Raw genomic sequence first — 52,050 nt, 5'->3', positions numbered from 1 at the left:
GCTTCCGCACCCCGTGCGAGGGCCGGAGCGTCCCACGGAGTGTGGAACCTCGCACCGGGCGGTCGTGGCGCCGCGCGCAGCGTCAGACCGTGCGGAGCAGGTCCTCGACGTCGGCGAGGACGGCCTCCGGCTCGACCTGGTCCACATAGGACGGGTCGTGCTCACACCGCTCGGCGGTCCAGCCGACCTGGGTGACGTCGACGCCGCAGACCGGGCACTGCGTCACGAAGGACAGGTGCACCCGGTGCCGACCGCGGTCGAACGGCCCGGCGTTGATCACGTTGCCGAACCAGAACACGCCGACGGTCGGGGTGCCCACGGCGACGGCGAGGTGCCGTGGGCCGGAGTCGTCGCCGACCATGACGTCGGCGGCGGCGAGGACGTCGGGCAGTTCACGCAGCGGCAGTGACCCGGTGAGGTCGTGCACGCGTCCCCGCAGCTCGGGCGGCAGCGACGCGACGATGGCGGACGACGCCGGGACGTCCGAGTCGTCACCGACGAGCACCACGTCGTCACCGGCGGCGAGCCGGGCACGGGCGACCTCGGCGAAGCGCGAGGGGCTCCAGCGGCGACGCGGGTCGGTGGCACCGGGGTGGATCGCCACGAGTCGTCCCCGGACCCCGAGGCGCTGCCGGACCCCGGCCCGCGCGGCCTCGGGGACGCGCAGTCGGGGGTCGAGGGTGACCGGTTCGGCGCCGGCGAGCGAGGCCACCTCGAGCGCCCGGACGACCTCGTGCTGGTAGTAGACGTAGCGGGCCCAGCGCTCCAGGACCTCGGCGTCCTCGGTGGCGGTGCCCACGGTGTGACGGGCGCCGAGCCGGAGCAGGAACGGGTTCGAGTTCCGGCCGCCGCCGTGCACCTGCACCGCGAGGTCGAAGCGCCCGTGCAGCCGCTCGAAGAAGTCCTGCTCGGTCGGTGCGCCCTCGCCGGAGTCCCGGACGCCGGGGACGACGGGGAGCTCCTCGAAGGCGTGGACGGCGTCGGTGCGACCCTCGAGCACCGGCCGCGCCGACGGTGCCCCGAGCAGCGAGATCCGGGCTCCGGGGTACGCGGCGGCCAGGGCCTCGACCGCCGGGAGGGCGAACATCAGGTCGCCCAGTCCCCCACCGCGGAGCACCGCGATCTCGCTGACACCGTCGAACCGTTCTCCGCCCACACCGATCTGTTGCACAGCTCCACGTCTACCGGTCGGACCCGTCCGGACGCCCAGCAGCGCCCCCGGATGGACGAGAAGCGCGATGCCGTGACCGCACACAGCGGAGCACGAGCACCGTGTGAGGCCCCGCCCGCCTCCGGAAGGACCCCATGACGATCGCACCCCCCGCCGCCGACGACCTCGTGGTGACCGACCCCGTGAACGGATCGATCGCGTCCACCGTGCGACGCTCGACCGAGGACGACGTCCGCAACGCCGTCGCCCGTGCCCGTGCCGCTGCCGGCGCCTGGGCCCGCACCGCGCCGGCCGAGCGCGGTGCACTGCTGCACGCCGCGGCCGAGCACCTCCGTGCGCACGCGCAGGAGCTGGCGGACCTGAACACCCGCGAGACCGGCAAGGTGCCCGGCGACGCACTCGGTGGGGTCGAGGCCGGCATCGGCACGCTCGTGCAGTACGCCGAGCTCGGGCCGGTGCACCGGGGTGAGGCCCTGCGCGGGCAGTTCGGTGCCGCCGACTGGTCGGTGCCGCACCCGCGCGGCGTGGTGCTCGCCCTGACGCCGTGGAACGACCCGGTCGCCGTGGCCTGCGGGATCCTCGGAGCAGCGATCGTCACGGGCAACACGGTGGTGCACAAGGGCAGCGAACGGTGCCCCGCGACCTTCGCCCGACTCAACGCGCTGCTCGCCGAGGTCCTGCCGGACGGTGTGCTCATCGGCGTCGACGGCGACGCGACCACCGGCGAGCAGCTCCTGGCGCAGGAGGGCATCGACGTCTACGCGCACGTCGGGTCGACCGCGACCGGTGACCGCCTGAGCGAGGTGGCCGCGACCACCCGCGCCCACGTCATCCGCGAGAACGGCGGCAACGACCCCGTCGTCGTCGACGCCGACGTCGACCCGGAGTGGGCCGCCGCACAGGTCGCCCTCGGCGCCTTCGCGAACACCGGCCAGATCTGCACCAGCGTCGAGCGGGTGTACGTGCACCAGGACGTCGCCGAGCCCTTCGTCGCCGCGCTGGTCGCCGAGGCGGAGCGCCGCACGGCCGCACCCGCAGCCGAGTTCGGGCCGCTCGTGGACGACCGGCTGCGCGGGCTCGTGCAGCACCACGTCGACGACGCGATCGCCCGCGGCGCGGTCGCCCGGACCGGCGGCGTCACGCCCGGCGGGCTCGGGTCGTTCTACCCGGCGACCGTCCTGACCGACTGCGCGGACGACATGCTCGTGCTGACCGAGGAGACCTTCGGCCCGATCGCCCCGGTGCGCGTCGTGTCGGACTTCGCGGAGGGTCTCCGGCTGGCCGCGGCCGACCGCTACGGCCTCGCAGCCACCGTGCTGACGAACGACACCGCACACGCGCTCCGTGCAGCGGCCGAGCTGCCCGTCGGCACCGTCAAGGTGAACGCCGTGTTCGGTGGCGCTCCGGGCGGCAGCGCCCAGCCCCGCGGTGCCTCGGGCGCCGGGTTCGGGTACGGCCCGCACCTGCTCGACGAGATGACGACCGCGACCGTGGTGCACCTCGAGGCCGCGCCGCCGCGCCGTACCGTCGAGCCGTCGACGGAAGCAGCCGGCACCACCGCAGCCACCGGCAGCACCGGCGCCGCAGCAGGCGCCACCGGCCCCGCAGCCGCTGCCGGCGCCACCGCCGGCAGCGCCGACACCGTGGGAGGCACCCGATGACCGCCGACGTCCGGCTGGTCCGTGACCTCGTCGCGACGATCGACGACCGCGAGCCCCTCGTCGTCGTCATCGGCGACTGCATCCTCGACCGCTGGACCGTCGGCGAGGCCGAGCGGGTCTCCCGTGAGGCCCCGGCCCCCGTCGTCCGCGTCACCGAGACCATCGCGGTGCCGGGCGGCGCGGCGAACACGGCCGTGAACGCCCGTGCCCTGGGCGCCCGGGTCCGCATGGTGGGGCTCATCGGTGACGACGAGGCCGGTGACGTCCTGCGCCAGCGGCTCGAGGCAGCCGGCGTCGACACGTCGTTCCTGGTCGAGATCCCCGGCGCCCGCACCACGACGAAGTCGCGCGTGGTCGGCGGTGACCGCGTCGTGGTCCGGGTCGACGAGCTGGCCGCGACCCCGACCGCCGAGCACGGCGAACGCCTCGCCCGCTCGGTGGCCCGCGCCATCCGGTGCGCCGACGCCGCCGTCGTGTGCGACTACGGCCTGGGCGTCCGCCCCGAGGACGTCGTGCCGATGCTCGACCGTGACCGCCCCGGCGCCGTCGTGGTCGACGCGCACGACCTGACCCGCTGGGCCGCGCTGCACCCCGACCTCGTCACGCCGAACGCCGGTGAGACCGCCGCACTGCTCGGCACGGAGCTCGGCACCGGTGCCGACCGCGTCGGCACCGTTGTCGCAGCCCGTGCCGACGTGCTCGCCCGCAGCGGCGCCCGTGCCGCGGTGGTCACGCTCGACCGCGACGGCACCGTGCTGCTCGAGGCCGGCTCCGACCAGGGGTTCCGCACGCGTGCGACGCCAGCCTCGGAGCAGCAGGCCTCCGGCGCCGGTGACACCTTCTGCGCCGCCGCGACCGTCGCCCTCGCCGTGCAGGCACCCCTGCGCGACGCCGTCGCGGTCGCCCAGGCCGCTGCCGACGTCGTCGTCCGCGAGGCCGGCACGTCCGTCTGCACCGCCGCCGCCCTGCTCGACTCGGTGACCGCGCCGGCGGCGACCGTCGTCGACCACGACGAGCTCGCCACCGCGGTCGAGGCCGCACGGCAGGCCGGCCGACGCGTGGTCTTCACGAACGGCTGCTTCGACGTGGTGCACCGCGGGCACACCACCTACCTGCGCCAGGCCCGTGACCTGGGCGACCTGCTCATCGTCGCCCTGAACGACGACGACTCGGTGCGCCGGCTGAAGGGTCCGGAGCGGCCGATCAACCCGGCCGAGGACCGCGCCGGCGTGCTCGCCGCGCTGGCCTGCGTCGACCTGGTCACGGTGTTCGCGACGGACACCCCCATCCCGCTCATCGAGCGGCTGCGCCCCGAGGTCTACGTCAAGGGCGGGGACTACTCCCCCGAGATGCTGACCGAGACCGAGGTCGTGCGCGGCTACGGCGGCGAGGTCGTCATGGTCGACTACGTGCCCGAGCACTCCACCAGCGCCGTCGTGCGCCGGATCCGCGAAGCCGCTGCGCGGCCCGAACCGGACCCGGCACCGTGACCGCCCGCTGGTCCGGGTCCTGGGCGAAGGCCCCCGATCCAGCGGACACGAGCACGGTCGACGTCGATGTGCTCATCCCGACCGTCGGCAGGCCGGCCGAGCTCGCCACGACGCTCGCCGGCCTCGCCGCCCAGACCGACGTCGACCTGCGCGTCGTCCTCAGCGACCAGTCCGCGGACGGAGACGCCGCCAGCGCGCCGGCGGTCGCCGCCATGCTCCGCGTCCTGGAGGCGCAGGGCCGGCCCGTCACGCTCCTCACCCACCCGGAACGGCGTGGCCTGGCAGAGCACCGGCAGTTCCTGCTCGACCACGCCGAGGCCGCCGCGGTGCTGTTCCTCGACGACGACGTCTGGCTCGAACCGGGGTCGATCGCGCGGATGCTCGACGCGCTCCGCACCCTGGGCTGCGGGTTCGTCGGCAGCGCCGTGCAGGGCCTGTCGTACCTGCAGGACCGACGCCCCCACGAGACCTCGGTGTTCGAGCGGTGGGACGGCCCGGTCGTGCCCGAGGTGGTGCGCCGCGGGACCCCCGGCTTCGACCGTTGGTCGCTGCACAACGCCGCGAACCCGACGCACGTCGCCGCCGACCTCGACCTGCACCCCGGAGAGTGGGTGCCCTACCGCGTCGCGTGGGTCGGTGCCTGCGCGCTGTACGACCGTCGTGCGCTCGAGGAGGCCGGGGGCTTCCGGTTCTGGGACACCCTGCCGCCCGAGCACGCCGGCGAGGACGTCGTCGCGCAGTGGCGGGTGATGGAACGGTTCGGCGGTGCGGGCATCATGCCCTCGGGTGCCGTGCACCTGGAGGCCCCGACCACCGTCGTCGACCGCCGGGTGGACGCGCCCGACGTGGTCTTCGCGGACGGGAACGTCATACCGCGGTAGGGGGTGGTCGAGACCACCGCGGGATGGCCGGCGCGCGCCGGTTCCGTAGCGTCGTCCTCGTCGACGAGTTCCGTCGGCGGGAGGGAGCACCCCGTGTTCGACCAGATCACCCCGCTCGTCGTCGAGCTGGCCGCGAGTCCGCTCGTCTACGTCATCCTCTTCGCCCTGTGCCTGGTGGACGGCTTCTTCCCGCCGGTGCCGAGCGAGTCCGCCCTGGTCGCGATCGCCGCCGTCGCCGCGACGTCCGGGCAGCCCGTGCTCGCCGTGGTGCTCGCCGCCGCCGCCCTCGGAGCGATCGCCGGCGACTCGATCGCGTACTGGATCGGGCGCCGGATCGGGTTCGCCCGGCTGGCCCGGTCGAAGCGACCACGGATCGCAGCGGCCTTCGCGTTCGCTGAGCGGCAGATGCAGCGCCGCTCCGCCAGCCTCATCCTGACCGGGCGCTTCATCCCGGTCGGCCGGGTCGCGGTCAACATGACCGCCGGCGCGACCGGCCTGCCCTACCGCCGGTTCCTCGCGATCAGCGCGATCGCGGGTGTGGCGTGGTCGGCGGTGTCGATCGGCATCGCCCTTGCCGCGTCGAGCGTGCTGCACGAACCGATCGTCGCGGCCCTGGTGTCGATGGTGGTCGCCGCCGGGCTCGGGATCGCGGTCGACCGGGTGCTCGGTAGCATCAGCCGCAGGCGCGAAGCCCGCGAGGCCAGCGCTGCCGCCGCCGCTGCCACACCCGCCCCCGCCACCGCCCCCGAGGCCTGCCTCGTCCGAACCGGAGAGACCGCCCGCCCGTGACCGTCGTCCCGAAGCCCCGACCCACCTGGGTCCGGCCTGCCGTGCAGATCGGCTTCGTCGTCGTCGTGGTGTCCCTGTTCGCCGTCGCCGCACCCGTGACCGCGGTGTTCTACGGCGTCCCCGTGCCGCTCGCGCTGCTCGCGACCGCCGTGCTGTCGGCGAGCATCGGGCTCGCACCGCTCGTCCCCCGCACGGCGTCGGTCGCACACCTCGTCGCGCTCGCCGGCCTCGGGGTCCTGACGGCACCCGGCACCGTCGGACCCTGGCCGGTCTCGGTCACGAGCATCATCGGCCTGAGCGTGCTGCTCGTCGTGCTGGGTGTCCGCACCACCTGGCTGCTCACCGCGGTGGTCTGGGTCGCGGCGACGCTGCTCACCCTGCTGCTCATCGGCGTGACGCCCGACCGGTGGGGGCAGGTCGACGTCTGGGCGACGAGCTTCGTGGTGAGTGCCGGCGACACCCTCGTCGTGGCGGCCGCTGCTGTGGTCATCGGGCAGCGCCGGACCGTGCGCGAGGAGCTCGCCGCCGCCCGCCGCGACACCGAGCTCGAGCAGGCCCGACGCCGGACGGTCGAGGAGCGCTCCCGGATCGCCCGTGAACTCCACGACGTCGTCGCCCACAGCATGTCCGTCGTGCACATGCAGGCCGAGTCCGCCCCGTACCGCGTCGCGGACCTGCCGCCGGAGGCCCGGACCGAGTTCGCCGCGATCGCCGAGACCTCGCGCACGGCCCTGCGGGAGATGCGGCAGCTGCTCGGCACCCTGCGTGGCGACGCCGACGCCGAGCGCGCACCGCAGCCGCGGCTCGCCGACCTGCACGCGCTCGTGCAGGCCACCCGCGCGGCCGGCATCCCCGTCGAGCTCCGACTCGACGAGGGGCTCGACCCCGACCTCGACGACGTCGACCGGCTCGCGCAGCTCACCGTGTACCGGGTCGTGCAGGAGGCGCTCGGCAACGTGGCCCGGCACGCGCCCGGTGCGACCACCGTGGTGACGGTCGGGAGGCACGGGCCGGCCCTCACGGTCGAGGTCGCCAACACCGCGCCACCGGTCGGCAGCGTGCCCGGTGCGCCGCCGGACGACGGCGGCTTCGGTCTGGCGGGCATGCGGGAGCGCGTCGCCGCGCTCCGCGGCACCATCGACCACGGACCGGACCCGGACGGCGGCTTCCGCGTCGCCGTCAGTCTGCCCACCCGGCCCACCACGTCCACGTCGCAGCCGACGGCCGACGGGGCGAGCCGATGACGCGGGTGATGGTGGTCGACGACCAGCAGATGTTCCGTGTCGGACTGCGGGCGATCCTCCAGGCCCAGGACGACGTCGAGGTCGTCGGCGAGGCAGCGAACGGGGCCGAGGCGGTCGTGATGGCGATCCGGCTCCGGCCGGACGTAATCCTGATGGACGTCCGGATGCCGGAGCTCGACGGGATCGAGGCGACCCGGCGGATCACCGCGGCGCCCGCGGAGTCGCCCGCCCGCGTGGTGATGCTCACGACGTTCGACATCGACGACTACGTGTTCGACGCGCTCCGTGCCGGGGCGAGCGGGTTCCTGCTGAAGGACGCGAGCGCCGAGGAGCTCGTGCAGGCCGTGCGGACCGTCGCAGCCGGCGACTCCCTGCTCGCACCGAGGGTGACCCGGCACCTCGTCGAGGCCTTCGTCGCCGGTCCGCAGCCGACGGCCCCTCGGACCGAGGTGCTCGACGTGCTGACCGACCGGGAGCGCGACGTGTTCCTGCTGATGGCGCGGGGGCGGTCGAACGGGGAGATCGCGGCGGAGCTGTTCATCGCGGAGCAGACCGTGAAGACCCACGTCGGCCGGGTCCTGGCGAAGCTGCAGCTGCGGGACCGGGTGCACGCCGTCGTGCTGGCCTACGAGAGCGGGCTGGTCACGCCGTCCGCGTGAGGTGCGGGCCCGAGACGTGACCGCAGACGGACAGGAGGCCCGGTGCCAGCTGGCACCGGGCCTCCTGTCAGAGGTGTGGTCGCGACTCAGGCGGCGAGGTGCGCCTGCAGGAACCAGCGGTCCTTCGTCAGCGCGCGCTCGATCTCGATCGCGACGTCCTGGCTGTTGAGGTCGACCTCGTCGAGGCCGTCGACCGCACGGCGGACCTGCAGCAGTGCGGCGTCGATCTGGGCGATCACCTCGGTGATGGTGACGTCCGAGTTCTGGAAGCCCTGCGACAGCGGCGGCAGGGTGGTGTTCGCGGCGACGGTCGCGATGCGCGAGTCGACCGGCAGGCCGAGGGCGACGATGCGCTCCGCAGCCTTGTCCGCGTAGTCCTGCGCGTGCTCGACGATCTCGTCGAGGAGCTCGTGCACGCCGACGAAGTTGCGGCCACGGACGTGCCAGTGGGCCTGCTTGCCGTTGACGACGAGCGCCTCGAGGTCGATGACGACGGGGGCGAGGAACTGCGCGACCCCGGCTGCGAGCTCCGGCGTGGTCGAGAACGGGGACGTGGTGCTGGTGGTGGTGCTGCTCTGCGTGGTCATGTCGTTTCCTCCTCCGTCGTGGCTGCACCCGCGCGCCTGGCCCTGTCCGGACCGGCGCGGTGCTGCCGATGGTCACAACCATGCCCGCCTCTCTTGCATGCCGCAAGGAAGAGCAGGCTGCCCTTACCCGCCGTACTCGACCTGGACCTGCTGGCCGGCGTCGGTGAGCTCGAGCTGCACCATGGACCGTGCGCGCTCGATCCACGGGCTGTCCGCGCACCCGATCCAGACCGAGGTGCGGGGCTCGCAGTCCGTCACGCACCACTCGGCGGCCCAGCCGGTCAGGGCGTGTGCGAGGGCTTCGCCGTGGTCCGCGAAGACCAGCGGGGCGACGGCCGAGCTGCGGGCGCTCCGGACCAGCCAGGTGACGGTGACGCGCGGCGGGGCCGGCAGGATGCGGATCTGCTCGTCGAGGGCGACCTCGACGAAGACCTGCCCGTACGCGTTCTCGGGGAGTTCCTCGAGCTGGCGGTGGATCTCGACGAGGTCCTCGGCACCGCCCGCGATGAGGATGCGTTCGCTGGGCTGTCGCCGGGTCCGTGCCATGTGGCAACGGTAAGGGAAGCCTTACCTCATCACAAGGGGGAACGACCGGTTCCGGCGATGTCCACAGCGGGCACACCGAGTTCGTGCGACAGGAACCGCCACATCCAGGACAGGGCGACCGTGTTCGTCAGCCCCGGGACGCCCTGGGCGATCTGCGTCGCGACGCCGTCGCTGTACGCGGCGAGCTGCAGCGCGACGGTGTCGGCGTCGACGTCGACGAACACCCCGGCCTCCACCCCGCGCCGGATGACCCGCACCAGGCACGCCTCCCAGACGCGGATGCGTTCGGCGTACTCGGCCGCGACCTCGGGCCGCCGGACCACCGCTGTCCAGTAGTCGGACCAGATCCGCCAGTGCTGCCGGACCTGCTCGGTGTCGCCGAACAGCGGGGCGACGAGCATCCGCAGCCCCACCAGCACGTCGGGTTCGGCGTCGACCGCTGCGACGATGGCGCCGTAGAAGCGCTCCGTCTCGAGCACCACGACCTCGTTGAGGATCTCCGCGACACTGCCGAAGTGGTACGTCACGGTGCCGACGGAGACGCCGGCCTCGGCCGCGATGTCGCGCAGCCCGGTGGCGCCGACGCCGTTCCGGACGATCACCGCGCGGGCGGCCTCGACGATCATCGCGCGTCGGACCTCCGGCCGCTGCCGGACCCGTGCCGCCGCGGTCACGCCGACGTCCGTGGGACGTCGTCGACGAAGGTCCGCTCGGTGACGAGCACCTCGGGTTCGTCCGGTCCGCCGTCGCAGGCCCAGGCGCGCACGGTGTTGACGACGTGGAAGGTGTCGGCGTCGGCGGTGACCTCGGAGGTCGTCTCGAGGCGCGCGGCCCACTCCGGCTTCGCCAGCCCGATGGCCCAACGGGAACTCGCCCGTGCGCTGGTCGGGTCGTCGGAGCGGATCCGGTACGTCTCGCGGGCGTCTTCGGTGAACACGAGGCCGTCCGGGTAGACGCGCCCGCCGCCGTACCCGGGGTCGACGTCGAGCGTCCACTCCCCCGTCTCGACGTCGTGCGTCACCGTGCGCTGCGGCAGCGGGTCGGCCGGCGCGACGCGCTCGATCACGAGGGGCTCGGACCGCTCGGGCTCGGCGAAGACGACCCCGTCGTCGGTCGACCGGGTCCAGGTGGGCAGGGTGACGCTCGAGGCGGTCGGGTCGATCGTCACCGTGGCCTCGACGCCGTGCGGCCACACCCACGGCCAGTACGACGAGGAGACCGCGATGCGCAGCCGGTGTCCGGCGGCGAACCGGTGTCCGGTCGAGACCAGGCGGACGGGCAGTTCGGCGGGCGCCCCGGGCACGAGCACGTCGTCGCGGTCCATGCCGTCGCGCTTCGCGGCGTTCAGCACCCCGCGTGTGACGAGCGTCGACGAGCCGTCCGGTGCGACGTCGCAGAGCCGGACGGTCAGGGTGGCCCGGGGCTGGTCGCTCGTGACGGACAACCGCACGAGCACGTTGCCGAGCAGGTCGAACGCCTTGCCGACGGGCAGGTCGAAGGTGACCGACCGGCCGTCCTCGGCGCGCTGGTCCGGCGGCAGGTCGGTGGCGTTGCCGAAGGGGAAGAACCGACCGGCGTCCACCCCGGTGTGCTGCGGCGACCGCACCACGACCGGTCCGAGGTCACCGCCCCGCAGGGCGGCGAGGGGCAGGACGCGCTCGTGGGTCGCGGCGGAGGGCCACGCCTCGGCACCGATCCAGCGACCGCGGCGACCGGCGTAGTACGGCGCCGGGGCTTCCCCCTCGTTGATCCAGGCCCGCAGTGCCGGGTCGTCCTCGACGCCGGTGTCCACCCCGAGCAGCCAGCGGTCCCACCACCGCAGGGTCTCCTGCAGGAACCCGATCGACGGCCCCGGCGCGAGCCCACGGTCCGGGTACTGGTGCGACCACGGGCCGACGATGCCCTTCACGGGGGCGCTGACGTGGTCGACGAGCCGGAGCACGGCGTCCCGGTACGGGTCCGCCCAGCCACCGACCGCGAGCACCGCTGCGCGGATGCCGTCGTAGTCCTCGGCCGCGCTGCCGTGCCGCCAGTAGTCGTCACGTTCCTGGTGCGCCAGCCACACGGGCGTCATCGGGCGGTTCGCCTCGAGGCGTTCCCGCCAGCGGTCGATCCACCCGGCGCCGACGACCTCGGGCCGGGGCGGCCGGGAGTTGAAGGCGAACATGGTCGCGCCCCAAGCCGCCATGTCGATGCCGAGCACGGCACCGCCGACGTAGTGCACGTCGTTGTCGTACCGGTCGTCCGTCGAGCAGACCGTCACGATGGCCTTGAGCGCGGCGGGTGCCCGAGCCGCGAGCTGCAGCGCGTTGAAGCCGCCCCACGAGATGCCGAACATGCCGACGGCGCCCGTCGACCACGGCTGCTCGGCGAGCCAGGCGATCACGGCCTCGCCGTCGAGCAGCTCCTGCTCGCTGTACTCGTCGTCGAAGAACCCGTCGGACGAACCGGTGCCGCGGATGTCGACCCGCACCGAGGCGTACCCGTGCTGGGCGTACCAGGGGTGCCGCTCCGAGTCGCGTGGTGCGGTCCAGTCGTCGAGCCGGTACGGCAGGTACTCGAGCAGCACCGGCGTCGGGCCGCCGGGGTCACCCGGCTGCGTCGGCGACTGCGACGGTGCCCAGATCCGGGCGTGCAGCCGCACACCGTCGGGCATCGGGATCCACTCGTCGCGGACCGTCACGCCCGCGGGCAGCGAGCCGGGGTCGCCGATGGCGGTGAAGGTGGCGGCGGCGGTGCCGTGGTCGGTGCCGTCGTCGGTCGTCATGCGTCCTCCCAGTTGCGGGTGCGGTGTCCGTCGCCGTGGTCGGTCCAGCCGTCGGCGTGCCGCCAGCGCGGCACCCCGTCACCGACGTCGGGCAGGGTCGTGCTGCCGGGTTCGAGCGTCGCCGCGAGCAGCGTCGACGTGTACGGGTGGTTCGGGCCGGTGAACACCCGCTCGGTCGGCCCGATCTCGACGATCCGGCCACCGGTCATCACCGCGACCCGGTCCGCCACGCCCCGCACCACGGCGAGGTCGTGGCTGATGAACAGGCAGGCGAGGCCCTGCTCGCGCTGCAGGTCGGCCAGCAGCGCGAGGATCCCCGCCTGCACCTGCACGTCCAGCGCCGTGGTGATCTCGTCGGCGATCACGAGCGACGGCTCCGCCGCGAGTGCGCGCGCGATCCCGACGCGCTGGCGCTGCCCACCGGACAGCTGCGCGGGCAGGCGGTCGGCGAACTCCGGCCCGAGCCCGACCTGGCTGAGCAGGGCGCCCGCGCGCTCGCGCGAGGACGAGCCGCTGAACAGCCGGAGCGGCCGCGCGACGGCGGCACCCACGGTGCGCCGCGGGTTGAGCGACGTGTCCGCGTTCTGGAACACGAGCTGCACGGCGCGACGCAGGTCGGGCGCGCGGCCGGCGATCGGCTCGCGCAGGTCGCCGCGGGTCGTGCCGTCGTCGTACGTGAACGTCCCCGACTCGGCCGGCACCAGTCCGGCCAGCGCCGTCGCGAGCGTCGACTTGCCGCTGCCGGACTCGCCGACGACGGCGAGCGTCTCGTGCGCGGCGATCGTGAACGAGACGCCGTCGACGGCGGCCGGCAGTCCGCGGCCGTAGCGGATCACCAGGTCGTCAGCGGTCACCACGGGGCGGGCGGTGCGCTCGGGAGGCGCGGTGCGGGTGGCCGTGGAGCCGACCGTCCCGGGGACGGTCGCGTCGTCGGGCACGTGCCCCACGCCTCCAGGCCGTCGCCCGTCCGGCACCGCGGCCAGCAGGGCGCGCGTGTAGTCGTGCTGCGGAGCGGCGAAGAGCGCCGCCGTGGCGGCGTGCTCGACGACCTCGCCGTCGCGCATCACGGCGATCTCGTCCGCCATGGCGGACACCACCCCGAGGTCGTGGCTGACGAGCAGGACGGCCATGCCGAGCTGCCGACCGAGGTCGGCGACCAGGTCGAGGACCGCGGCCTGGGTGACGACGTCGAGGGCGGTGGTCGGCTCGTCGAGGACGAGCACGCGCGGCCGGGCGGCGACGGCCATCGCGATGGCGATGCGCTGCTGCTGGCCGCCGGACAACTGGTGCGGGTACCGACGGACGATCGCGTCGGGGTCCGGCAGCCGGACCAGCCGCACCAGCTCGGCGACGCGTTCGGGGCCGTCGGGCTCGCCGTGGGCGCGGAGGGCCTCGCGGATCTGCTCGCCGACGCGCATCGACGGGGTGAGTGCCTGCCCGGCGTTCTGGGCGACGACCGAGGCGGTGCCGCCGCGGAGCGCCCGGCGGCCGGCCGGCGACAGGGCGAAGACGTCGGCGCCGTCGACGCGGACCGTCCCGCCGTCGATCGCCGACCCGGCCCGTAGGTGTGCGAGGAGCGTCCTCGCGACGGTGGACTTGCCGCTGCCGGACTCGCCGACCAGGCCCAGGGTGCGACCGGCCTCGATCGCGAACGAGACGCCCCGGACGACGGGCACGCGTCGCTTGCCGGCGGCGTACGAGATGGACAGGTCGTCGACGCGGACGATCGCGTCGGGCACGGTCGTCGTCGCGGCGGACGTCGTGCCGGTGTCGGTGCGGGTCATGCGCTGACTCCCTGCTTGGCACGGTCGACACCGAGCGACTTGCTCAGGCCGTCGGCCGCGAGGTTCAGTCCGATCACCAGCGTGGCGAGTGCCACGATCGGGGCGAGGGTGCCGAGCGGCACCACGGTGAGCGCGGTGCGGTTCTCCTGCACCATCAGGCCCCAGTCCGGGGTCGGCGGGTTCGCGCCGAAGCCCAGGAAGGACAACGACGCGACGAGCAGCACGATCCACGAGGCCCGCATCGCGTACTCGACGAGCACGACGTCGAGCACGTTCGGCAGGATCTCGCGGAACACGATCGACAGCGGCCGCTCGCCCCGGGCGCGGGCCGCGGTGACGTAGTCCTGCGTGATCACGGTGCGGGCGGCGCCGCGGACGACCCGGGTCACCGCGGGGGCGTAGACGACCGTGACGGCGAGGACGATGACCCAGAGGCCGGCGTCGAAGACCGTCACGACGACCAGGAGCGCGAGGATCGACGGCACGCTGAGCAGGGCGTCGACGACGCGCATGACGACCTCGTCGAACCAGTTGTCGGCGTAGGCCGTGACGCAGCCGAGCACGGTGCCGACCGCGACGGCGATCGTGGTGGCGAGGAAGGTCACGGACAGCGCGTACCGGCCGCCGTTCAGGGTGCGGGAGAGGACGTCACGCCCGTACTGGTCGGTGCCGAGCCAGTGCGTCCACGTCGGACCGGCGAGCACGTCGCCGGCGTTCGTGGCGACCGGGTCGTGCCCGGCGATGACCGGCGCGAGCAGCGCGAGGACGACGTGCAGGGCGATGAGGCCGAGGCCGATGCTCAGCGCCGTCGACCCGCGCAGGGGTGCGAGCGCGACGGCGAGCACGTCGCGCCCGACGCGGCGGCGGGGTGCGGTGGCGGTCATGCGGCGGCCTTCCTGGTGCTGCGGGCGCTGCGGGTGTGCGTGCGCGGTCGTCGCTGGCGGGTCCGCAGCTTCGGGTCGAGTGCGAGCGCGACGAGGTCGGCGGCCAGGTTGCACACGACGTAGATCAGGGCGCTCAGCAGGGCGATCGCCTCGATGGTGGGCAGGTCGCGGTTGAACACCGACTCGAGCATGAGCTTGCCCATCCCCGGGTAGTTGAAGACGTTCTCGACCACCACGACACCGCCGAGCAGCCACGCGACGTTGAGCGCGACGACGTTCAGCGTCGGGAGCAGGGCGCTCGGGACCGCGTGGTTCCAGACCACGCGGCGCATCGTCAGGCCCTTGAGCTCGGCCGTCGTGACGAACTCCGACGCCATCACGTCGATGGTCGACGAGCGGGCCGTCCGCACGATGTAGGCGGCCATCGCGAGGGTCAGCACGATGATCGGCAGCCAGATGGTGGGCAGCAGCTCGGCGACGGTGGCGTCGCTCCCCCGCAGCACGACGGCGGGGAACACCGGTAAGCCGATCGCGAACAGCAGCACCAGGACGGTGGCGACCATGAACTCCGGCACGCTCATCACGACCAGGCTGACGACCGAGATCACCTTGTCGCTCGGACGGCCGCGGCGGACACCGGCGACGACCCCGAGCGTCAGGGACACCGTGACGCCGACGAGCATCGCGGGCACGGCGATGAGCATGCTGTTCCGGAAGGCCGTGAACAGCGTCGGGGCGACCGGTTCGCCGCTGACGAGCGAGGTGCCGAAGTCGCCGTGCACCGCGCCGCCGAGCCACTGCAGGTAGCGGAGCCAGACGTTCTGGTCGAGGCCGAGGGTCTCCCGCAGTTGCTTCACGGCGTCGGGAGTGGCGTTCTGCCCGAGCAGCTGCTGGGCGACGTCACCGGGGAGCGCCTGCACCGCGAGGAACACGAAGAGCGAGGCGAGCACCACGGTCAGCACGGCGATGCCGACGCGGCGGAGGACGGGGACGAGGACGTCCGACGGCGTGTTCGTGGTCGTCATCGGCGCAGTCCGATCCGCAGGTAGTCGAACTCGAAGCCGTACTCCGAGTAGTTCACGACGTCGCGGGACAACCCCACGAGCCGGTCGCCGAACATCGGTGTCATGTCGGCACCGTCCTCGACGACGAGCCGCTGGGCGTCCTGGTACAGGGTGAGCCGCTTGGCGTCGTCCATCTCGGCGCGGGCGTCGTCGAGCAGCCCGTCGAAGGTCTCGTTCGACCAGGCGCTCTCGTTGTACGACGACCCCGAGCGGAAGATCTGGTTGAGCAGCTGGTCGATCGGCCGCCCCGTGAACCAGTAGCTCACCATGAGCGGCTTCTGCATCCAGATCTGCGTGTAGTACGAGTCCGAGCTGGCGTTGCGGACGGTCAGACGGATGCCCGCATCGGCGACGGCGTCGCGGTAGGCGACGGCCATCGGGGTGAACACCGACTCGTAGCTCGACGTGTAGATCGCGGCGCGGAAGTCCGCACGCCCGGCCTGCTTGAGCAGCGCCCGGGCCTTGTCCGGGTCGTACTCGCGGTGGTCGTCGACGAACGCGGCGAGCTGCGGCGGCACGGGGTTGTCCCAGCCTGCCGAACCGGTGCCCTGCAGGGCGGTGTCGACGATCTTCCGGGGGTCGTAGGCGAGCTTCATCGCCTGGCGCACCCGCGGGTCGCTGAACTCGTCGCTCGTGGCGAGCATCGGGATCGTGTACCACTGGGCGTTCTTCGACCGGGCGACGGTGGCCCGGTCGGACGCCGACACCACGCGGGCGGTCGCGAAGTCCAGGTTCGTCTGCGAGATGAGGTCGATCTGCCCGGCGAGCAGGGCGTTCACCCGCGCGGTGGTGTCCTGGATCGAGTAGAAGTCGATGCCGTCGAGCGCCGGGCGGCCGGCGAAGTGGTCCGGGAACGCCTCGACGCTGCCCGCACCGGCGGGGGTGAACGACGACAGCCGGAACGGCCCCGTCCCGATCCCGGTGCGGCCGATGTCGGCGATGGCGTCGGCCGGCACGATGTAGCACTGGTAGGCGGTGAGCAGCGACGGGAACTCGGCGTTGGGCTTCGTCAGCGAGAAACGCAGCGTGTACGGGTCGACGGCGCGCATCGAGTCGGCGTCCATGACCTCGCCGAGCACCCCGGCCTGCGGGCTGCCGGTCTTCTCGTCGAGGATGTGCCGGATGCTCGCGATGGCGTCGTCGGCGGTGAACCGGGACCCGTCGTGGAAGACCACGCCCCGGCGGAGCGCGAAGGTCCACTCGGTGCCGTCGGCGTTCGCGGACCACTCCTCGGCCAGGTCCGGCACCGGGGTGCCCTGCTGGTCGAGCTTGACGAGCCGGTTGTACAGCGCGCCGAGGTACTCGTAGGCGGACAGCGAGCTCGCGGAGTCGAGGGTCTCGGCGGCGGAGGCGGCGGGCCGTGCGATGCGCAGGCGTCCGCCCCGACGGGCGACGCCGGTGGCCGCCGCCTCGGGGATCGTGGGGGTGCCGGCGGACGCGCCGGAGCTGCATCCGGCGAGGGTGAGCAGGCCGAGGCCGGCCAGACCGGCGGCGCCGGTGATGAGCGCCCGACGGCTCGGACCGTGGGCGCCTCGGGGTTCGGGGACGATGGGCTGCATTCGGGGTGACCCCTCCTGTAATCGTTCCGGTGAACGATAGAGGTCCCGGGCCGATCCCCCAAGCCCGCTCCCGCCGCGCGGATCACCACCGCGTCCGACCCGATCGGCGAGCCCGCGCCGATCCGCCGCCGCGCACGACCGTTCCGTCCACCGGTGGAACGTTTACCAACCCGTTACACGGCACCGCCCGGCACACGGCATGATCGGGAACGCACCGACGTCCCCGAGGAGGACCATGGCCACGTTCACCCGCGGGTTCGGCGGTCGACGCGACGACCGCGACGACACCCGCATCCCGCCCGGTCAGACCCTGGTCCGCGACTGGCCCGTCCTGTCCGCCGGAGCGACGCCCGACATCGAGCCGACCGACTGGGCCTTCTCGATCCGCACCGAGTCCGGCCTGCACCAGTGGACCTGGGACGAGGTGCACGCGCTCGGCGTCGAGGACGTCACCGTCGACATCCACTGCGTCACGCACTGGACCAAGCTCGACATGCCGTGGCGGGGTGTCCCGCTCGACCGCCTGTTCGCGGACGTCGAGACCGAACTCGACTACTGCATGGTGCACAGCTACGGCGGCTACACGACCAACGTCCCGCTCGACGAGCTGCTCGACGGCAAGTCCTGGATCGCGTTCGAGGCCGACGGCGAGCCCCTGACGCCCGAGCACGGCGGGCCCGCCCGACTGCTGGTGCCCCACCTGTACTTCTGGAAGAGTGCCAAGTGGGTGCGCGGCATCGTCATGCAGTCCGACGACGAACCCGGCTTCTGGGAGAACGCGGGCTACAACCTGCACGGCGACCCGTGGAAGGAAGAGCGGTACTGGTGACGCTCCCCGACACCGGCCTGGGGGCACGGATCACCCCCGTCGCTCGTCCCGCCACGCGCAGGCGGCCGGCCTGGCACGCCGCCACCGTCGCGTCCGTCGGCCGCGAGACGACGAACGCGCGCCGGATCGTCCTCGACGTCCCCACCTGGCCGGGCAACGACCCCGGGCAGCACCTGGACCTGCGGCTGACCGCCGAGGACGGCTACCAGGCACAGCGCTCGTACTCCATCGCGTCGGCCGGCCCCGCGACCGACGTCGTGCTCGCGGTCGACCGGGTGGACGGCGGCGAGGTCTCGCCGTTCCTCGTCGACGCCGTCGAGGTCGGCGACGCGCTCGAGGTCCACGGACCCCTGGGCGGCTGGTTCGTCTGGCGGCCGGGTGAGTCCACCCGGCCGGTGCAGCTCATCGCCGGCGGGTCCGGCATCGTGCCGCTCGTCGCGATGGTGACCGCCCACGCCGAGGCGGACGACCCGGCGCCCTTCCGGCTCCTCGCGGCCGTCCGCACACCGGACGACGTGTTCTTCCGTGCGGAACTCGACCAGGCGCTCGCGAGCCGGGCACCGCTCGAGGTGACCCACGTGTACAGCCGCACCGCGCCTCCAGGCTCGTCCGCGCCGGCCGGTCGGCTGACGCGGGACGCGCTCGCTGCCGCGGTGTTCCCGCCGGACGCGGGTGCCCTGGTCTACGTGTGCGGGTCGACGCCGTTCGTCGAGCAGGTGCTGCGCTGGCTCACCGAGCTCGGACACGACACGAGTGACGTCCGTGCCGAACGGTTCGGGGGCAACTGATGGTCGTCGTGGACGGCAACGCACTGGCGGGGACGCTGGTCGACAGCCTGGGACCCGAGCCGACCGTGGTCGCCCTGCGCTGCGCTGGGTGCGGTTCGCTCGGGGTGCTCGGGCAGACCACCGTCCACCGCTCCGCGATGGGGTCGGTGGCGCGCTGCCGCGGGTGCGACACGGTGCTCGTCACGGTCGTCGAGTCCGGGACCCGGCGCTGGGTGGGGTTGCCCGGTGCCCGCACGATGTCGGCGTCGACACCGGACGGCATCGAGTAGCACAAGGCTCATGCGGCGGGTCGTGCGGGTTTCTTGCGGGTTCCCGCAACCCTGGATCCGGTTCCCACCCGAACGGGGGACGGCTCCGGATACATCCTCGGAACTGCGCCGGGCCACCCACCCGGCGCGTGCCAGTGGGGGCAGGGTCGCCTCCGCGCCCGGTGGGCGCGGGTACCCGAAGCCTGCGCCCGCTGGGCCCCCACGCCTTCGGTGCTGCGACGCCCCGCAACGACGGAACCCCCACCGCTCTTCCGAGCGACGGGGGTTCCGGTCTTCCTGTTCTGAGCGGATGACGAGATTCGAACTCGCGACCCTCACCTTGGCAAGGTGATGCGCTACCACTGCGCCACATCCGCATTCACACGCCGTGCTGGCCGTGCGGAGATGACTCTACCCGAAGAAGGGCGGCATCACCGGTTCCGGTGAAGGTTCCGGGCGTGTCCGGCGCGGCGCGGGCCGTCCGTCAGGTCGACGGAGTTCGATCGGACCATGAGCTACGTGCACGACAATCCCGGCGGGACCGAGGCCCACGGCGTCGACCTGGTCGACGGTGACGCCCCCGCGATCCGGATCCTGGTGCACGGCGACCTGCCGACCACGATCGAGCACGAGGGTCGCACCTGGCTCGCGACGGGCGATGCCCACGACGCGGGCGACGACGACACCCCGCCGATCGCGATCTATCGGCCGGTCTGAGCCGACCCGTGGCGGCTCGTCAGTGGCCGCGGACGTCACCCGTCAGGATCGCGTGCTCGACACCCGCGGACAGCTCGTCGTGCAGGGCGTCCGCGAAGAACTCGCCGGCACCCAGGCTGATGAGGTGCGCGACCGCGGCCTCCGCGGCCGGGAACCCGGGCTCCCACTCGTCGTGCAGGAACGCACGGACGTGTCCGGACTCGTGCACGACGACCACGCCGATGTGCTCGTGCCGGGTGCCGTCCTCGAGCACGGCGTCGAAGACGATGGGCTCGGTGTCCTCGCCGAGCTCCTCGAGCAGGACGGTGCCGGTGCCCGGCCACTCCGTCCTGTACGGCGGCAGGTCGGGGGCGTGCAGGTGCCCGGCGAGCTCGTCCGACGCCGACTCGATGTGCCCGGTGGACAGGTACTCGTCGACGACGTCGTGGATGCGGGCGTGCAGGTCCGGCTCGTACTGCCACCAGCGCTGGTGCACGGAGCGGAGCCACTCCTGGGTCGCGGCGTCGGCCGAGGCCGAGATCCCCACGAGCTGCGGTGCGGTGCCGGGCGAACCGACGACCTCGAGCTGTTCGTCGTGCGTCTCCACCGTGATCGACCCCGTGGTCTCGTCCGGGTGCACGCCGTGGACGTCCTCGGGCGCGGCGGCCCAGATGCTGGCGGGGAGCTTCGGCGGCAGGTCGAACGGCACCGCGATCGCCGGTTGCGTCATCGCCTGGTCGATCGCGTCGCCGAGGTGCACCTCGTCCGACCGGGACCCCATCACGATGCCACCGGCCGGCGGCACGAGCGACAGGCGTTCCAGGTCGTCCGGCGCGGCGTTCATCGAGGTGAGCACCGCGGTGTCGGCCCACTGCACGAACGCGCCGGCTGACCGGTCGTCCTCACCGAACGGCACGTCCCACACCGTCGGGTCCGTGAGCACCCACGATGCGGTACGACCGGCCGGTCCGTGGCGGACGGCGTCGACGATCGCCGGCACCAGTCCGGGCAGCTCCCGGTACGCGGGACGGACGGTGAGCCGGTCGACGGCGAGCAGGTCGGGCTTGCCGAGCATCTCGGCGGCGTGGGTCTGCAGCGAGAAGAACGTCTCCTCCGTCGCGTCCTGTGCGGCGACGGCGGACGCGAAGGACCCGGCGACGTCGGAGACCTGGTAGCCGAGCACCAGTGCCTCGAGCGACTCCGGTGCACGGCTCGTGAACGCGGTGACCTCGGCGACGGAGACCGCCTCGGTCTCGTCGTCGTCGGTGATCGGGACGCGGACGTCGATCACCCACCGGTCGACGTCCTGCCCGGGGTAGGCGTCACCGTCCTCGTCCGAGATCGTGATGTGCACCAGGCGCAGGGAACCGTCCCAGGCGTCGTGGACGTGCTGGGCGATGGCGGCATCGGGGTCGTCGTTCACGGACGCAACGGTACCGGTGCACCCGCCGTGCGTGCGCCGGTCCGCCTCGCCGCCGATGATCGCCGTTCAGATCAGCGCGCGAGCGGCGAGCACGACGGCCGCTCCCCCGACGGTCAGCGCCGCGAGCACCGACAGCACCACCGCGACGGTGTCCCGCCGCGCCGGGGCACTCGAGCGGACGGCGCCGGTGACGAGCTGTTGCGCCGCCGCCAGGGACGCTGCGCTCCCGAGCGGCCGGTCGTCCTGGTCGAACGCCAGGAACCGCTCACGCACGTGCAGCACGAGCCCCAGGCTGGTCCCGTGGTCGCGCGCCACCCAGGACTTCGGTCCCTGTTGCTCCCACCGCACGGCGAGCATCAGGGGCCAGGGATCGGAACGCCGGCCCGATCCTCCTCCGGACGCGGCCAGCTGAACGCGACGACGAGCTGGACGACACCGAACAGGATGAGCACGCTCCCCACCGCGGCCACCGTCACCAGCGCGCCGAGACCTGGCAGGTTCATCACCAGGATGCCGCTCAGCACACTGAGCACGGCGAGCACCACGGTCAACGGCCGGCGGCCCACCCACGGGGCGTAGACGAGCGCGATGCCCTCGAGGATCCAGGCGAACCCGAGCAGCAGCGCCACCCACCGCGCCCCGATCGGCGGGAACACGATCGCGACGACGCCGCCGGCGACCACCAGCGCCCCGAGGACCACCAGCCCGGCCTGACGCCACCAGACCCGAGGGTGCACCTGGACCCCCCGGACGACCAGCGCCGCTCCAGACACGACCAAGTAGATCCCGAAGACCCACGACACAGCGAACAGCGTCGCGTGGGGCAGGACGATCGCAGCCAGTCCGGCGAGCACGCCCACTGCGCCGACGATCCCGAACGCCCACCGGATTCCGTCGCCGCCCGGCGGACGCGAGCCCGTCTGCTGGCCGACGTCACCTTCGTCACGCATGTCCGTCCGACCTCCCTGCAGGTCCCGACTGGTGCTGTGGTGCTGGTTGGTGCTGGCGACCTGTGACCGCCCGTGCAGTGCGTCCTGCGCACAGGACTACACCCGGAGGTGAGTAGTTGTCCATGTCCCATGCGTGCGCATCGGGGCGCGGGCTGTCCCCGGCACCGCCGCCGTGTGAGGGTCGAGGTCCCCGTGGGCGGTAGCCTGGCGCGCCGGACGCCGAACCATCGGCGCTCGCGATCGCAGACGAGACGGAGGACCACGGTGCCAGCACTCGGAGACGGCCGCGCCGACGGTGTGTGGTGCACGCTCGGCGAACCCCGGACCACCGCCCAGATCGCGCAGAACGGGTTCGCCTGGCTCGGCCTCGACGCCCAGCACGGCGCCTTCGACGACGCCACGCTCCTGGCGACGATGCCGGCGCTGGCCGCGGTCGCACCGCAGGTCCCCGTCGCCGTCCGGGTCGCCGAGGGCTCGGACGCAGCGATCGGCCGTGCGCTCGACCTCGGCGCCGACATCGTGATCGTCCCGATGATCGAGACCGTCGAGCAGGCCGAGCACGCCGTCCGTGCCGCGCACTACCCACCTCGGGGCCGACGGAGCTGGGGGCCGATGGCGGGACTCTGGGGCGGCGCGGCACCGTCCGCCGCCGCTGCCGACCCCGAGGTGTGGGTGATGGTCGAGACACCCGAGGGCCTCCGTGTCGCTGAGCAGATCCTGGCGGTCCCGGGCGTCTCGGCGGTGTTCGTCGGCCCCTTCGACCTGTCGATCGGACTGGGCATCGAGCTGGACGCACTGCTGCACGACGACGGCGCACTCCCCGCGATCGTCGCCGCAGCCCGCCGCGCGGGCAAGCACACCGGCGCCTTCGCCGGCGACCTGGCCCGCGCAGAACGGCTCCGCGCGCTCGGGTTCGACCGCGTCGCCGTCGTCACCGACGGGACCCTGCTCGCCCACGGTGCGGCCGCGGTGCTCGGCGCAGCAGCCACCGGTCGCACCTCGTACTGACGGGTCGCGAGCGGCGAAGTAGCGACGGACCGTCCGCGGCGAAGCACTGCTGGGCCTTCATCGGCGAACGCACCGGCGACCGGCCCTCGTCCGCGTCCTCGAGGCCGCTGGGAGGACGTGCCCACGCCCCGGTCCACACTCGGTCGGGAACCCGAGCCGACCGCGACCGCAGAGAGGACGAGACATGACCGACGTCTCCAGCCAACCGCCCGCCGAGGGCGACGACCGCCGCATCCTGACGAACCGCCAGGGCCACCCCGTCTACGACAACCAGAACCAGCGCACCGTCGGAGCCCGTGGCCCGGCGACGCTCGAGAACTACCAGTTCCTCGAGAAGATCAGCCACTTCGACCGCGAACGGATCCCGGAGCGGGTCGTGCACGCCCGCGGTGCGGTCGCCTTCGGGTACTTCGAGGCCACCGGCACGTGGAGTGACGAGCCCATCGCCCAGTACACCCGTGCGAAGCTGTTCCAGGAGCCCGGCAAGCGCACCGACCTGGCGATCCGGTTCTCCACCGTGATCGGCGGCCGTGACTCCTCCGAGGCCGCCCGCGACCCGCGCGGCTTCGCCGTGAAGTTCTACACCGAGGACGGCAACTGGGACCTCGTCGGCAACAACCTCGGCGTCTTCTTCATCCGCGACGCCATCAAGTTCCCCGACGTCATCCACTCCCTCAAGCCCGACCCCGTGACCTTCCGGCAGGAGCCGGCGCGCATCTTCGACTTCATGTCGCAGACCCCCGAGTCGATGCACATGCTCGTCAACCTGTTCAGCCCGCGCGGCATCCCCGCGAACTACCGCACCCAGCAGGGCTTCGGCGTGAACACCTACAAGTGGGTGAACGCAGACGGTGACACCAAGCTCGTCAAGTACCACTGGATCCCGTCGGTGGGTGTGTCGTCGATGACCGAGGCCGACGCCGCAGCCGTGCAGGCCGGCGACCTCGGGCACGCGTCGAAGGACCTGTACGAGGCGATCGAGCGTGGTGAGTACCCCGAGTGGGAGCTCCGTGTGCAGCTCATGGACGACCACGAGCACCCGGAGCTCGACTTCGACCCGCTCGACGACACGAAGGTGTGGCCGGAGAACGAGTTCCCGCCGAAGCCCGTCGGCAAGGTGGTCCTGAACCGCAACGTCACGAACCACTTCGCCGAGAACGAGCAGCTGTCCTTCGGCACCGGCGTGCTCGTCGACGGCCTGGACTTCTCCGACGACAAGATGCTCGTCGGCCGCACGTTCTCGTACTCGGACACGCAGCGCTACCGCGTCGGCCCGAACTACCTGCAGCTGCCGGTGAACGCCCCGAAGAACGGTGCCGTCGCGACCAACCAGCGCGATGGACAGATGGCGTACCACCAGGACCACGGCGGCGAGAACCCGCACGTCAACTACGAGCCGTCGATCACCGGCGGCCTGCGCGAGGCGGAGTACCCGACCCACGACGACCAGGGACCGGAGATCGTCGGGCGGCTCACCCGCAAGCGGATCCCCCGGACGAACGACTACACCCAGGCCGGCCAGCGGTACCTGCTCCTGCAGGACTGGGAGCGCGACGACCTCGTCGCGAACTTCGTCGACCTCATCTCGCAGGCATCCCGTCCGGTGCAGGAGCGCATGCTCTGGCACTTCTACATGGTCGAGGACGACCTGGGTCGTCGTGTCGGCGAGGGGCTCGGCATCACCCTCGACGAGGTCAAGGACCTGCCCCCGCTGCAGTCCCAGACGCTCAGCGACGACGAGCTCGCCCGCCTCGCGAACCTCGGCCACAACGGCTCCCGCGACGTCGAGGGCCTGATGATGACGCACTGCGTCCCCGACGAACGCGCCGTGCGCGTCTGAGACGCGACCCCAGGACGGACGGGAGGCCCGGTGCCAGCTGGCACCGGGCCTCCCGTCCGTCTCGCTCCCGTCACCTGCCGCAGCGCGTCGCGGACAACCCGGGACGCCGCCAGGGAGGCCACGCTCATCGTGGATCGACAGGAGCGACTCCGTGGTCCCGACCGGCACGATCGCGCGGTCGTCGCTCCCGTCCCGTTGATCCGCACCGATGCGACTCATGGAGGCCGCGATGGAACACACGAATCCCCGGCGGTGTGGCGCGAACGCGTCCGCTGCCCACCGACTCCTCGCTGGGACAGCACGATGAGGGCCCGGAACCTCGCCGCCGCTGCGATGGTCACGGCTGCCGTCGGCATCGTCGTCTCGCGCCGCCGACGCGGCGCACCCGGGCCCGCACGGAAGGTGCTGGCCGAACCGCGTTCCGGCTGGCACGCGGTCACGGTGAACCGCGGGCAGGACGCGGTGCTGCCAGGCGGGCGGATCCCCGCGCCGCTCACGGCGTTCGGGCAGGACGTCGAGGTGGAGGCCCGTCCCGCGCCCGGCGATCGTGGCACCGAGCTCCGTGCCCGGTTCCGAGGCGGCGGCCCGGACACACGGGGTCGGCTGCGGGCCGCTCTGCGTGAGGCGAAGCAACTCATCGAGGTCGGCGAGGTGCTCCGGGTGGATCCGGTCCCCCACGGCCGACGGAAGGCCACACCCACCGGCGCGTTGGTGGACGTGGCGACGAAACGGAGCAACGAGGAGGGTGTGCTGTGAAGGCGCTCTGTTGGACCGGGGTCAACGAGACCGCGGTGGAGACGGTGGAGGACCCGAAGATCCTCAACGATCACGACGTGATCCTGAAGGTGCGTCTGAGCACCACCTGCGGCTCGGACCTGCACCTGCTCGGCGGGTACATCCCGACCATGCGATCCGGTGACGTCCTGGGGCACGAGTTCATGGGCGAGGTCGTCGAGACGGGATCGGCCGTCACGAAGCACAAGGTGGGCGACCGGGTCGTCGTCTGTTCGTTCATCGCCTGCGGGCAGTGCTGGTACTGCACCCACGGGCAGTTCTCACTCTGCGACAACGGCAACCCGAACCCGGGCTTGACCGAGGCGATGTGGGGGTCGTCGATCGGCGGCTGCTTCGCCTACAGCCACGCGCTCGGCGGGTTCGCGGGCAGCCACGCCGAGTACGTCCGCGTGCCCTACGCCGACCAGGGGGCGTTCACGGTCCCCGATGGCGTGTCCGACACGGCCGCCCTGTTCGCCTCCGATGCCGCACCCACCGGGTGGACCGGAGCCGACCTGGCCGGGATCACACCGGGTGACACCGTCGCAGTGTGGGGCGCCGGTGGTGTGGGCCAGATGGCCGCTCGTGCGGCGATGCTGCTCGGCGCCGAGCAGGTGATCGTGATCGACCGTCTGCCCGAACGGCTGCGACAGGTGCGCGAGCACATCGGTGCCGAGACGCTCGAGTACACCAGCGACGCCGTGCTCCCGGAACTCAAGGAACGCACCGGCGGTCGGGGTCCCGACGTGTGCATCGAGGCCGTCGGCATGGAAGCGCACGGCACCGGACCGCTGTACCTGTACGACCAGGCCAAGCAGCAGCTGCGGTTGCAGACCGACCGGCCGACCGCCCTGCGCGAGGCGATCTACGCGTGCCGGAAGGGCGGCAGCCTGTTCTCGCTCGGGGTCTTCGGTGGGCTCGTCGACAAGTTCCCGTTCGGCGCGATCATGAACAAGGGCATGACGGTCCGCGGCGCCCAGCAGCACGGACACCGCTACATCCCGATGATCCTCGACCGCATCGCCGCGGGAGAGATCAGCACCGAGCACCTCGCCACGCACGTGATGCCACTGTCGCAAGGGCCGCGCGGGTACGAGATGTTCAAGAACAAGGACGACGGCTGCGTCCGGGCCGTCTTCACCCCCGGCGTGTGACGACCGACCACGCAGCGGACAGGAGGAAGGAACGATCGTGAAGGCACGCCGATGAACGACCGGATACTCTCCACGCGCCGGGCGCTCGTCATCGCGGGGATCGGGGTCCTGGTCGGGGTCGCGTTGACCTTCACCGGGGCTCCGTCCCTCGGGCCGCTCGCGGCCTGGTGCACGGCCGGCCTGATCGCGCTGGTCCAGGTCTGGCACAAGTGCTGGCGCCAGGACGCCGACGGCACCGAGCGTCTCGCCCGGGAGGAGTCCGAGACACGGGTCAGTGACAACGCGCTCATCGTGGCCTGTTTCGCGAGTCTCGCCGCCGTCGTCCTGGCGCTGAGCGAAGCCAGCCAGGCGCGAGATCCGGCCTCGGTCGCGGCGGTCATCCTGGGTGTGCTCGGCACGATGGTGGCGTGGGCGCTGGTCAACACGGTCTACGCCTTGAAGTACGCCCGGATGTTCTTCCTCGACCACCGCGGCGGTGGGTTCGACGTCAAGCAGGACGGGCGGCCGACCTACAGCGACTTCGCCTACTTCGCCTTCACGATCGGCATGTCGTACGCGGCACCAGAGGTCGAGCCGGACGACAGCGAGACCCGGCGGAAGGCGTTGCCGCACGCGCTGCTGTCGTACTTCTTCGGGACGGTGCTGATCGCGGTCGCCATCAACCTCGTGACGAACCTCGGTCAGGGGTGAGCGGAGGGATCCTCGTCGCCCCGAGGCTGACCGGCGTGACCGACCTCGCTCCTGACCAGACCGCGCCGAGCGCCCCCGCGTTCGTGGCACCGATCGGCGGTCTCGTCGTCGGGTTCATCGTGCGGCGCGACGTGCGACTGACCGGTGAGCGGAGCGACGGCATCGCGTTCGCGGCGATCCTGATCGGGGCGACGCTGACGATGTTCGGGATCATCGTGCCGCTGTTCCTCGGCGGTGCGGGGTTCTTCGACCTGGACCTCCAGCTCTGAGCACCGGTCGCCGGTCGCTACCCTGACCGAGTGGGGAACGATGACGACGTCTCGACGCTGATCCGGCCGGCGACGCCCGCCGATGCGGATGCGATCGCCCACGTGCACACGGTGTCGTGGCGAGAGACGTACGGTCGGTTCGTCGACGACCCGGACACGAGCCCGTGGTTCGACGCGGGTCGCCGGGTCGACATGTGGCGGTCGACGCTCGCGATTCCTGGCGCCCGAGGAGTCGTCCAGGTCGCCCTGGACAGCACCGGTGTCGTGGGGTTCGCCGCGGCGCAGTCGACTCCCGAGCCGGATGCCGTCCGCCCCGAGGAGCTGACGACGCTCTACGTCCTGGCTCGTGCGCACGGGACCGGAGCAGGCCAGACACTCCTCGACACCGTGCTCGCCGAACGTCCGGCGTCGCTGTGGGTGGCCGCGGACAACCCGCGGGCGCACGCCTTCTACCGGCGCAACGGGTTCGCACCCGACGGTGCGGAGTCGGCGTTCGGACCGATCCCCCGGACCGTGCGTCTGGTGCGTTGAGGGTCAGTCCCCCGCCGGCGCGGAGATGTCCCACACGGTGGTCTCCTCGTACTGCTCGGACCAGCCGCGGCGCATTCGTGCGGCAGCACGGTCGAACGCGTCGACGACGTCGGTGTCCGGCGTCAGCAGCGCCTGCAGGCGGATGCCGTCGTAGAGGGCGAGCAGCTGCTGTGCCCCGCGGATCGGGTCCATCGTCGCCGGTTCGCGGCCGGCGCGGACGTCATCCCGCAGCGCGGTGCGCACGGTCTCGCGGAACTGCAGGTACGCGGACCGGTAGTAGTCGGCGCCGTCCGTCGACGGGTCGGTCGAGATGGCGAGCGTCGCGGCGATCAGGCGCATGAGGGACGGGTCCTCGGCGTGGGCGGAGAGCAGCGCGTGCAGGAACGCGACCGTGCCCTTCTCACCGGCGAGCGGCAGCAGCGGTGCCGACACCGCGCGGGTCCACCGCATCACCGCGGCGGCCAGCAGTGCGTGCTCGGAGGGGAAGAGCTCGAGGATCTCGGCCTGTCGCATCCCCGACCGGGACGCGACGCCCTCGAGCGAGAAGCGTGAGAGTCCGCCGTCGTGGAGGACCGCGATCGCACCGTTGATCGCCCGCGTGCGCGGGACTTCCTCGTCCGCGGCGTTCTGGTTCGTCAGTGGTGCCAGCGGGTGCTTCCGGAACCAGTCCAGGAGTGCGCGAGCGCGGGAGGCCCCGAACGCCGGGTCGGTCGGGCGACCCGGGCTGAACAGGTCGCTGAACCCCGGAACGTCGTGCATCAGCGGGTCGAGGGACTGGAACGCCATCGACCAGTCCGGGAACGAGCGCTGTGTGATCGGCTCGTCGAGCAGCACCCGGACGTTCGTGTGCCGCGGGTCGGCTCGGACCTGGTCGAAGCGCTCCCGGACGACGTCGTCCTCGCCCTCGATGATCCCGATGCAGTTGTCGTCGCGGTGCGCGAGCATGCCGGTGACGCCGAGCCGGGTGTTCTTCTCTCGACCGACCGCCAGGATCTGGGCGAGTTCGGAATCCGTGATCGGACGGGTCTGGGTGCTGGTGTAGACGAGCGATCGCATGGTGCTGCTTCCTGGTCGGACGGTCCCCCGGTGTGTGGGAGGCGCCGCCGTGTCGAACCCGAATCGACTCGACGGCACCTCGTGGCCACCGTAACCAGCGGTGACCACCTTCACTGCGACGCAAGACGGTCCGTGGCTGAGCGGCACCCGGAGGATGCCGACCTCTGAATGGAACCATCCGGCCGCGTCCGGCGGTACCCCCACTACGGGGAACGCACGTTCTCCGGCCGCTTTCCGGGGCGAGCGTCAGTGCGCGCGGTCGGCCGACGGGGGCGCCTCGACGATGCGCTCGCCCGTCGTCGGGTCCCACCCGATGGTGCGGGGTTCCGTTGCTCGCGAGCGTCGTTCCTCGCGCGGGAAGAACGGACGGGCACTGGGCAGGTAGCTGAGCACCGCGGCGACGACGACGCAGACGGTGTCGACGAGGTTCCAGCCCACGCCGTCGGTGGCGATGGTGATCACTTCGCTGCAGGCAGTCAGCCCGGCGATGATGGCGAGCCAGAGTCGCGCGTTCCCGGAGCCTCGTCCCATCCGCGTCGCCAGCCACACGAACAGTGCCGACCAGGCGAGGACGAAGAGGAGCCCGAGCGAAGCCCCGATGATCGCGCCGCCGGCTTCGCGCATGGACACGACGATGCCGGGCGCCGCGGCCACGAGGCTGATGATGACGGACGCCCACCAGAGCGCCACGGCGATCGTGACGACCCGTGGTCGCGTGCGCGGTTCGGTGTGCTGTTCCATCAGGTGCTCCCCCGTCGTTCCGCTGGATGCGGCTCGACGATCCTACGGTGACGGCGCGGAACCACGGTCGCGCCTCCTAGGGGCGGTAGTCCTCACGACGTGGCGGGACCTGCGCCGCGTGCGAATCGGTGAACGGCTTCGCGCCCCGCATCCCGCCCATCGTCTTCGCGACCGTCGTGAGCAACCAGCCCAGTCCCCGTGCCACGGTGCTCAAGATCGTCATGGCGCCCCCTCGTCGGACCGACCTGCGGTGTCGGCCTCGTCCGGTCACACCGTACGCGGAACAGCCGGATTCCCGCCAGGGACGGCAGACTCTCGGTCCCGTCGTCGATCGACGTCGCGCATAGGCTGGACGCCCGACCGGGAGGAGTCGCGATGCCGGTGGTCCGTGAGCGAGTGCCGTTGAGGCGCACACCCTGGTGGCACCCTCGCCGCTGGGAGGCGCGGATGTGGGGGCTGCTCGTTGCGGCTGCTGCTGGCGGCGTCCTCCGCGAAGTGGCGCATCCGTTCTCCGACGACGGGGTGCGGGCGGTCGCGAACTGGCTCGCCCTCTGCATCCCCGGATGTGTGATCGCGTACGTCGTGGTCGGTCGGTGGAAGAAGGGCCTCACCACGCTGTGGAAGCCGTCGTGGCGCGAGCTCCGACGGATCCTGGTGGCAGCACCGCTCGGGCTGCTGGCCCTGCGCCTGCTCATCGAGGACGACGACGGGTGGTTGTGGCTGCTCGCCGGCGTGTCCGCCGCGCTGCTCGCGCTCGCGGTGGCTCGCTGGGTCGCTGCCCACCGCGATCGTCGACGTCGGACGAATGCCTACGGGACGGTGTCCGCTGACCCGTACGCGTAGCGCCCGATGAGGTTCGTCGATCCCCTACGTGTCCTGTGCCGAATTGGTCTTCGACGGCAACCGCGATGCCACGAGCGTCCCGACGAGCGCCACCACCGCGAAGGCCGCGAACCCGAACGGCAGCCCGATCGCGCTGCCGACACCACCGACGACGAGTGGTCCGACGGCGTCCCCGGTCTCACGCCCGAGCTCCGCTGAACCCATGGTGCGACCGAGCCGGTCGGGTGGTGTCGTGCCGGCGAGGTGCGCGAACGCGACGGGTGTCAGCGTGGCGACACCGGCTCCGGCGAGCAGGGCCGCGATGAAGACGGCCACCGCCGAGGGTGCGACGGCGATCACCAGGAACGCAGTGGCCACCGCGGCCGTCCCGGCCACACCCGCCGCCCCAGTGCCGAGACGCCCGGCGTCGTGCAGTCGACCGGCGACGGGCTGCGCGAGCGACGACGTCACCGCGAGGACGGCGACCGCGAGCGTCGACACCAGGAGCGGGATGCCGACCTCGGTACCGAGCGCCGGGAGCATCCCGGTCAGCGCGCCGATCGCAGCGCTGCCGACTGCCAGGACGACGACCGGGATCAGGAACTGGCGCTCCGTGGCCGCTCGGACCATCACGGCGAGCGTGGCCCGCTGCCGGGGCAGGGGCACGATCGGCTCGACGGCGACGAGCACCGCCACCGCCGTCGCGAGAGCCATCACGACGAGGATCCCGAAGAGCCACTGCGTGCTGCCGAACTGCACCACGAGTGCACCGATGACCGGTCCCCCGGCGTAGCCGAGACCCTTCCACGAGCCGTACCGACCGAAGTACGTCCCGCGACGGTGCGCCGGAACGAGGCGGGCGACCGCGGCGGACGATGCCGGCGAGAACGCGGAGGCGCCGGCACCCTGCAGCAGACGCGCGAGGCCGAGCCAGAACGGTCCGGTCCCGAACACGCCGATCAGTGAAGCTGCCGCGAAGACGACGAGTCCGCCGACGATCACCGGTCGCGGGCCGATGCGGTCGGACAGTGCGCCGAAGACCGGTTTGAGGACGAGTTCGGCGACGTCGTAGAGCGCCAGGAAGAGCCCCAGCCACGCGAGCGTCAGGCCGAGTTCGAGGTGCTCGCCACCGACCGCCGCGGCGATGCCGTTCGCCCCGAAGGCGGTCACGAACCCCGCGGCGTACAGCGGAGCGAGCCGAGGGGCGGTGGTCGTCGACGGGGCGGTCACGTGCCCACCTTGGCCGATCACGGGCCGGACCGCCAACGATCACGATCATTCGTCGTGACGGCGTCACGCTCTTCGTCGGCTCCGCCTGGCTCCGCCGCTCGCGGTCGTCAGCGACCGCGACGCATCATGGGTGGCATGAAACAGTGGACTGTGGCCGAGACCACCGAGCTCATCGTCAAGAGCTGGTTGTGGATGACGCTCATCACCGCGCCGGTCGGCACCGTCATCGCCGTTGCGTGGTGGAACCCCATCGCCCTCTCCCTCTTCGTCCCGGCCTCGCTCGTCTTCACCGGCATCGGAGCGGCCATCGGCGGCATCGCCTCCATCCCCTTCTCCCACGGACTCAGCCGAGCGCTGATGCGAGTCCGGAGCCGCCTCGTCCACGCCATCGCACACTCACTGCTCGCCGGCGCACTCGCGGCGGCATCCTTCGCGCTCTTCCTCGTCATGAACGATGGGGACGACATCTGGACGTGGCCGCTCATCGCCTCCGCAGCCGCCGGCATCGCCGCAGCGATCGCGCGGTGGCGGCTCGACCGCGCCAGGATGACGGCAGAGCCGACACCAGCGGACGCCGTCGAAGACGCCGGGGCATAGCCGGACCACGACCAGCGCCCGTCGGAACTCGGCGGCACAGGGAGCGACGGCCGCACGACCTGCGCCACACGGCGGCGTACCTGACCATGTCCGCTGGCGTACAGGTGCGGCTCGTACAGGACATGCTCGGACAGCACACGGTGCTCGCCCGGGCGGCTCCCGTCGTGGACCCGCCGCTCGGAAGTCCCGCTCGACTGGCGTCGGTAACGCCCTGCAGGTGGCACACGTCTTTCCGGTGGGTGAACTCGAGTTCGTCTGAGGTGGCGACGGCCACGTCCGACCGGTCGATAGGGTCGGTTCGTGGGGAACTCCGTGATGCTGAACGTGCTGGCCGCTTCGTCGCCGATGGCGGGAGCCGACCCGGCTGTTCGCGCCGGGGAGGTCGACCTGGACGCGGTCACCGGTGAGTGGGAAGTGCAGTGGCTCCTGCCGTTCCTGTGGATGGGGTTCGTCCCCGAACCCTGGTTCGCAGCGCACGCTGACCGGCTCCTCGCAGCGCTTGCAGCTGGTGAAGACGAGAGCCCGGGCCTCACCGATGTCGTCGTGCCCTGGTCCACCGCTGCTGAGGCGTTCCGAACGCGGCTGCCAGCGGTGGTCGCCGTGTGGCCGGAGTCCGCTGAGCCCGCGAATCGGTTCCTCTCGGATGTCACCTCGGTGGCGGAGCGGACAACGAACCCCGTCATCCGACTGCAGCTCGATGAGCTGGTCACGGCGTCGTGGGGCGATGAAACGGAACTCAGCCGGTACGTCGCCGACGTCCTCGCTGACGCGGACCAATGGGACGACCCTCGACGGACCGCTGAGGGGCGGGTGTCCGACTTCCACCGGGCAGCGGCAGCAGACGAGCCAGGCCGGTCGTTCCTGCTCGGTGGTGAATGGATGTACGGCGGGTCTTCGTTGCCGCGTGACGAACCGGTGCCGTTGCCGGCTCCGAGCCGGGCGGCACCATCTGCGCCGCACGATGCACGCGTCGACCGTCAGGCGGAGACGCCTCGGGTGCCGAGACCTTCGTGGATCAACGAGCGGCAGTGGGCCGGCCGCTACGGGACCCGTGGTGAGGACCTCTGGCAGGTCGCAGCTCGGAAAGCCCGAGCGCAGGCGAACGTGTGGCCGTGGCACTGGGCAGTAGCGATCGCGGTGACGTTCGCAGTCGTGACGTGGCTCATCGTCGGCATGTTCTCCGACAGCATGCCGTGGGCAACCGTCGCCGGAGGAGTCGTCCTCGTCAGCGTTGCTGCGCTGTGGGGTCGCGCTGCAGCGCGAGCACGCCGAAGCTAGCGCAGCGGACGTCGCTGGTTCAACCGGGCGGTGCTGATGAACCGGTCGAGTGCGTCGCCGACGTCGTCGTGCCAGGAACCGTCGGACCAGGCGCCGGCCTTCTCGTCGGTTGCCCAGACGTGCCAGCGGCCGTCCTCTTCGTCAAGCGCTGCCGCGTCGGCGGTCCCCCGCTCGCCGGGCCAGAGGACGCGCAGGCGTTCGTTGGCGACCACCGCGCGGGCTTCGTCCAGGTCGGTGAACGGCAGCGGTTTCCGCCACTGGTCGATGACGACGCCGATGCGCTTGCTGGGGGTGCCGTCCCAGTCGATGTCGAATCCTCGGTCGGTGAGGACGCTGGCGACCCGCTCACCGGCGGTCAGCTGGGACCGTTCGTTGACGGCTGCTTCACCGCGGGTGGAGAGCATCGACTTCGCGACCAGGTCGGGATCGATGTCAGGTGCTGGGCGGAACGACCCGTACGCGAGGCGGAGAACGCACCGGTGCAGGGCGAGCCCGTCCGTGTCCTGCTCGTGGAAGTAGACGTACGCCCACTCTCGGTGTCCGTCGGGTGCTGTCTCGTCCGGGGTCCTCCGGTCACGTGCTTCCAGGAACCCGTCGCTCTGGTCGACGCCGAGGTTCATACCGGTGACGAAGCCGTCGCGGGCGAGCTCCGCGAAGGCGAACTGGAGACGGTCGTACTGGCTGCTGCGCCAGTCCCAGTTCGCTTCCTCTGTCCGGCGTGCATCCCAGATGAGTCGGGTGCGCTCGAGGACAGTGCGGCGGAGCTCGTCAAGGTCCGGTGCGTCGTCCTCGTACCATTCGATGACTGTTTCGACGATGTCGTCGAAGCGGCGGAACCCGGGCAGCATCTGCTCGGTGACCGTTTCGTCGATCATCTGCTCGTCGGGTGCAACCTCGTCGAGGATGTCGTACTCGGTCTGGTCGATGCTGTCGTCCGGCTTCCGCCGCCGCCACCTGTCGAAGATCCCCACGAACGGATCCTACGCGGCGACGGTGTCGCGCCGCCCGGACGCGGACCACTGCGGGCTCAGGCAGACGAGGATGCTCGCGGAAAAGCGCAGGTCGGCCAGTCGAATCCATCGTGAACGGCGGGCAGCCCGCCGAGCCGCGAGGACACCAACGGCGCGGTGAGGTCCGACCGGTACGCGCCGAGGAGCCGAAGACCGGCTCGGGCTCGGTGCGCTGCGGCAGCGCCATGACCGCGGGTTGACGAGGACGCCGCGCTGAGGCGGATGCTCTCCGGCGTGCCGCTGCGGACGGCGGTCACGACGAACGACGGATCGTCGGTCGGGAGGTCCCATCGCAGGAGGGACCGGTACGGCTCCTTCCCTGTCCCGGTGAACGGGGCAGGACCGTTGTCCTCCGCAAGGAGCATCCGCTCGACCTGCCAGGCGTCCAGGGGTGGGTACCCGGCGGCAGTTGCCTCGGCGACGACTCGGGTTGCGGTTCGCCGAGCAGTCGCCTGCCGGCGCTGGCGGCCGCTCCGGTACAGGACGAGATGGAGCAGGTGCGCGACGATGGGGAACGGGAGCACCCACGCGGCCGCGAGGAGGGACGACTCCCTCTGACTGCGGTAGTCGAACGCGTCGTAGTAGACGGAGATGGCGATGTAGGCGATGACGCCGAACGTGTACACGAGCGTGTAGACGGCGCCGAACACCTTCAGCCCCGGCGGGGTGCGCACCGCGGCAGCAGCGCTGGTGTCGACGATGACGTCCGCCGGCATGTCCGCTGTCAACGGCGGGGACCGAGCGTGAGAGACGAGACGACGCCGATGACCGCCCCGCCGACGAACGATGCGACGGCATCTGCACCGGTGAGGACACCGGCGGACGGACGGTGTCGGTGTGGACGGTACGTGCTCATGCTGCTCCCCCGAGAGTGCTCTGCCCTCACGGTACCGCCAGATGCAGCGGGATCAGGCGGGGACCGCGTTGCACGGCGTCGCGGGCGGCGACGTGCAGGAGCGCCAGCACTGTGAGGCAGTCGGCGACGAGGCGGAGGGGCCGGCCGGTGGTCGCCTGCTCGGTGGCGATGCGGATGCTGACCGCTTCTGCTGCAGTGGAGTCGGCCATCGGAGGGCACAGGCAAGCCGTTGCCCACCCTGGCCGACCACGGGCTGCACCGCCAACGTCGGGCGTGTCCGACCTCCGACGACCCCGTGTGCGGGCTCGTGGCAGCGGCTCGCCTCCGAGGTCATGGACGCTGCGGCGGCCGCTGCTTCGTTCCGGGGTTCGTCGTCGTCGTGGTCGTCGTCGACGGCATCGTCGGGCCGTGGATGCTGCACCACTTCCGGACGCACTCGTCGACCAGGCGCCGATCCTCGCGATGTGGGAGCAGTTCTCCGCGCTCCGGCCGCTCGAACACCACGTGATCGACACGACGGGACACGCACCCTCGGAGACACTCACCGCGGTCCGTGCGGCCGTCGAGGCAGGCACGTTCCTGCTGCGCCGGAACCCGGTCAGCTGAGCGGCGCGGGGAACGGGAACGGGAACGGGAACGACGAAAGGCTCGCAGGTCCGCCCCGGCGAGACCCCACAGGCAGCGCCCGACGGAGTCTGACCCGACCGATCAACCGATCGACCCCGGGATCTCAGCACTGTTGAGGCGCCGGATCATCGGCTCGGTCTGAACCATCCCGCTCGGCCTCGAGGGAACGCCGTCGCTACAGCCGGATCGCCCACTCGATGGTCGGCGGTGATCCGCCACCGTGCCGGAGGGCGTAGTCGTCCAACACCGCCCGACGGACGTCCACACCGCTCGCGAATCGTTCCAGGTGCGTCAGGAGCCACGCTGCCGGCGCCTCGTCGATCTTCTCCTGCCACGTCGGGCCGAGGACTTCGTCCAGTTGGAGCACTGCAGCGTGGGTGTCACGGCCGTCGAACTCGTAGACCGCGACTCGGCGCGCGGTGAACGCCAGCCAGACTCCTCGTTCGATGACGACGTCGCCGGGGTCCCGATCGTTCCGCTGCCACTCGCAGACCTTGTGGAACAGCACCGGCGTGGTGGCGCGTCGGGCACGCTTCCACCTCCGGCCGATCTGCATGACCACCACCGTACCGGGCGGGGTCCACGGAGCGCCGCGGTCCTGACGGACTGGGAACGGCGAGCAGACCGGAACGAAGAAAGCCCCCGACTGGACCTGGTGGTCCTGCCGGGGGCTTCGTGGTGGTGGGCGATACTGGGATCGAACCAGTGACCTCTTCCGTGTCAGGGAAGCGCGCTACCGCTGCGCCAATCGCCCAAGTCCCTGCGTGGACCGGAGTCCATCAAGGTCTTGGAGGGTGGATCTGGAGGTGGGGACGGGATTCGAACCCGCGTGGACGGCTTTGCAGGCCGCTGCCTAGCCTCTCGGCCACCCCACCATCGAGGATCACGTCTCCGTGAGTACCCGAACGGTGGGATACCCTCTGGTGAGTCGCGGGCCTTCGAGAAGACCCACACTCGAGCGGATGACGAGATTCGAACTCGCGACCCTCACCTTGGCAAGGTGATGCGCTACCACTGCGCCACATCCGCACTTGTCGTTCCGCTGTCGCGGCGACGACGTAAACTCTATACGCACCGGGGCACTTCCACCAAAATCCTCCCCGTTCACCGGGCGTGTCCCCCGAGTTCATGCGGATCGGGGCGGTTCGACACCCCCTGTGGGCAGCGCGCCACACCCGGGCCGCGCGATGTGTTCGATGCACCGCCGGACTTCCGCTAGTATCGATCCGCACGAACAGTGCAGGGGGCGATTGGCGCAGTTGGTAGCGCGCTTCGTTCACACCGAAGAGGTCATCAGTTCGAGTCTGGTATCGCCCACAGAGCAACACGAACACCACCGACAAGAGCCCGACGCAGCAGCGTCGGGCTCTTGTCATCTCATCAGGCCGCAGCACGCGGGCCAGACCACCAGCACGATCGGACTAAGGGGCGCATGACCGACGTCGACCTCGAGTTCGCCCGGGTCCGAGCGGTCCTCGACCGTCCGACCCTGCGGCTCATGTCCCGGCCGACCAGCGCCACGGTCCTCGCCGTGTTCCGCACGGTCTTCGACCGCGACGTGCAGTACGTCCCCGCCGACCGCATGCACCTGCAGGTCGAGGAGCACGTCGCGCGCCTGCAGGCGGCGGGTGCCCGCGTGCCCGCCAGCGACCAGGCGGTGCCGGCAGCCAGTGCGCAGACCGACAGCGAGCCAACCGGGGGCGAGCAGGAGGCCCGCCCGAACGGCCGGGCGCTGTGTCGCGAGTGGGTCGGCGCCCAGTGGCTCGTCCGCTCGAACTCCCCCGACGGCGACGAGCAGTACTCCCTGACCAGCCACGCCCTCGAGGCGCTGAGCCTCGTCGACGCCCTGTCGGCCGACCGCGCCCTGATCAGCGAGAGCCGGCTGGCGATGATCGTGGACGCGGTGCACCGGTGGGCGGCTCGCGCCGAACCCGACCCCGACGTGCAGATCCGCCGGATCGACGCCCAGATCGCCGAGCTGCAGGCCGAGCGGGAGCGCCTGGAGCACGGCGACGACGTCGTGGCCGTCGACGACGACCGGATGCGCGACGGGTACACGAACATCTCCGACCTGATCCGGCAGCTGCCGAGCGACTTCAAGCGCGTGGAAGAGGCGGTCGCGACGATGCACCGCTCGATCGTCGAGGACTTCCGGCAAGAGGTCCGCCCGATCGGCGAGATCCTCGACGACTACCTGGCGCGCACGGACAACCTGATGGAAGCGACGCCCGAGGGCCGTGCCTTCGAGGGTGCCTTCGAGCTCCTCCGCGACGACGCCCTGCTCCTGCGGCTCCGCGACGACATCGCGACGATCCTGGCGCACCCGTTCGCGCAGGGCCTCGGAGCCGGCGAGCGTCGGGCCTTCCGCAACACCGTGACGATCCTGCGCCAGGGCATCGAGGACGTCCTCGCCCAGCGCCGTCAGCTCACCGCCACGCTGCGCGACCAGATCGTCGCCCACGACGTGGTGCGCGACCGCGAGCTCGACGCGGTGCTCCGCTCGATCAACCGCGGGCTCGCCACCCTGATGGACCAGGGCGGTGCACGCGACCGGATCCCGCTGCCGCTCCTGCCTGCGGCGGCCGAGATCGGCACGCTGCGCGAGCGCTTCTACGACCCGGACGCCGAGTCGGTGCCGCCGCCCATCGAGGAACCGGACGACGACGTCTTCGAGGACCTCGACGTCGAGATGCTCCGCAAGCACGGTGGGCCGCTCCTGACCGAGCTGCGCGCGGCACTCCGCTTCGCCGAGGCCGACTCCAGCGTCGATGCGTTCCACGGGCTGCCGCCCGAGCAGCGCCGACCGGTCGAGCTCTTCGGCCTCGCGCACCTGCTGACGGGGCGCGACGACTTCGAGTCGGCCGCCCACGTCGCCGAGCACCGCACGGTCCGCCCCGACGGCACCGCGATCACCTTCCACATGCCCACCGCTGCGCTCGACGACGAGCGCACTGCGGTCGGCGACGCACACGACGAGAACGCACAGGAGGCACGGTGAGCGACACGACGCCGGCACCGGTCGACGAGACGGTCCCCTACGACGACCCCGCATCCGTGATGCAGGACGACGAGCGTGACGAGTCCAGCTTCGCCCTCTTCGAGGGCGACGAGGGCCGGCTCGACGAGCACCAGCGGCGCGCCCTGGTGGCCCTGCTGCGGCACTCGTACGTCAGCTCCCGCACCCACCCCGACGAGTGGCGTGCGGTCCTCGACGCCGAGTACCAGCTGCGGTCCCGTCTGAACGACCTGTTCCTCGAGCTGCACGTCGACCGTGACCGCGAGGTCGCGTGGAAGCGCCAGGCCCGGTCGGAGAGCCAGCGCCGCACGTTCCCGACCCTGCTCCGCGACCTGCCGTACACCCGCGAGGAGACGATCGTCCTCGTCTACCTGCGGATGCGCCTGCGCGCCGACGCCCGACCGGGCCCGGACCAGGTCGTCGTCGACCGCTCCGAGATCCTCGGCCACGTGGCGGGCTTCCGTCCGGCGACCGCGACCGACCGCACCCGCGACGAGGGCCGGGTCGCCAAGGCCATCGAGCGTCTCGTGACCGCACGCATCCTGATCCGCACCTCCGACCCGGACCGTTTCCGGGTGGCGAGCGTCGTCGAGGTGCTGCTCCCCCTGGAGCGCCTGCTCGAACTGGACGCCTGGCTGCGGACCACCACCGCGCAGGGTGAGGCGACCGCCCCGGGTGGCGAGCCGACCGACGGGGACGACCCGGGCCTCCCGGCAGACGGCGAAGCCGAGACCGAAACCGACGACGAAGGCGAGACGGAAGCGTGACCGACACGTTCGAGATCCCGGCGCTCTTCGACACGGTCGCGCAGTGGCGCGCCGAGTCGATGCAGGTCGTCAACTGGGGTGGGTTCCACGGCCACCGGCAGGTCGAGCTGTCCGGCACGGCGACGCTCATCTCCGGCGCCTCGGGCACGGGCAAGTCCACGCTGATGGACGCCTACCTGGCCGTGATGATGCCGTCCGACGTGCCGTTCAACGGCGCCTCCAACGACGCCACCACCGGCCGCGCCCGCAGCGCCGACCAGCGCAACCTGCTCACGTACCTGCGCGGCAAGGTCGACACCCGGCGCGACCCGGAGACCGGCAGCCTGCGCGACGTGAACCTGCGCGGCGACGACCAGACCACCTGGGGCGCTGCGGCGGTCACGTTCCGGAACGACGACGAGCGGCGCTTCACGGTGCTGCGTGCGTACATCGTGCCGAAGCGCGCCCGCGGGGTCGGCGACATCCAGATGACCATGGCGACGGTCGACGACACCTTCGACCTGCGTCGGCTCGAGGAGTTCGTGCCGTCGCGGTTCCACCACCTCGAGCTGACCGGTCGCGTTCCGGGTCTCGTCATCCGCGACACCTACCAGGAGCTCGCGTACACGCTGCAGACCCGGCTGGGCATCGGTGACTCCGGCGGCGGCAACCGGGCGATGCGTCTGCTCGCCCGGATCCAGGCCGGCCAGCACCTGCCGACCGTCGACGCGCTGTACAAGTCGCTCGTGCTCGAGACCCCCGGCACGTACGAGGCGGCCGACCGGGCCCTCGCGCACTTCTCCGCCCTCGACGAGGCGTACGAGGCGATGGACACCGAGGAGCGCAAGGTCCGCATCCTCTCCCCCATCACCGACCTGCACGACGAGATCTCGCGCGCGACCGAGGCCGCAGCGGCCCTGGACGGCATCGCGACCGGTGCCGAGGTGTCGCCGTTCGCGCACTGGACGGCCTCGCGGAAGCGCGACCTGCTCGACGCCGAGGTCTCGCGCAACGCCCGCGAACGCACGGCATCGCGCGCCGAGGTCGCCGCGTCCGAGGCCCGGCACGCCGCCGTCGAGATCGAGCTGCGCGACGCCGAGGCCCGGCTCCGCGACCAGGGCGGCAACGCGCTCGCCCAGCTCGAGGACCGCATCGAACGGCTCACCCGTGAGCGCGACGCCGTGGTCCGCACCCGCGCCACCTTCGACGAGCGCACCGCGGTGCTCGGCACGACCGTCGCGACCGAGGCCGACTTCACCGCCGCGCAGCGCAGCTCGCACGAGTTCCTCGGGTCGTACACCGACGCGCGCACCGCCCTCGACGAGCGCCGCGACGCGCTGACCCGCGAGGAGTACCCGCTCCTCGACCGCGAACGGTCCCTGCGGCAGGAGCGCCAGTCGCTCGAGCACCGGCAGGGCGCCATGCCGCTGCCGATGCACGAGGCCCGGCTCGCGATGGCCCGCGCCGCCGGCATCGACCCGGCCGAACTGCCCTTCGTGGCGGAACTGCTCGACGTGCTGCCCGGCGAGGAGCGCTGGCGCACGGCCATCGAGTCCGTCCTGGCGCCCGTCGCCCGCACGCTGCTCGTCGACCAGGACCGCCTCGGTGACTTCAGCGAGGCGATCGACGCACTGCGCCTGCCCGTCCGCGTGCAGTTCGAGGGTGTGCCGACCGGCCCGCACCTGGACCTCGACGGCGACCCGGCGATGGTGTCCGGCAAGCTCGCCATCAAGCCGTCGCCGTTCAGCACCTGGGTGCGCGAGCGGATCGAGTCCGACCGCACCGACGCCCGCTGTGTCGCCTCGGCCTCGGACCTCGGCGGTGGTGGCCGCCGGGTCACCGAGTCCGGGCAGCTCCGCGACGGTCGTCGTGGCGCGCACGGTGACCGCCGCCAATCGAACGTCATCGGCTTCACGAACGAGGCCCGCGTCGCCGCGGTCGAGCAGGAGCTCGCCTCGATCGCGCAGGACCTCGCCACGCTCGAGGCCCGCCGCACCGACGTCGCGCAGGACCTCACCGCGCTCGACGTGCTCCGCGCCGCGCACCAGCACGTGGTCGACGCCACGTGGGCCGCGATCGACGTCGACGGGCTGGGGACGTCCCTCGCCCGGCTCGACGAGGAACGGCAGGCGCTGCTCGCCGCCGACGACGGCCTCCGGACGCTGCGGGCCTCGGTCGCCCGGCTCCGGAAGTCCCTCGACGAGGCCGCCGACCGTCGCTCCGCCGCACGACTGTCCGTCCAGCGGCTCGAGGAGCGCCACGCGGTGCTCGTCGACGGCCAGGACGCCGCCGCCGAGATCCTCGAGCGCTTCGAGTCCTCGCCCGGTTCGCTGCCGGACGACCAGCAGGCCCGCCTGCTCGAGGAGACCTTCGAGGAGATCGGCGCCCCGGACGGCGTCGACGGGTTCGACGACGCCACGCGACGGCTGAAGCGCCGGCTCGAGGAGCGGCTCACGCAGGCACTCGACGGTGCCGCAGCAGCCTCGACCTCGTTGACGCTGACGTTCCAGCGGTACCAGGACGCCTGGCCCGACCCGAACCTCGGCACCGGCGTCGCGTCGTACCCGGACTACCACGCGATCCTCGACCAGATCGTGGCGACCGGCCTGCACGCGCGTCGGAGCGAGTGGCGTCGACGCCTGTCACAGTGGAGCGGTGAGGACCTCGTCCCGCTCGCCGGCGCCTTCGACCGCGCCGTCGTCGAGATCGAGGAGCGCCTCGAGCCGGTCAACGAGATCCTGCGGGAGCTGCCGTTCGGCGCGAACCGGGACCGCCTGAAGATCCAGATCCGCCGGGTCACCCGCGAGGACGTCACCGCCTTCCGCCGCGAGCTCCGCGCCCTGTCGGCCTCGGTCGACACCGAGCTGACCGACGACGTGCTGGAGACCCGGTTCCGACGGCTCCGGCGCTTCATGGCGGTCATCCGGCCCGACCCGGACGCCGCCCGGGGCCGCACCACCCAGCGCGACGCGGTGCTCGACGTCCGCCGGCACATGGAGATCACGGCCGTGCGGTACGACACCGACGGCAACGACCTCGGCGTGTACTCGTCGCTCGGCGACAAGTCCGGTGGTGAGACGCAGGAGCTCGTGGCGTTCATCGTGGGCGCCGCGCTGCGCTACCAGCTCGGTGACGAGACCCGTCCGCGGCCCCGGTTCGCGCCGGTGTTCCTCGACGAGGCGTTCATCAAGGCGGACTCGGAGTTCGCCGGCCGTGCGGTCACCGCGTGGCTCCGGCTCGGGTTCCAGCTCGTCGTGAGTGCGCCGCTCGACAAGGTCACGGCGCTCGAGCCGTCGATGGAGCGGCTCCTGTCGATGCGCAAGCACCCTGAGACGGGCCACTCGTCCATCACGGAGATCGCTCGAGTGGAGCCGGCCGCCGTCTGACGCGGGCCGGGGTGAGTGGTCGCGCGTGTCGGCTGGTCGGGACACCCCGCTCACCTCCGCCGAGGGGTCACGAACTGTCGGATGGCGGCGGCGCAGCCGACAGTTCGTGGCCGTTCGGCGCGGTGTCGGCGGGGTGTCCTGACCACCCGGCCGCGGCCTGGAGACGACCGTCGGCGGTCTGGAGGCGCGGTGCGGGCCCGCCACGGGCCTCCCGGCCGTCGTCCCGCCGGTCGCAACACCCCGCTCACCTCCGCCGAGCGGTCACGAACCGTCGCCTGGCGGCGCCGCAGCCGACAGTTCGTGACCACTCGACGCGCCGCAGGCGGGGTGTCTTGACCACCCGGCCGCGCTCTGGGCGCGACCGTCGGCGGCCTGGAGGCGCGGTGCGGGCCCGCCACGGGCCTCCCGGCCGTCGTCCCGCCGGTCGCAACACCCCGCTCACCTCCGCCGAGGGGTCACGAACCGTCGCCTGGCGGCGCCGCAGCCGACACTTCGTGACCACTCGAGGCGCTGTCGGCGGGGTGTCCTGACCACCCGGCGGCCGGGCCGTCAGCGTGTCGGAAGGTGCCGCACAGACGTTCCATGACCACGCGCCGCTACGGTGATGGCGTGTTCGGACGCCGCCGCTCCCCCAGTCCCCGCCCCGACGACGCTCCCGGTCTCGGCATCGGTGCCCTCGTGCAGGTGATCGACACCGATCGGGGTGGCGAGCAGTGGGCCGACGAGCCGATCGGGGTGATCGTGGCTCCCGGCGGGAGTCAGATCGGCGGGACACAGCGCACGTGGACCGTCGCCTTCGAGGAGCCCGTGTACACGAAGGACGGCCGCGGCCCCTTCGAGCGCGCGACCGTCCTGAGTCGTCAGCTGGTGCCGGTCACGACCGACAGCGGCGAGTAGTCCGGGTCAGGGACTCAGTACTCCTCGGAGCCGCTCTTCATCATGGCCGCGACGGCCATGCAGCACCCGACGCCACCGAGGACGCCGACGCCGATGATGATCCCTGCGATGAGTTCGAGCATGGGTGGTGACTCCTTGGTTGCGTCGGCGTGTGGCTCCGCTCAGGTTACCGGATGCCGCGCATGAGCCGCAGCACCGGCTTGGCCAGGAGCAGCAGGACCACGCCCACCACGACGGCGACCAGGCCGAGGATCGTGAAGTACGGGGCCTCGTTCGCCGGGTCGTAGTAGCGGGACAGCACCCCGGTGACGGCGGTGCCGAGCGACACCGACAGGAAGAACAACGCGACCATCTGCGTCTGGAACTTCGGCGGCGCGAGCTTCGTGGCGACGGACTGGCCGACGGGCGAGAGCAGCAGCTCCGCGAGCGTGAAGACCAGCAGGATGCCGACGAGCGCGAGCAGCGGTGTGCCGTTCTCGCCCGAGCCGGTGAACGGCAGGAAGAGCAGGAACGCGAGCCCCATGATCCCGGTGCCGAGGGCGAACTTCGTCGGGGTGGACGGCTGGCGGTCGCCGAGCTTGGTCCACAGCGCCGCGAAGACGCCGGACAGCACGATGATGAAGACCGGGTTGATCGACTGCACCCACGACACCGGCATCTCCCACCCGAACAGCGAGCGGTCGAGGCGCTCGTCGGAGTAGACCGTCACGACGGTGAACTGCTGCTGGTAGAGCGACCAGAACACGGCGCTGCCGATGAACAGCGGGATGAACGCGAAGACCCGCGACCGCTCGTCACGGGTGATGCCGCTCGACAGGATCACGACGAAGTAGCCGATGGTGGCCAGCACGACGACCGCGACCACGACGGTGGGCAGGTTGCCGACGTTGAGCAGGCCGGTCAGCACGGCGACGACGATGACGACGAGCGCGACGACGACGCCGGCACCGATGAGCGGCAGGCGGCGGCGGTCGACGGGGTTCGCCACGTGGCGGACGACCTCGGGTAGCTTCCCCCGCCTGATCGCGTACTGCACCAGGCCCGCCGCCATGCCGACGGCGGCCAGGCCGAAGCCCCAGTGGAAGCCGAGCGAGCTCTGCAGCAGCCCGGTGAGCAGCGGTCCGAAGAACGCCCCGAGGTTCACGCCGAGGTAGTAGAGCGAGAAGCCGGCGTCGCGGCGCGGGTCCTCGCGGCTGTAGAGGCCGCCGACGATCGTGGTGGCGGTGGCCTTGAGCCCGCCGGAGCCCAGCGCGATGAGCACGAGGCCGACCCCGACCCCGGCCACCCCGGGGACGAGCGCGAGGGCGATGTGCCCGAGCATCACGACGATCGCGCTGCCGAACAAGGTCCGGTCCGCACCGATGAGCCGGTCGGCGATCCACGCCCCGATGATCGTGAACAGGTAGACCGCGCCACCGTAGGCACCCATGATGCCGGTGGCGATGCCCTTGTCGATCCCCAGGCCGCCCTGCGTGACCGTGTAGTACATGTAGATGAGGACGATGCCCTGCATCCCGTAGAACGAGAACCGCTCCCAGAGCTCCACGGCGAACGGTGTCGAGAGCTCGAACGGTTGCCCGAAGAAGGTGCGTCCGGGACGGCCTTCGCGGTCCGCGGGGGTGGTACGTGACATGGCGGCCAGTCTGCCCCTGGCCGGGTGGGCACGCCCAATCGTCGAACACGGCTCATGTCTTTGGAGGGTTCCCACGACCTCGTGACGCCACCGACGACACGGGGTTGTGCGGCCCGCACGGCGTTCCCGCCACTGTCGGCACCGGTGTCTAGCGTGGACGGTGCAACACGGACACCGCAGTTCAGGAGGACTCCGCCCATGGTCGACACCGCACCCGCCCAGCGCACCACCCCCGCCAGCGGCAACGACACCGCGCCGGACGTCGACGCGCAGCACGCCGCGCCGAACGCGGACGCCGCCGGTGACTCGGCAGCGGGCACCCTGACCGCCGGCACGGACACCGACGTCCGCATCGACGTCGAGCTGGTGCAGGAGCTCCTGCTCGGACGCTGGGCCGAGGACCGCCGGATCTCCCGGCGGCTCGCGCTCGACCCCGCGATGCAGAAGATCGAGGGCCAGCCGATCCCCGAGCACCGGGCACGCGTGCTCGAGCAGCTCCGGACCCTGGTCGACGCCGGGGCGATCCAGCGTCCCTACCCCGCCGAGTTCGGCGGCCAGAGCAACCACGGCGGCAACCTGGCCGCGTTCGAGGAGCTCGTCACCGCCGACCCGTCGATGCAGATCAAGGCCGGGGTGCAGTGGGGACTGTTCGGGTCCGCCGTGCACCACCTGGGCACCGAGGCCAACCACCGCGAGTTCCTGCCGGGCATCGTCTCGTTCGAGGTCCCCGGCTGCTTCGCGATGACCGAGACCGGCCACGGCTCGGACGTCCAGAGCATCGCCACGACGGCCACGTACGACCCCGCGACCGAGGAGTTCGAGATCCACACGCCGTTCCGCGGTGCGTGGAAGGACTACATCGGCAACGCGGCCCTGCACGGGCACGCCGCCGTCGTGTTCGCGAAGCTCGTGACCGCCGGTGTCGACCACGGCGTGCACGCGTTCTACGTCCCGCTCCGCGACGCCGAGGGCGCGTTCCTGCCCGGCGTGAGCGGGGAGGACGACGGCCCCAAGGGCGGCCTGAACGGCATCGACAACGGCCGGCTCGCGTTCGACCACGTCCGGGTCCCCCGCACGAACCTGCTGAACCGCTACGGCGACGTCGCCGCGGACGGCACCTACTCGTCACCGATCGCCTCGCCCGGCCGCCGGTTCTTCACGATGCTCGGCACCCTGGTGCAGGGCCGGGTGTCGCTCGACGGCGCCGCGGTCGTCGCCCAGAAGATCGCGCTGCAGATCGCGCTGACCTACGCGATGCAGCGCCGGCAGTTCCCCACCGGTGACGGCACCGAGGGCGTGCTGCTCGACTACGGCCGGCACCAGCGCCGGCTCATCCCGCGCCTGGCGACGGTGTTCGCGCAGTCGTTCGCGCACGAGAAGCTCCTGCGCACCTTCGACGACGTCTTCAGCGGGCGCGAGGACACCCCGGAGCGCCGCGAGGACCTGGAGACCCAGGCCGCGGCGTTCAAGTCGATGTCGACGTGGTCGGCGCTCGACACCCTGCAGGAGGCCCGCGAGGCCTGCGGCGGTGCCGGGTTCCTCGCCGAGAACCGTCTGACCGGGCTCCGCGCCGACCTCGACGTCTACGTGACGTTCGAGGGCGACAACACCGTGCTGCTGCAGCTCGTCGGCAAGCGCCTGCTCACCGAGTTCCGCGCGAAGGCCCCGAAGGACCCGGCGTCCACCGCGAAGTTCGTGGCGGCCGTCGCGGCGTCGAAGCTGGCCGACGCGTCCGGCATCCGCCGCCTCGGCCAGACCGTGGCCGACCGCGGGTCCCTGGCCGCCAGCGTCGCCGACCTGCAGGACCCCCGCACGCAGCGCGAACTGCTCGCCGGTCGGGTCGACACCATGGTCGCCGAGATCGGCATGCGCCTGGCGTCGGCCGGCAAGGACCGAGCGCGCGCCGCCCGACTCCTGAACCGCTCCCAGCACGAGCTCATCGAGGCGTCCAAGGCGCACGCCGAGCTCATGCAGTGGGACGCCTTCACCGAGGCGCTCGACGAGGTCACCGAGGGCGACACCCGACGCGTGCTGGTGTGGCTGCGCGACCTGTTCGCGCTCGGCCTGCTCGAGCAGCACCTGGACTGGTACCTGCTGCACGGCCGGCTGTCGGCGCAGCGTGCCCGTGCGGTGTCGGCGTACATCGACCGGCTCGTCGCCCGGGTCCGGCCGATCGTGCCGCAGCTGATCGAGACCTTCGGCTACGAGCCCGGTCACGTCCGCGCGCCGATCGCTCTCGGTGCCGAGCAGGCCCGACAGGACGAGGCGCGTGCCTGGTTCGCCGCCGAGTCCGCCGCCGGCCGCCTGCCCGAACAGGAGAAGAAGCCCCGTCCGTGACGGACGTGCAGCCCCGTCCGTGACGGACGTGCAGCCCCGTCCGTGACGGAGGTGCAGCCACGTCCGTGACGGACGTGCAGCGTCGTCCGTCACGGGCACGCGGCCGCGGCCGTGTCGGCCGCTAGGAGTCGGTCGGCTCCGGCGGAGCCTGGCCGCCCGCGGCCGCCCCGCCGCGAGCCCCGAGCGCCGCGCGCAGCTGCGCCTCGGCGTCGTCACCGGCAGCGGCGGCCTCGGCGTTCGCCTCGGCGACCGCACGCACGACCTCTTCGCGCTGGATCTTCACGCCGCGCGGGGCGTCGATGCCGATCCGGACGCCGTCGCCCCGGGAGTCGAGCACCGTGATGACGATGTCGTCGCCGACGAGGATCCGCTCGCCGACCTTCCGCGTGAGTACCAGCACCCGTTCAGCCTAGCGACACGACGGGGAGCCCCAGCAGGTCCACCGACCCGGGCGTGGCGGTCTCCCCCGCACCGATCGCCACGACACCGACCACGGGCAGCCGCGACGCCACCGCGGACACCATCGCGGCCGAGTCCGCGGGCTTCCGCCCGACGTCGACCACGACCCACACCTGGTCGGCCTGCAGCGCGTCGCCGGTCGCCCGGTCGTCCCAAGCGGCGACGGCGAGCACGGCGTGCCCGTCGCGGACACCGTCGGCCCGCGCCAGGATCGCCGCACGGCGGTCGGCGGCGTCCGTCGGCCGGAGCGCGTGCCGCACCGCGAAGAGCCCGGCGGCCGCGTCGACGTCGTTCGGCCGCCCGACCAGGAGCACCAGGTCACCGTCCGCGGACCGCACGGTCGGGGCCGTGGGCCGGCCCACCGGTGCAGGCGAGGGCGCGTCGAGGACGCGGGACGGGCCTCCCGACCGGGTCTCGACGACCGGCTGCGCGACGGCCACTGCCTGCGCGTCGACCACCGCCTGCGCGTCGACGGCGGCCTGGAGGCGCGGGTCGACCCCGGTGGGCGCGTCCGGCTCGGACGGCGCGCGCGTCGGGCGCGGGGCGCTCGGCGTGATGCCGTCCGCCTGGAACCCGTCGAGCACCGACGCGAAGGCGTCGGCCCGCGTCGCCCTGGTGCCGTCGGTGCCTGCGATGCGTGCCTCGGCTGCCTCGGCGTCGGCGAGCAGCGCGGCGATGCCGACGCGCTGCACGGGCGAGTCGGCGATGAGGACCCGGGCGGTGGGCTGGTCCCCCGGTTCCGGCACCTCGACGGTGGCCTCGACGTGCGCCTTGCGGAACAGCCCGCCGAAACCCGGCGTGGTCACGCGTTCGGCCGCGACGATCCGCGCGCCCGCGCCGAACTCGGTCCGGACCGCGTCGCGGAGGGACTCGAGCGTCGCGCCGCTACGCTGCAATCGGGTCGGCGGCACGGACCACTCCCACGGTCTCGATGGTGGAGCCCGCGGCGGTGGCCTCCTGGTACGACAGCACCGGGAGCCCGTTCGACTGGGCGGCGACCATGCGGTGCACGGCCGGGCGGAGCTGCGGGGCGCAGACCAGGACGGCGGACAGCCCCTGGTCCTCCACGGAGCGGACGGCATCGCGCACGGAGCCCAGGACCTGCTCGATGCGGTGCGCGTCGAGCACGATCTGGCTGCCCTGCTCGGACGGCCGGAGCCCCTCGAGCATCGACTGCTCGAGCATCGGGTCGATCATGATGACGCGCAGGGTGCCGGCGTCGGTGTGCCGGGCGGCGAGGGCCGGGCCGAGGGCCGCACGGGCGGACTCGACGAGCCCCTCGGGGTCGGTCGACACCTTGGCGCGGAGCGTGAGGGCCTCGCAGATCCGGCCGAGGTCGTTGATCGGCACGCGCTCGGCGAGCAGGCCCTGCAGCACCCGCTGCAGCTCGGCCATCGAGAGCATGCCGGGGACGAGTTCCTCGACCGCGGCGGGGTTGACCTGCTTGACGCCCTCGGTCAGGACCTTGACGTCCTCGCGGGTGAGCAGGCGCGCGGCGTTGTCGCCGATGACCGCCTGCAGGTGGGTGACGAGCACCGAGACCCGGTCGATCACGGTCGCGCCGGTCATCTCGGCGGCGTGCCGCAGCTCGGCGGGCACCCACTTGCCGGTCAGGCCGAACACCGGCTCGACGGTCGAGGTGCCGGGCAGGCCGTCCAGGTGGTCGCCGAGCGCCAGGACGCTGCGGGCGGGCGCGGTGCCACGACCGGCTTCGACGCCGGCGATCCGGATGGCGTACGTCGACGGCGGCAGGTCGATCGAGTCGCGGGTGCGGACCGGCGGGACGACGATGCCCATGTCGATCGCGATCTTGCGGCGGAGGGCACGCACCCGGCCGAGCAGGTCGTCGGAGGCGCCGGAGACCATGTCGACCAGGTCGGGGGCGAGCAGGATCTCGAGGGCGTGCACGCGCATCTGCTCGAGCAGGTCCTCCGGGGTGTCGCCGGTCGGTGCCGCCGCCGCGAGTGCCTGCTGCTGGGCGGCGTCGGCCTCGGCCCGGGCGGCGTTCCGGCCGATGCGCCAGCCCGTGAAGAGCAGGGTCGCGCCGACGAGCAGGAAGGGCAGGATCGGCATGCCGGGGATGAAGCCCATCGCGATCGCGGCCACACCGGCGATCATCAGGGCGTTCCGCGACTGCGACAGCTGGGTCGCGGCCGAGGACCCCATCTCGGACTCGGCGCCGGACCGGGTGACGATCATGCCCGTCGACACCGCCATGAGCAGCGCCGGGATCTGCGTGACCAGGCCGTCGCCGATCGTCAGGATGCCATACTTCGACAGGGCGTCGGTGGCGGACAGTCCGTTCTGCAGCATGCCGATGGCGATGCCACCGATCAGGTTGATGATGATGATCAGGATGCCGGCGATCGCGTCACCCTTGACGAACTTCGACGCACCGTCCATCGCGCCGTAGAAGTCGGCCTCGGCGGACACCGCGGCGCGGCGCTCCTTGGCTTCCTGGTCGGTGATCAGCCCGGCGTTCAGGTCGGCGTCGATCGCCATCTGCTTGCCCGGCATCGCGTCGAGGGTGAAGCGTGCCCCGACCTCGGCGACGCGCTCGGCACCCTTCGTCACCACGACGAACTGGATGACGATGAGGATCAGGAAGATGACCGCGCCGATGATGATCGACCCGGAGACGGCGACGTGGCCGAACGCCTGGATGACGTCGCCGGCGAAGCCCTCGCCGAGCACCAGCCGGGTGGACGCCACGTTGAGGCCGAGGCGGAACAGCGTCGCGACGAGCAGCAGGGACGGGAACACCGAGAAGTCGAGCGGCTTCTTCACGAACAGCGTCGTGAGCAGGATCACCAGCGCCAGCAGGATGTTGATGATGATCAGGAAGTCGAGCAGGAACGACGGCACCGGCAGGATCAGCAGCAGGATGATGCCGACGATGAACACCGGGACGACGAGCTTCGGCAGGTCCTTGCGGTTCATGCGGGGAGTCCTTCGGTCTGGTTCTCTGCGGTGCGCGGTGTGCGGAGCCTGCGGGGGCGGAGGTCCCCGGTCAGGGTGGCGGGGTCGATGACGCTCGCGACCTCGTCCGGGGTGGTCGGCCGCGGCGGCGCGT

Annotated in this window: 51 protein-coding genes and 5 tRNA genes (1 of these 56 running past the window's edge); 27 read left to right on the top strand and 29 right to left on the bottom strand. The window is 72.0% G+C overall.

All coding sequences use genetic code 11. The features are described 5' to 3' along the window. Positions 1 to 82: 82 nt before the first annotated feature. Positions 83 to 1,171, bottom strand: a complete 1,089-nt coding sequence (locus BR70_RS0107620; protein ID WP_027465580.1) for a glycosyltransferase family 9 protein — start codon at positions 1,169 to 1,171, stop codon at positions 83 to 85. A gap of 134 nt (positions 1,172 to 1,305) precedes the next feature. Between BR70_RS0107620 and BR70_RS0107615 the strand changes: the two genes are divergently transcribed. From BR70_RS0107615 to BR70_RS0107590, 6 genes are all read left to right on the top strand, one after another. Further along, entirely contained in the window at positions 1,306 to 2,832 is a 1,527-nt protein-coding gene (locus BR70_RS0107615) for an aldehyde dehydrogenase family protein (protein ID WP_027465579.1), read from the top strand. Continuing rightward, positions 2,829 to 4,322, top strand: a complete 1,494-nt coding sequence (gene rfaE2 / locus BR70_RS0107610) for a D-glycero-beta-D-manno-heptose 1-phosphate adenylyltransferase (RefSeq protein WP_027465578.1) — start codon at positions 2,829 to 2,831, stop codon at positions 4,320 to 4,322. Before BR70_RS0107615 ends, rfaE2 begins: the two co-directional genes overlap by 4 nt. Beyond that, a complete protein-coding gene (locus BR70_RS0107605; protein ID WP_027465577.1) occupies positions 4,319 to 5,203 on the top strand; it encodes a glycosyltransferase family 2 protein in 885 nt (294 codons plus the stop codon). The genes rfaE2 and BR70_RS0107605 overlap by 4 nt, the downstream gene beginning before the upstream one ends. Before the next feature lie 93 nt (positions 5,204 to 5,296). Next, entirely contained in the window at positions 5,297 to 5,992 is a 696-nt protein-coding gene (locus tag BR70_RS0107600; RefSeq protein WP_027465576.1) for a DedA family protein, read from the top strand. Then, positions 5,989 to 7,236, top strand: coding sequence for a sensor histidine kinase (locus BR70_RS20045; protein WP_051596723.1), 1,248 nt, complete (start codon positions 5,989 to 5,991; stop codon positions 7,234 to 7,236). The genes BR70_RS0107600 and BR70_RS20045 overlap by 4 nt, the downstream gene beginning before the upstream one ends. Further along, a complete protein-coding gene (locus tag BR70_RS0107590; protein ID WP_027465575.1) occupies positions 7,233 to 7,895 on the top strand; it encodes a response regulator in 663 nt (220 codons plus the stop codon). Before BR70_RS20045 ends, BR70_RS0107590 begins: the two co-directional genes overlap by 4 nt. Positions 7,896 to 7,981: 86 nt before the next feature. Here BR70_RS0107590 and BR70_RS0107585 read toward each other — a convergent pair whose 3' ends face one another. From BR70_RS0107585 to BR70_RS0107550, 8 genes are all read right to left on the bottom strand, one after another. Continuing rightward, the gene (locus BR70_RS0107585; protein ID WP_027465574.1) at positions 7,982 to 8,482 is read right to left on the bottom strand and encodes a Dps family protein; all 501 of its coding nucleotides are present in this window, start codon (positions 8,480 to 8,482) and stop codon (positions 7,982 to 7,984) included. A 123-nt stretch (positions 8,483 to 8,605) separates the two neighbouring features. Continuing rightward, positions 8,606 to 9,028: an SIP domain-containing protein gene (locus BR70_RS22230; RefSeq protein ID WP_051596722.1), complete on the bottom strand. Its 423-nt coding sequence runs from the start codon at positions 9,026 to 9,028 to the stop codon at positions 8,606 to 8,608. A gap of 29 nt (positions 9,029 to 9,057) precedes the next feature. After that, positions 9,058 to 9,702: a TetR/AcrR family transcriptional regulator gene (locus BR70_RS20035; protein WP_035808288.1), complete on the bottom strand. Its 645-nt coding sequence runs from the start codon at positions 9,700 to 9,702 to the stop codon at positions 9,058 to 9,060. Next, complete coding sequence (locus tag BR70_RS0107570; RefSeq protein WP_027465573.1) at positions 9,699 to 11,795, bottom strand: CocE/NonD family hydrolase; 2,097 nt, start codon at positions 11,793 to 11,795, stop codon at positions 9,699 to 9,701. The genes BR70_RS20035 and BR70_RS0107570 overlap by 4 nt, the downstream gene beginning before the upstream one ends. Beyond that, the gene (locus BR70_RS0107565) at positions 11,792 to 13,579 is read right to left on the bottom strand and encodes a dipeptide ABC transporter ATP-binding protein (protein WP_027465572.1); all 1,788 of its coding nucleotides are present in this window, start codon (positions 13,577 to 13,579) and stop codon (positions 11,792 to 11,794) included. The genes BR70_RS0107570 and BR70_RS0107565 overlap by 4 nt, the downstream gene beginning before the upstream one ends. Continuing rightward, positions 13,576 to 14,463, bottom strand: coding sequence for an ABC transporter permease (locus tag BR70_RS0107560; RefSeq protein ID WP_027465571.1), 888 nt, complete (start codon positions 14,461 to 14,463; stop codon positions 13,576 to 13,578). Before BR70_RS0107560 ends, BR70_RS0107565 begins: the two co-directional genes overlap by 4 nt. Beyond that, positions 14,460 to 15,488: an ABC transporter permease gene (locus tag BR70_RS0107555; RefSeq protein WP_027465570.1), complete on the bottom strand. Its 1,029-nt coding sequence runs from the start codon at positions 15,486 to 15,488 to the stop codon at positions 14,460 to 14,462. Before BR70_RS0107555 ends, BR70_RS0107560 begins: the two co-directional genes overlap by 4 nt. Continuing rightward, a complete protein-coding gene (locus BR70_RS0107550; RefSeq protein WP_027465569.1) occupies positions 15,485 to 17,086 on the bottom strand; it encodes an ABC transporter substrate-binding protein in 1,602 nt (533 codons plus the stop codon). Before BR70_RS0107550 ends, BR70_RS0107555 begins: the two co-directional genes overlap by 4 nt. Before the next feature lie 235 nt (positions 17,087 to 17,321). Between BR70_RS0107550 and BR70_RS0107545 the strand changes: the two genes are divergently transcribed. The 3 genes from BR70_RS0107545 to BR70_RS0107535 are packed head-to-tail and all read left to right on the top strand — an operon-like array spanning position 17,322 to position 18,972. Further along, on the top strand, positions 17,322 to 17,915 hold the full coding sequence (locus BR70_RS0107545) for a molybdopterin-dependent oxidoreductase (protein WP_027465568.1): 594 nt from the start codon (positions 17,322 to 17,324) through the stop codon (positions 17,913 to 17,915). Beyond that, the gene (locus tag BR70_RS0107540) at positions 17,912 to 18,703 is read left to right on the top strand and encodes a ferredoxin reductase (protein WP_027465567.1); all 792 of its coding nucleotides are present in this window, start codon (positions 17,912 to 17,914) and stop codon (positions 18,701 to 18,703) included. Before BR70_RS0107545 ends, BR70_RS0107540 begins: the two co-directional genes overlap by 4 nt. Next, on the top strand, positions 18,703 to 18,972 hold the full coding sequence (locus BR70_RS0107535; protein WP_027465566.1) for a DUF6510 family protein: 270 nt from the start codon (positions 18,703 to 18,705) through the stop codon (positions 18,970 to 18,972). Before BR70_RS0107540 ends, BR70_RS0107535 begins: the two co-directional genes overlap by 1 nt. Before the next feature lie 284 nt (positions 18,973 to 19,256). On the opposite strand, the gene BR70_RS0107530 is transcribed toward BR70_RS0107535, so the two are convergent. Further along, a tRNA-Gly gene (locus tag BR70_RS0107530) sits at positions 19,257 to 19,328 on the bottom strand. Positions 19,329 to 19,461: 133 nt separating this feature from the next. Between BR70_RS0107530 and BR70_RS0107525 the strand changes: the two genes are divergently transcribed. Beyond that, complete coding sequence (locus BR70_RS0107525; RefSeq protein ID WP_027465565.1) at positions 19,462 to 19,668, top strand: hypothetical protein; 207 nt, start codon at positions 19,462 to 19,464, stop codon at positions 19,666 to 19,668. 19 nt (positions 19,669 to 19,687) lie between these two features. Here BR70_RS0107525 and BR70_RS0107520 read toward each other — a convergent pair whose 3' ends face one another. The 3 genes from BR70_RS0107520 to BR70_RS0107510 all read right to left on the bottom strand — a co-directional run bounded on the left by BR70_RS0107520 (position 19,688) and on the right by BR70_RS0107510 (position 22,020). Continuing rightward, positions 19,688 to 21,070 (bottom strand): hypothetical protein, encoded by a 1,383-nt coding sequence (locus BR70_RS0107520; RefSeq protein WP_027465564.1) that lies wholly within the window; start codon positions 21,068 to 21,070, stop codon positions 19,688 to 19,690. A gap of 66 nt (positions 21,071 to 21,136) precedes the next feature. After that, complete coding sequence (locus BR70_RS0107515; RefSeq protein WP_027465563.1) at positions 21,137 to 21,427, bottom strand: hypothetical protein; 291 nt, start codon at positions 21,425 to 21,427, stop codon at positions 21,137 to 21,139. Beyond that, a complete protein-coding gene (locus BR70_RS0107510) occupies positions 21,427 to 22,020 on the bottom strand; it encodes an HdeD family acid-resistance protein (protein ID WP_027465562.1) in 594 nt (197 codons plus the stop codon). The genes BR70_RS0107515 and BR70_RS0107510 overlap by 1 nt, the downstream gene beginning before the upstream one ends. A gap of 264 nt (positions 22,021 to 22,284) precedes the next feature. On the opposite strand from BR70_RS0107510, the gene BR70_RS20030 reads away from it, so the two are divergent. The 7 genes from BR70_RS20030 to BR70_RS0107475 all read left to right on the top strand — a co-directional run bounded on the left by BR70_RS20030 (position 22,285) and on the right by BR70_RS0107475 (position 28,286). Further along, positions 22,285 to 23,028 (top strand): HpcH/HpaI aldolase family protein, encoded by a 744-nt coding sequence (locus BR70_RS20030; protein WP_051596721.1) that lies wholly within the window; start codon positions 22,285 to 22,287, stop codon positions 23,026 to 23,028. A gap of 184 nt (positions 23,029 to 23,212) precedes the next feature. Beyond that, positions 23,213 to 24,868, top strand: coding sequence for a catalase (locus tag BR70_RS0107500; protein ID WP_027465561.1), 1,656 nt, complete (start codon positions 23,213 to 23,215; stop codon positions 24,866 to 24,868). Positions 24,869 to 25,171: 303 nt separating this feature from the next. Continuing rightward, positions 25,172 to 25,624: a hypothetical protein gene (locus tag BR70_RS0107495; protein WP_027465560.1), complete on the top strand. Its 453-nt coding sequence runs from the start codon at positions 25,172 to 25,174 to the stop codon at positions 25,622 to 25,624. Continuing rightward, the gene (locus BR70_RS0107490; RefSeq protein WP_027465559.1) at positions 25,621 to 26,796 is read left to right on the top strand and encodes a zinc-dependent alcohol dehydrogenase; all 1,176 of its coding nucleotides are present in this window, start codon (positions 25,621 to 25,623) and stop codon (positions 26,794 to 26,796) included. The genes BR70_RS0107495 and BR70_RS0107490 overlap by 4 nt, the downstream gene beginning before the upstream one ends. Positions 26,797 to 26,847: 51 nt before the next feature. After that, complete coding sequence (locus tag BR70_RS0107485; protein ID WP_027465558.1) at positions 26,848 to 27,486, top strand: DUF1345 domain-containing protein; 639 nt, start codon at positions 26,848 to 26,850, stop codon at positions 27,484 to 27,486. A 35-nt stretch (positions 27,487 to 27,521) separates the two neighbouring features. Further along, positions 27,522 to 27,755: a hypothetical protein gene (locus BR70_RS20025; RefSeq protein WP_155896818.1), complete on the top strand. Its 234-nt coding sequence runs from the start codon at positions 27,522 to 27,524 to the stop codon at positions 27,753 to 27,755. A gap of 30 nt (positions 27,756 to 27,785) precedes the next feature. After that, positions 27,786 to 28,286, top strand: coding sequence for a GNAT family N-acetyltransferase (locus BR70_RS0107475; RefSeq protein WP_231495662.1), 501 nt, complete (start codon positions 27,786 to 27,788; stop codon positions 28,284 to 28,286). 3 nt (positions 28,287 to 28,289) lie between these two features. Here the strand turns inward: BR70_RS0107475 and BR70_RS22225 are convergent, their stop codons facing one another. From BR70_RS22225 to BR70_RS23200, 3 genes are all read right to left on the bottom strand, one after another. Further along, the gene (locus BR70_RS22225) at positions 28,290 to 29,342 is read right to left on the bottom strand and encodes a BLUF domain-containing protein (protein ID WP_051596720.1); all 1,053 of its coding nucleotides are present in this window, start codon (positions 29,340 to 29,342) and stop codon (positions 28,290 to 28,292) included. A 246-nt stretch (positions 29,343 to 29,588) separates the two neighbouring features. Beyond that, a complete protein-coding gene (locus BR70_RS0107465) occupies positions 29,589 to 30,083 on the bottom strand; it encodes a hypothetical protein (RefSeq protein ID WP_027465556.1) in 495 nt (164 codons plus the stop codon). A gap of 76 nt (positions 30,084 to 30,159) precedes the next feature. Beyond that, the gene (locus BR70_RS23200; RefSeq protein WP_155896817.1) at positions 30,160 to 30,306 is read right to left on the bottom strand and encodes a hypothetical protein; all 147 of its coding nucleotides are present in this window, start codon (positions 30,304 to 30,306) and stop codon (positions 30,160 to 30,162) included. A 224-nt stretch (positions 30,307 to 30,530) separates the two neighbouring features. On the opposite strand from BR70_RS23200, the gene BR70_RS0107455 reads away from it, so the two are divergent. Beyond that, positions 30,531 to 30,926: a hypothetical protein gene (locus BR70_RS0107455; protein ID WP_155896816.1), complete on the top strand. Its 396-nt coding sequence runs from the start codon at positions 30,531 to 30,533 to the stop codon at positions 30,924 to 30,926. Positions 30,927 to 30,950: 24 nt separating this feature from the next. Here BR70_RS0107455 and BR70_RS0107450 read toward each other — a convergent pair whose 3' ends face one another. Then, positions 30,951 to 32,135, bottom strand: coding sequence for an MFS transporter (locus BR70_RS0107450; protein ID WP_035808284.1), 1,185 nt, complete (start codon positions 32,133 to 32,135; stop codon positions 30,951 to 30,953). Between the two features lie 135 nt (positions 32,136 to 32,270). On the opposite strand from BR70_RS0107450, the gene BR70_RS0107445 reads away from it, so the two are divergent. Continuing rightward, a complete protein-coding gene (locus tag BR70_RS0107445) occupies positions 32,271 to 32,732 on the top strand; it encodes a hypothetical protein (RefSeq protein WP_155896815.1) in 462 nt (153 codons plus the stop codon). 300 nt (positions 32,733 to 33,032) lie between these two features. Further along, a complete protein-coding gene (locus tag BR70_RS0107440) occupies positions 33,033 to 34,010 on the top strand; it encodes a hypothetical protein (protein ID WP_027465552.1) in 978 nt (325 codons plus the stop codon). Here the strand turns inward: BR70_RS0107440 and BR70_RS0107435 are convergent. From BR70_RS0107435 to BR70_RS0107420, 3 genes are all read right to left on the bottom strand, one after another. Further along, entirely contained in the window at positions 34,007 to 34,981 is a 975-nt protein-coding gene (locus tag BR70_RS0107435; protein WP_027465551.1) for a DUF6891 domain-containing protein, read from the bottom strand. The genes BR70_RS0107440 and BR70_RS0107435 overlap by 4 nt on opposite strands. 56 nt (positions 34,982 to 35,037) lie before the next feature. Then, positions 35,038 to 35,736, bottom strand: coding sequence for a hypothetical protein (locus BR70_RS0107430; protein WP_027465550.1), 699 nt, complete (start codon positions 35,734 to 35,736; stop codon positions 35,038 to 35,040). Positions 35,737 to 35,902: 166 nt separating this feature from the next. After that, on the bottom strand, positions 35,903 to 36,085 hold the full coding sequence (locus BR70_RS0107420) for a hypothetical protein (RefSeq protein ID WP_027465549.1): 183 nt from the start codon (positions 36,083 to 36,085) through the stop codon (positions 35,903 to 35,905). 199 nt (positions 36,086 to 36,284) lie between these two features. Here BR70_RS0107420 and BR70_RS0107415 point away from each other — a divergent pair, with 199 nt between their 5' ends. Next, complete coding sequence (locus BR70_RS0107415; RefSeq protein WP_027465548.1) at positions 36,285 to 36,482, top strand: hypothetical protein; 198 nt, start codon at positions 36,285 to 36,287, stop codon at positions 36,480 to 36,482. A gap of 196 nt (positions 36,483 to 36,678) precedes the next feature. Here BR70_RS0107415 and BR70_RS0107410 read toward each other — a convergent pair whose 3' ends face one another. From BR70_RS0107410 to BR70_RS0107395, 4 genes are all read right to left on the bottom strand, one after another. Then, complete coding sequence (locus BR70_RS0107410) at positions 36,679 to 37,059, bottom strand: hypothetical protein (protein WP_155896814.1); 381 nt, start codon at positions 37,057 to 37,059, stop codon at positions 36,679 to 36,681. Between the two features lie 123 nt (positions 37,060 to 37,182). Next, positions 37,183 to 37,257, bottom strand: a tRNA-Val gene (locus BR70_RS0107405). Between the two features lie 47 nt (positions 37,258 to 37,304). Continuing rightward, positions 37,305 to 37,378: transfer RNA gene (locus BR70_RS0107400), tRNA-Cys, on the bottom strand. Positions 37,379 to 37,460: 82 nt separating this feature from the next. Beyond that, positions 37,461 to 37,532 (bottom strand) — tRNA-Gly (locus BR70_RS0107395). Between the two features lie 215 nt (positions 37,533 to 37,747). Here BR70_RS0107395 and BR70_RS0107390 point away from each other — a divergent pair. The 5 genes from BR70_RS0107390 (at position 37,748) to BR70_RS20000 (ending at position 44,548) form a co-directional block, all read left to right on the top strand. After that, a tRNA-Val gene (locus BR70_RS0107390) sits at positions 37,748 to 37,820 on the top strand. Positions 37,821 to 37,935: 115 nt separating this feature from the next. Beyond that, entirely contained in the window at positions 37,936 to 39,501 is a 1,566-nt protein-coding gene (locus tag BR70_RS20015; protein ID WP_051596719.1) for a DUF3375 family protein, read from the top strand. After that, positions 39,498 to 40,286 carry a DUF4194 domain-containing protein gene (locus BR70_RS20010; protein ID WP_051596718.1) on the top strand — a complete coding sequence of 263 codons (789 nt, stop codon included), beginning with the start codon at positions 39,498 to 39,500 and terminating at the stop codon, positions 40,284 to 40,286. Before BR70_RS20015 ends, BR70_RS20010 begins: the two co-directional genes overlap by 4 nt. Next, positions 40,283 to 43,651, top strand: coding sequence for an ATP-binding protein (locus BR70_RS20005; RefSeq protein ID WP_051596717.1), 3,369 nt, complete (start codon positions 40,283 to 40,285; stop codon positions 43,649 to 43,651). The genes BR70_RS20010 and BR70_RS20005 overlap by 4 nt, the downstream gene beginning before the upstream one ends. A gap of 609 nt (positions 43,652 to 44,260) precedes the next feature. Then, positions 44,261 to 44,548, top strand: a complete 288-nt coding sequence (locus BR70_RS20000) for a hypothetical protein (RefSeq protein ID WP_139178754.1) — start codon at positions 44,261 to 44,263, stop codon at positions 44,546 to 44,548. Between the two features lie 166 nt (positions 44,549 to 44,714). Here BR70_RS20000 and BR70_RS0107360 read toward each other — a convergent pair whose 3' ends face one another. Beyond that, positions 44,715 to 46,181, bottom strand: coding sequence for a peptide MFS transporter (locus tag BR70_RS0107360; protein WP_197019627.1), 1,467 nt, complete (start codon positions 46,179 to 46,181; stop codon positions 44,715 to 44,717). A 198-nt stretch (positions 46,182 to 46,379) separates the two neighbouring features. Between BR70_RS0107360 and BR70_RS0107355 the strand changes: the two genes are divergently transcribed. Beyond that, positions 46,380 to 48,518 (top strand): acyl-CoA dehydrogenase family protein, encoded by a 2,139-nt coding sequence (locus tag BR70_RS0107355; protein WP_027465545.1) that lies wholly within the window; start codon positions 46,380 to 46,382, stop codon positions 48,516 to 48,518. A 121-nt stretch (positions 48,519 to 48,639) separates the two neighbouring features. Here the strand turns inward: BR70_RS0107355 and csrA are convergent, their stop codons facing one another. The 4 genes in view from csrA to BR70_RS19990 are tightly spaced (at most 4 nt apart) and all read right to left on the bottom strand, a layout consistent with a single transcriptional unit that may run on beyond the window. Beyond that, the gene (csrA, locus tag BR70_RS0107350) at positions 48,640 to 48,918 is read right to left on the bottom strand and encodes a carbon storage regulator CsrA (RefSeq protein WP_027465544.1); all 279 of its coding nucleotides are present in this window, start codon (positions 48,916 to 48,918) and stop codon (positions 48,640 to 48,642) included. 4 nt (positions 48,919 to 48,922) lie between these two features. Continuing rightward, positions 48,923 to 49,888, bottom strand: a complete 966-nt coding sequence (locus BR70_RS19995) for a hypothetical protein (protein ID WP_035808278.1) — start codon at positions 49,886 to 49,888, stop codon at positions 48,923 to 48,925. Beyond that, positions 49,863 to 51,917, bottom strand: a complete 2,055-nt coding sequence (locus BR70_RS0107340) for a flagellar biosynthesis protein FlhA (RefSeq protein ID WP_027465543.1) — start codon at positions 51,915 to 51,917, stop codon at positions 49,863 to 49,865. Before BR70_RS0107340 ends, BR70_RS19995 begins: the two co-directional genes overlap by 26 nt. Beyond that, positions 51,914 to 52,050 carry the 3' portion of an EscU/YscU/HrcU family type III secretion system export apparatus switch protein gene (locus BR70_RS19990; RefSeq protein ID WP_035808276.1) on the bottom strand. Its footprint extends 1,057 nt past the window's final position, so the window shows 137 of its 1,194 coding nt (coding positions 1,058-1,194); its start codon lies off the right edge, out of view; it ends in the stop codon at positions 51,914 to 51,916. The genes BR70_RS0107340 and BR70_RS19990 overlap by 4 nt, the downstream gene beginning before the upstream one ends.

The organism is Curtobacterium sp. UNCCL17 (assembly GCF_000686685.1).
Taxonomy (GTDB): Bacteria; Actinomycetota; Actinomycetes; order Actinomycetales; family Microbacteriaceae; genus Curtobacterium; species Curtobacterium flaccumfaciens.
Note: the sequence above shows the minus strand (reverse complement) of the source record. Positions and strands in the feature narration are given on the sequence as shown.

Excerpts from the sequence above, each read along its gene's own strand:
- BR70_RS23200 (WP_155896817.1), bottom strand. The coding sequence starts at position 30,306 with ATGACGATCTTGAGCACCGTGGCACGGGGACTGGGCTGGTTGCTCACG.
- BR70_RS0107560 (WP_027465571.1), bottom strand. The coding sequence starts at position 14,463 with ATGACCGCCACCGCACCCCGCCGCCGCGTCGGGCGCGACGTGCTCGCC.
- BR70_RS0107545 (WP_027465568.1), top strand. The coding sequence starts at position 17,322 with ATGGCCACGTTCACCCGCGGGTTCGGCGGTCGACGCGACGACCGCGAC.
- BR70_RS0107515 (WP_027465563.1), bottom strand. The coding sequence starts at position 21,427 with ATGCTCGCCGTGCGGTGGGAGCAACAGGGACCGAAGTCCTGGGTGGCG.
- BR70_RS20015 (WP_051596719.1), top strand. The coding sequence starts at position 37,936 with ATGACCGACGTCGACCTCGAGTTCGCCCGGGTCCGAGCGGTCCTCGAC.
- BR70_RS0107615 (WP_027465579.1), top strand. The coding sequence starts at position 1,306 with ATGACGATCGCACCCCCCGCCGCCGACGACCTCGTGGTGACCGACCCC.
- BR70_RS0107445 (WP_155896815.1), top strand. The coding sequence starts at position 32,271 with ATGAAACAGTGGACTGTGGCCGAGACCACCGAGCTCATCGTCAAGAGC.
- BR70_RS22225 (WP_051596720.1), bottom strand. The coding sequence starts at position 29,342 with ATGCGATCGCTCGTCTACACCAGCACCCAGACCCGTCCGATCACGGAT.
- BR70_RS0107495 (WP_027465560.1), top strand. The coding sequence starts at position 25,172 with ATGAGGGCCCGGAACCTCGCCGCCGCTGCGATGGTCACGGCTGCCGTC.
- BR70_RS0107500 (WP_027465561.1), top strand. The coding sequence starts at position 23,213 with ATGACCGACGTCTCCAGCCAACCGCCCGCCGAGGGCGACGACCGCCGC.
- BR70_RS0107565 (WP_027465572.1), bottom strand. The coding sequence starts at position 13,579 with ATGACCCGCACCGACACCGGCACGACGTCCGCCGCGACGACGACCGTG.
- BR70_RS0107430 (WP_027465550.1), bottom strand. The coding sequence starts at position 35,736 with ATGCCGGCGGACGTCATCGTCGACACCAGCGCTGCTGCCGCGGTGCGC.
- BR70_RS0107355 (WP_027465545.1), top strand. The coding sequence starts at position 46,380 with ATGGTCGACACCGCACCCGCCCAGCGCACCACCCCCGCCAGCGGCAAC.
- BR70_RS0107510 (WP_027465562.1), bottom strand. The coding sequence starts at position 22,020 with ATGCGTGACGAAGGTGACGTCGGCCAGCAGACGGGCTCGCGTCCGCCG.
- BR70_RS0107590 (WP_027465575.1), top strand. The coding sequence starts at position 7,233 with ATGACGCGGGTGATGGTGGTCGACGACCAGCAGATGTTCCGTGTCGGA.
- BR70_RS0107585 (WP_027465574.1), bottom strand. The coding sequence starts at position 8,482 with ATGACCACGCAGAGCAGCACCACCACCAGCACCACGTCCCCGTTCTCG.
- BR70_RS0107455 (WP_155896816.1), top strand. The coding sequence starts at position 30,531 with ATGTGGGGGCTGCTCGTTGCGGCTGCTGCTGGCGGCGTCCTCCGCGAA.
- BR70_RS0107535 (WP_027465566.1), top strand. The coding sequence starts at position 18,703 with ATGGTCGTCGTGGACGGCAACGCACTGGCGGGGACGCTGGTCGACAGC.
- BR70_RS0107570 (WP_027465573.1), bottom strand. The coding sequence starts at position 11,795 with ATGACGACCGACGACGGCACCGACCACGGCACCGCCGCCGCCACCTTC.
- rfaE2 (WP_027465578.1), top strand. The coding sequence starts at position 2,829 with ATGACCGCCGACGTCCGGCTGGTCCGTGACCTCGTCGCGACGATCGAC.
- BR70_RS0107420 (WP_027465549.1), bottom strand. The coding sequence starts at position 36,085 with ATGGCCGACTCCACTGCAGCAGAAGCGGTCAGCATCCGCATCGCCACC.
- BR70_RS0107340 (WP_027465543.1), bottom strand. The coding sequence starts at position 51,917 with ATGAACCGCAAGGACCTGCCGAAGCTCGTCGTCCCGGTGTTCATCGTC.
- BR70_RS22230 (WP_051596722.1), bottom strand. The coding sequence starts at position 9,028 with ATGGCACGGACCCGGCGACAGCCCAGCGAACGCATCCTCATCGCGGGC.
- BR70_RS0107550 (WP_027465569.1), bottom strand. The coding sequence starts at position 17,086 with ATGCAGCCCATCGTCCCCGAACCCCGAGGCGCCCACGGTCCGAGCCGT.
- BR70_RS0107410 (WP_155896814.1), bottom strand. The coding sequence starts at position 37,059 with ATGCAGATCGGCCGGAGGTGGAAGCGTGCCCGACGCGCCACCACGCCG.
- BR70_RS0107555 (WP_027465570.1), bottom strand. The coding sequence starts at position 15,488 with ATGACGACCACGAACACGCCGTCGGACGTCCTCGTCCCCGTCCTCCGC.
- BR70_RS0107465 (WP_027465556.1), bottom strand. The coding sequence starts at position 30,083 with ATGGAACAGCACACCGAACCGCGCACGCGACCACGGGTCGTCACGATC.
- BR70_RS0107360 (WP_197019627.1), bottom strand. The coding sequence starts at position 46,181 with ATGTCACGTACCACCCCCGCGGACCGCGAAGGCCGTCCCGGACGCACC.
- BR70_RS0107485 (WP_027465558.1), top strand. The coding sequence starts at position 26,848 with ATGAACGACCGGATACTCTCCACGCGCCGGGCGCTCGTCATCGCGGGG.
- BR70_RS0107525 (WP_027465565.1), top strand. The coding sequence starts at position 19,462 with ATGAGCTACGTGCACGACAATCCCGGCGGGACCGAGGCCCACGGCGTC.